At 67.3% G+C, this 53,661-nt stretch carries 57 protein-coding genes (2 of these 57 only partly in view); 27 read left to right on the top strand and 30 right to left on the bottom strand.

All coding sequences use genetic code 11. From position 1 onward, the window contains the following. Both ACTG4X_RS01380 and ACTG4X_RS01375 read left to right on the top strand, forming a co-directional pair. Window positions 1-408, top strand: the 3' end of a protein-coding gene (locus ACTG4X_RS01380) for a 3-hydroxyacyl-CoA dehydrogenase NAD-binding domain-containing protein (protein ID WP_440533114.1). The gene continues 546 nt to the left of window position 1, outside the view; 408 of the gene's 954 nt are visible here — the last part of the coding sequence; the start codon falls outside the window, past its left edge; it ends in the stop codon at window positions 406-408. Window positions 409-718: 310 nt separating this feature from the next. Next, on the top strand, window positions 719-2,530 hold the full coding sequence (locus ACTG4X_RS01375) for a feruloyl-CoA synthase (RefSeq protein WP_097197506.1): 1,812 nt from the start codon (window positions 719-721) through the stop codon (window positions 2,528-2,530). 9 nt (window positions 2,531-2,539) lie between these two features. Here the strand turns inward: ACTG4X_RS01375 and ACTG4X_RS01370 are convergent, their stop codons facing one another. Further along, window positions 2,540-3,457, bottom strand: coding sequence for a LysR family transcriptional regulator (locus ACTG4X_RS01370; RefSeq protein WP_097197507.1), 918 nt, complete (start codon window positions 3,455-3,457; stop codon window positions 2,540-2,542). Between the two features lie 118 nt (window positions 3,458-3,575). Here ACTG4X_RS01370 and ACTG4X_RS01365 point away from each other — a divergent pair, with 118 nt between their 5' ends. Genes ACTG4X_RS01365 through ACTG4X_RS01355 form a run of 3 tightly spaced genes read left to right on the top strand, consistent with a single transcriptional unit; the run spans window position 3,576 to window position 6,721 of the window. Continuing rightward, window positions 3,576-4,943 (top strand): MFS transporter, encoded by a 1,368-nt coding sequence (locus ACTG4X_RS01365; RefSeq protein WP_097197508.1) that lies wholly within the window; start codon window positions 3,576-3,578, stop codon window positions 4,941-4,943. A 12-nt stretch (window positions 4,944-4,955) separates the two neighbouring features. Next, window positions 4,956-5,465: a GAF domain-containing protein gene (locus ACTG4X_RS01360; protein WP_093057076.1), complete on the top strand. Its 510-nt coding sequence runs from the start codon at window positions 4,956-4,958 to the stop codon at window positions 5,463-5,465. Then, window positions 5,462-6,721, top strand: coding sequence for a metal-dependent hydrolase family protein (locus tag ACTG4X_RS01355; protein WP_097197509.1), 1,260 nt, complete (start codon window positions 5,462-5,464; stop codon window positions 6,719-6,721). The genes ACTG4X_RS01360 and ACTG4X_RS01355 overlap by 4 nt, the downstream gene beginning before the upstream one ends. 8 nt (window positions 6,722-6,729) lie before the next feature. Here ACTG4X_RS01355 and ACTG4X_RS01350 read toward each other — a convergent pair whose 3' ends face one another. Then, window positions 6,730-7,536 carry a PaaX family transcriptional regulator gene (locus tag ACTG4X_RS01350; RefSeq protein WP_097197510.1) on the bottom strand — a complete coding sequence of 269 codons (807 nt, stop codon included), beginning with the start codon at window positions 7,534-7,536 and terminating at the stop codon, window positions 6,730-6,732. Between the two features lie 77 nt (window positions 7,537-7,613). Between ACTG4X_RS01350 and ACTG4X_RS01345 the strand changes: the two genes are divergently transcribed. Then, a complete protein-coding gene (locus ACTG4X_RS01345; RefSeq protein ID WP_097197511.1) occupies window positions 7,614-8,396 on the top strand; it encodes a crotonase/enoyl-CoA hydratase family protein in 783 nt (260 codons plus the stop codon). Here the strand turns inward: ACTG4X_RS01345 and ACTG4X_RS01340 are convergent. Further along, on the bottom strand, window positions 8,386-9,771 hold the full coding sequence (locus ACTG4X_RS01340) for an aminotransferase-like domain-containing protein (protein ID WP_097197512.1): 1,386 nt from the start codon (window positions 9,769-9,771) through the stop codon (window positions 8,386-8,388). The genes ACTG4X_RS01345 and ACTG4X_RS01340 overlap by 11 nt on opposite strands. A 136-nt stretch (window positions 9,772-9,907) precedes the next feature. On the opposite strand from ACTG4X_RS01340, the gene ACTG4X_RS01335 reads away from it, so the two are divergent. The 3 genes from ACTG4X_RS01335 (at window position 9,908) to ACTG4X_RS01325 (ending at window position 13,098) form a co-directional block, all read left to right on the top strand. After that, window positions 9,908-11,194, top strand: coding sequence for a hydroxymethylglutaryl-CoA reductase, degradative (locus ACTG4X_RS01335; protein WP_097197513.1), 1,287 nt, complete (start codon window positions 9,908-9,910; stop codon window positions 11,192-11,194). A 66-nt stretch (window positions 11,195-11,260) separates the two neighbouring features. Next, window positions 11,261-11,713 carry a hypothetical protein gene (locus ACTG4X_RS01330; RefSeq protein ID WP_093057082.1) on the top strand — a complete coding sequence of 151 codons (453 nt, stop codon included), beginning with the start codon at window positions 11,261-11,263 and terminating at the stop codon, window positions 11,711-11,713. Further along, on the top strand, window positions 11,710-13,098 hold the full coding sequence (locus tag ACTG4X_RS01325) for a tripartite tricarboxylate transporter permease (RefSeq protein WP_093057083.1): 1,389 nt from the start codon (window positions 11,710-11,712) through the stop codon (window positions 13,096-13,098). The genes ACTG4X_RS01330 and ACTG4X_RS01325 overlap by 4 nt, the downstream gene beginning before the upstream one ends. Here ACTG4X_RS01325 and ACTG4X_RS01320 read toward each other — a convergent pair. Continuing rightward, a complete protein-coding gene (locus tag ACTG4X_RS01320; RefSeq protein ID WP_097197514.1) occupies window positions 13,082-14,434 on the bottom strand; it encodes an AsmA-like C-terminal region-containing protein in 1,353 nt (450 codons plus the stop codon). The genes ACTG4X_RS01325 and ACTG4X_RS01320 overlap by 17 nt on opposite strands. Window positions 14,435-14,527: 93 nt before the next feature. Here ACTG4X_RS01320 and ACTG4X_RS01315 point away from each other — a divergent pair, with 93 nt between their 5' ends. The 5 genes from ACTG4X_RS01315 to minE all read left to right on the top strand — a co-directional run bounded on the left by ACTG4X_RS01315 (window position 14,528) and on the right by minE (window position 18,419). Next, window positions 14,528-14,950 (top strand): hotdog fold thioesterase, encoded by a 423-nt coding sequence (locus ACTG4X_RS01315; RefSeq protein WP_093057085.1) that lies wholly within the window; start codon window positions 14,528-14,530, stop codon window positions 14,948-14,950. Between the two features lie 113 nt (window positions 14,951-15,063). After that, window positions 15,064-16,347, top strand: coding sequence for a solute carrier family 23 protein (locus ACTG4X_RS01310; protein WP_093057086.1), 1,284 nt, complete (start codon window positions 15,064-15,066; stop codon window positions 16,345-16,347). A gap of 128 nt (window positions 16,348-16,475) precedes the next feature. Beyond that, window positions 16,476-17,249 (top strand): septum site-determining protein MinC, encoded by a 774-nt coding sequence (gene minC, locus ACTG4X_RS01305; RefSeq protein ID WP_440533113.1) that lies wholly within the window; start codon window positions 16,476-16,478, stop codon window positions 17,247-17,249. Window positions 17,250-17,321: 72 nt separating this feature from the next. Beyond that, window positions 17,322-18,137 (top strand): septum site-determining protein MinD, encoded by an 816-nt coding sequence (minD, locus tag ACTG4X_RS01300; RefSeq protein WP_093057168.1) that lies wholly within the window; start codon window positions 17,322-17,324, stop codon window positions 18,135-18,137. A gap of 3 nt (window positions 18,138-18,140) precedes the next feature. Continuing rightward, window positions 18,141-18,419, top strand: coding sequence for a cell division topological specificity factor MinE (gene minE, locus ACTG4X_RS01295; RefSeq protein ID WP_093057088.1), 279 nt, complete (start codon window positions 18,141-18,143; stop codon window positions 18,417-18,419). On the opposite strand, the gene ACTG4X_RS01290 is transcribed toward minE, so the two are convergent. Next, complete coding sequence (locus ACTG4X_RS01290) at window positions 18,376-20,037, bottom strand: rhodanese-like domain-containing protein (protein ID WP_440533112.1); 1,662 nt, start codon at window positions 20,035-20,037, stop codon at window positions 18,376-18,378. The genes minE and ACTG4X_RS01290 overlap by 44 nt on opposite strands. A gap of 211 nt (window positions 20,038-20,248) precedes the next feature. Here ACTG4X_RS01290 and ACTG4X_RS01285 point away from each other — a divergent pair, with 211 nt between their 5' ends. Further along, window positions 20,249-21,184 (top strand): fatty acid desaturase, encoded by a 936-nt coding sequence (locus ACTG4X_RS01285; protein ID WP_093174720.1) that lies wholly within the window; start codon window positions 20,249-20,251, stop codon window positions 21,182-21,184. Between the two features lie 10 nt (window positions 21,185-21,194). Here ACTG4X_RS01285 and ACTG4X_RS01280 read toward each other — a convergent pair whose 3' ends face one another. Together ACTG4X_RS01280 and ACTG4X_RS01275 are read right to left on the bottom strand one after the other, a co-directional pair. Continuing rightward, complete coding sequence (locus ACTG4X_RS01280; RefSeq protein ID WP_093174718.1) at window positions 21,195-22,112, bottom strand: alpha/beta fold hydrolase; 918 nt, start codon at window positions 22,110-22,112, stop codon at window positions 21,195-21,197. 218 nt (window positions 22,113-22,330) lie between these two features. Then, the gene (locus tag ACTG4X_RS01275) at window positions 22,331-22,933 is read right to left on the bottom strand and encodes a TetR/AcrR family transcriptional regulator (RefSeq protein ID WP_093076513.1); all 603 of its coding nucleotides are present in this window, start codon (window positions 22,931-22,933) and stop codon (window positions 22,331-22,333) included. A 169-nt stretch (window positions 22,934-23,102) separates the two neighbouring features. Between ACTG4X_RS01275 and ACTG4X_RS01270 the strand changes: the two genes are divergently transcribed. Together ACTG4X_RS01270 and ACTG4X_RS01265 are read left to right on the top strand one after the other, a co-directional pair. Beyond that, window positions 23,103-24,047 (top strand): CysB family HTH-type transcriptional regulator, encoded by a 945-nt coding sequence (locus tag ACTG4X_RS01270; RefSeq protein WP_440533111.1) that lies wholly within the window; start codon window positions 23,103-23,105, stop codon window positions 24,045-24,047. A gap of 127 nt (window positions 24,048-24,174) precedes the next feature. After that, on the top strand, window positions 24,175-24,438 hold the full coding sequence (locus ACTG4X_RS01265) for a hypothetical protein (RefSeq protein WP_093057093.1): 264 nt from the start codon (window positions 24,175-24,177) through the stop codon (window positions 24,436-24,438). Between the two features lie 78 nt (window positions 24,439-24,516). Here the strand turns inward: ACTG4X_RS01265 and ACTG4X_RS01260 are convergent, their stop codons facing one another. The 8 genes from ACTG4X_RS01260 to ACTG4X_RS01225 all read right to left on the bottom strand — a co-directional run bounded on the left by ACTG4X_RS01260 (window position 24,517) and on the right by ACTG4X_RS01225 (window position 32,018). Then, a complete protein-coding gene (locus tag ACTG4X_RS01260) occupies window positions 24,517-24,954 on the bottom strand; it encodes an RcnB family protein (protein WP_093076666.1) in 438 nt (145 codons plus the stop codon). Window positions 24,955-25,087: 133 nt separating this feature from the next. Beyond that, window positions 25,088-25,678 carry a dihydrofolate reductase family protein gene (locus ACTG4X_RS01255; RefSeq protein ID WP_440533110.1) on the bottom strand — a complete coding sequence of 197 codons (591 nt, stop codon included), beginning with the start codon at window positions 25,676-25,678 and terminating at the stop codon, window positions 25,088-25,090. 151 nt (window positions 25,679-25,829) lie between these two features. Continuing rightward, window positions 25,830-26,732, bottom strand: coding sequence for a VOC family protein (locus ACTG4X_RS01250; protein WP_440533109.1), 903 nt, complete (start codon window positions 26,730-26,732; stop codon window positions 25,830-25,832). 25 nt (window positions 26,733-26,757) lie between these two features. Continuing rightward, window positions 26,758-27,603, bottom strand: coding sequence for an ABC transporter ATP-binding protein (locus tag ACTG4X_RS01245; RefSeq protein ID WP_256329367.1), 846 nt, complete (start codon window positions 27,601-27,603; stop codon window positions 26,758-26,760). Further along, window positions 27,600-28,436 (bottom strand): ABC transporter ATP-binding protein, encoded by an 837-nt coding sequence (locus tag ACTG4X_RS01240; protein WP_440533108.1) that lies wholly within the window; start codon window positions 28,434-28,436, stop codon window positions 27,600-27,602. The genes ACTG4X_RS01245 and ACTG4X_RS01240 overlap by 4 nt, the downstream gene beginning before the upstream one ends. Continuing rightward, window positions 28,420-28,989 carry an OsmC family protein gene (locus ACTG4X_RS01235; RefSeq protein WP_440533107.1) on the bottom strand — a complete coding sequence of 190 codons (570 nt, stop codon included), beginning with the start codon at window positions 28,987-28,989 and terminating at the stop codon, window positions 28,420-28,422. The genes ACTG4X_RS01240 and ACTG4X_RS01235 overlap by 17 nt, the downstream gene beginning before the upstream one ends. Before the next feature lie 14 nt (window positions 28,990-29,003). Continuing rightward, entirely contained in the window at window positions 29,004-30,833 is a 1,830-nt protein-coding gene (locus ACTG4X_RS01230; RefSeq protein WP_093076504.1) for an ABC transporter permease, read from the bottom strand. A gap of 3 nt (window positions 30,834-30,836) precedes the next feature. Continuing rightward, window positions 30,837-32,018: an ABC transporter substrate-binding protein gene (locus tag ACTG4X_RS01225; protein WP_440533106.1), complete on the bottom strand. Its 1,182-nt coding sequence runs from the start codon at window positions 32,016-32,018 to the stop codon at window positions 30,837-30,839. Window positions 32,019-32,174: 156 nt separating this feature from the next. Here ACTG4X_RS01225 and ACTG4X_RS01220 point away from each other — a divergent pair, with 156 nt between their 5' ends. Further along, window positions 32,175-32,813: a GDSL-type esterase/lipase family protein gene (locus tag ACTG4X_RS01220; RefSeq protein ID WP_440533105.1), complete on the top strand. Its 639-nt coding sequence runs from the start codon at window positions 32,175-32,177 to the stop codon at window positions 32,811-32,813. Here ACTG4X_RS01220 and ACTG4X_RS01215 read toward each other — a convergent pair whose 3' ends face one another. From ACTG4X_RS01215 to ACTG4X_RS01200, 4 genes are all read right to left on the bottom strand, one after another. Beyond that, entirely contained in the window at window positions 32,814-33,329 is a 516-nt protein-coding gene (locus ACTG4X_RS01215; protein ID WP_440533104.1) for a class IV adenylate cyclase, read from the bottom strand. It abuts the gene before it with no gap. Between the two features lie 106 nt (window positions 33,330-33,435). Further along, entirely contained in the window at window positions 33,436-33,798 is a 363-nt protein-coding gene (locus ACTG4X_RS01210; RefSeq protein WP_440533103.1) for a hypothetical protein, read from the bottom strand. Beyond that, window positions 33,795-34,400, bottom strand: coding sequence for a cob(I)yrinic acid a,c-diamide adenosyltransferase (locus ACTG4X_RS01205; protein ID WP_307614838.1), 606 nt, complete (start codon window positions 34,398-34,400; stop codon window positions 33,795-33,797). Before ACTG4X_RS01205 ends, ACTG4X_RS01210 begins: the two co-directional genes overlap by 4 nt. Window positions 34,401-34,414: 14 nt before the next feature. Next, window positions 34,415-34,915 carry a DinB family protein gene (locus ACTG4X_RS01200; protein ID WP_440533102.1) on the bottom strand — a complete coding sequence of 167 codons (501 nt, stop codon included), beginning with the start codon at window positions 34,913-34,915 and terminating at the stop codon, window positions 34,415-34,417. A 73-nt stretch (window positions 34,916-34,988) separates the two neighbouring features. On the opposite strand from ACTG4X_RS01200, the gene ACTG4X_RS01195 reads away from it, so the two are divergent. Then, the gene (locus tag ACTG4X_RS01195) at window positions 34,989-36,413 is read left to right on the top strand and encodes an FAD-binding oxidoreductase (protein WP_440533101.1); all 1,425 of its coding nucleotides are present in this window, start codon (window positions 34,989-34,991) and stop codon (window positions 36,411-36,413) included. An 88-nt stretch (window positions 36,414-36,501) separates the two neighbouring features. Here ACTG4X_RS01195 and ACTG4X_RS01190 read toward each other — a convergent pair whose 3' ends face one another. The 9 genes from ACTG4X_RS01190 to ACTG4X_RS01150 all read right to left on the bottom strand — a co-directional run bounded on the left by ACTG4X_RS01190 (window position 36,502) and on the right by ACTG4X_RS01150 (window position 44,607). Continuing rightward, window positions 36,502-37,407 (bottom strand): CsgG/HfaB family protein, encoded by a 906-nt coding sequence (locus ACTG4X_RS01190; RefSeq protein ID WP_093057105.1) that lies wholly within the window; start codon window positions 37,405-37,407, stop codon window positions 36,502-36,504. A 115-nt stretch (window positions 37,408-37,522) separates the two neighbouring features. Continuing rightward, window positions 37,523-38,485, bottom strand: a complete 963-nt coding sequence (locus ACTG4X_RS01185) for a ParB/RepB/Spo0J family partition protein (RefSeq protein WP_093057106.1) — start codon at window positions 38,483-38,485, stop codon at window positions 37,523-37,525. Next, complete coding sequence (locus tag ACTG4X_RS01180; protein WP_097197526.1) at window positions 38,485-39,030, bottom strand: RBBP9/YdeN family alpha/beta hydrolase; 546 nt, start codon at window positions 39,028-39,030, stop codon at window positions 38,485-38,487. Before ACTG4X_RS01180 ends, ACTG4X_RS01185 begins: the two co-directional genes overlap by 1 nt. Before the next feature lie 42 nt (window positions 39,031-39,072). After that, on the bottom strand, window positions 39,073-39,987 hold the full coding sequence (locus ACTG4X_RS01175) for a ParA family protein (protein ID WP_093057108.1): 915 nt from the start codon (window positions 39,985-39,987) through the stop codon (window positions 39,073-39,075). 19 nt (window positions 39,988-40,006) lie between these two features. Beyond that, window positions 40,007-40,621, bottom strand: a complete 615-nt coding sequence (locus ACTG4X_RS01170) for a LysE family transporter (protein ID WP_093057109.1) — start codon at window positions 40,619-40,621, stop codon at window positions 40,007-40,009. Between the two features lie 126 nt (window positions 40,622-40,747). Beyond that, window positions 40,748-41,401 carry a 16S rRNA (guanine(527)-N(7))-methyltransferase RsmG gene (gene rsmG, locus ACTG4X_RS01165; protein ID WP_440533100.1) on the bottom strand — a complete coding sequence of 218 codons (654 nt, stop codon included), beginning with the start codon at window positions 41,399-41,401 and terminating at the stop codon, window positions 40,748-40,750. Next, window positions 41,398-43,359, bottom strand: a complete 1,962-nt coding sequence (mnmG, locus tag ACTG4X_RS01160; protein WP_440533099.1) for a tRNA uridine-5-carboxymethylaminomethyl(34) synthesis enzyme MnmG — start codon at window positions 43,357-43,359, stop codon at window positions 41,398-41,400. The genes rsmG and mnmG overlap by 4 nt, the downstream gene beginning before the upstream one ends. A gap of 175 nt (window positions 43,360-43,534) precedes the next feature. Further along, the gene (locus ACTG4X_RS01155) at window positions 43,535-44,422 is read right to left on the bottom strand and encodes a transglutaminase-like domain-containing protein (RefSeq protein ID WP_093076492.1); all 888 of its coding nucleotides are present in this window, start codon (window positions 44,420-44,422) and stop codon (window positions 43,535-43,537) included. Continuing rightward, the gene (locus tag ACTG4X_RS01150; RefSeq protein ID WP_013538518.1) at window positions 44,422-44,607 is read right to left on the bottom strand and encodes a DUF1328 family protein; all 186 of its coding nucleotides are present in this window, start codon (window positions 44,605-44,607) and stop codon (window positions 44,422-44,424) included. Before ACTG4X_RS01150 ends, ACTG4X_RS01155 begins: the two co-directional genes overlap by 1 nt. Window positions 44,608-44,792: 185 nt before the next feature. Here ACTG4X_RS01150 and gstA point away from each other — a divergent pair, with 185 nt between their 5' ends. From gstA to gloA2, 7 genes are all read left to right on the top strand, one after another. Beyond that, window positions 44,793-45,401, top strand: a complete 609-nt coding sequence (gstA, locus tag ACTG4X_RS01145; protein WP_093076490.1) for a glutathione transferase GstA — start codon at window positions 44,793-44,795, stop codon at window positions 45,399-45,401. Window positions 45,402-45,556: 155 nt separating this feature from the next. Further along, window positions 45,557-46,339, top strand: a complete 783-nt coding sequence (locus ACTG4X_RS01140) for an enoyl-CoA hydratase/isomerase family protein (RefSeq protein ID WP_440533098.1) — start codon at window positions 45,557-45,559, stop codon at window positions 46,337-46,339. After that, the gene (locus tag ACTG4X_RS01135) at window positions 46,336-48,150 is read left to right on the top strand and encodes an acyclic terpene utilization AtuA family protein (protein ID WP_440533097.1); all 1,815 of its coding nucleotides are present in this window, start codon (window positions 46,336-46,338) and stop codon (window positions 48,148-48,150) included. The genes ACTG4X_RS01140 and ACTG4X_RS01135 overlap by 4 nt, the downstream gene beginning before the upstream one ends. A gap of 85 nt (window positions 48,151-48,235) precedes the next feature. After that, window positions 48,236-49,339, top strand: coding sequence for an alkene reductase (locus ACTG4X_RS01130; RefSeq protein ID WP_093057115.1), 1,104 nt, complete (start codon window positions 48,236-48,238; stop codon window positions 49,337-49,339). A gap of 62 nt (window positions 49,340-49,401) precedes the next feature. Further along, complete coding sequence (locus tag ACTG4X_RS01125) at window positions 49,402-49,887, top strand: RidA family protein (RefSeq protein WP_093076486.1); 486 nt, start codon at window positions 49,402-49,404, stop codon at window positions 49,885-49,887. After that, on the top strand, window positions 49,884-50,339 hold the full coding sequence (locus tag ACTG4X_RS01120; protein ID WP_440533096.1) for a GNAT family N-acetyltransferase: 456 nt from the start codon (window positions 49,884-49,886) through the stop codon (window positions 50,337-50,339). Before ACTG4X_RS01125 ends, ACTG4X_RS01120 begins: the two co-directional genes overlap by 4 nt. A gap of 5 nt (window positions 50,340-50,344) precedes the next feature. After that, complete coding sequence (gene gloA2, locus ACTG4X_RS01115; protein WP_440534351.1) at window positions 50,345-51,103, top strand: SMU1112c/YaeR family gloxylase I-like metalloprotein; 759 nt, start codon at window positions 50,345-50,347, stop codon at window positions 51,101-51,103. Here gloA2 and ACTG4X_RS01110 read toward each other — a convergent pair. Both ACTG4X_RS01110 and ACTG4X_RS01105 read right to left on the bottom strand, forming a co-directional pair. Then, the gene (locus tag ACTG4X_RS01110; RefSeq protein ID WP_176928844.1) at window positions 51,100-52,506 is read right to left on the bottom strand and encodes a sensor histidine kinase; all 1,407 of its coding nucleotides are present in this window, start codon (window positions 52,504-52,506) and stop codon (window positions 51,100-51,102) included. The two genes, gloA2 and ACTG4X_RS01110, sit on opposite strands and share 4 nt — an antisense overlap. Window positions 52,507-52,513: 7 nt before the next feature. Continuing rightward, window positions 52,514-53,203 (bottom strand): response regulator transcription factor, encoded by a 690-nt coding sequence (locus ACTG4X_RS01105; RefSeq protein WP_093057118.1) that lies wholly within the window; start codon window positions 53,201-53,203, stop codon window positions 52,514-52,516. Window positions 53,204-53,340: 137 nt separating this feature from the next. Here ACTG4X_RS01105 and ACTG4X_RS01100 point away from each other — a divergent pair, with 137 nt between their 5' ends. Next, on the top strand, window positions 53,341-53,661 hold the beginning of the coding sequence (locus tag ACTG4X_RS01100; protein ID WP_307614826.1) for an alpha/beta hydrolase. Its footprint extends 540 nt past the window's final position; 321 of the gene's 861 nt are visible here — the first part of the coding sequence; it begins with the start codon at window positions 53,341-53,343; its stop codon lies off the right edge, out of view.

Here is a 53,661-nt window from a genome sequence, read left to right as displayed (position 1 = left end):
CACGTGAAGCGCGAGGTCAAGGGCCACATCGCGAACCGGCTGCAGGCGGCCCTGTGGCGCGAAGCCTTCCACCTCGTCAACGAAGGCGTGGCGAGCGTGGCCGACATCGACACGGCCATCGCGCACGGACCCGGCCTGCGCTGGGCGGTGATGGGGCCGTTCATGAACCTGCATCTCTCGGGTGGTGCTGGCGGCATCGAGCACGTGCTCGCGCACCTGGGTGGACCGATCGAGGACTGGTGGAAGGACTTGGGCACGCCGTCGATGACTGCAGATCTCAAGCAGAAAGTGACGCAAGGCGTGGCCGACGAACTGGGCTCACGCCGCACCAGCGACCTTGAAGCTGCGCGCGACACCCTGCTGTTAAACCTGATTCGCGCGAAGGCAGACACCGGCAAGCTCGACTAGATGAAAGCTTGCTTTTCGATTTTTCGCGTTGTTCGTTCGGGGTGCGATCACGCCGACGGGGTGCCTTGCTCCGCGAATGTCCCCCGGCCTGCGGCCTCCTCCTTTATGTCGCTGCGCAAGGCACCCCATCGACGTGATCGATGGGCGCAGCGCTTGTGCGGCCGGCAATACGGCTGCGCCCATGTGCGAATGGCACCGGGTGCTCCCCGCAGCGAAATAAAGGAGGAGGGGCGCAGCCCCGGGGGACATTCGCGGAGGGGAGCACCCGGTGTCATTCGCACACGCCCTGAACAAACCCCGGAACACTGAAATGACCGACTTCCTCAATGACGAAAGCCTGATCGCTCCACCCCGCACGGTGCGCATCGACTTCGACGACGGCTCCTTCGCGCTGCGCTCGCCGACGGCGCTGAAGCCCTACGCACGCTGCATCGGCGAATGGCTGGAACGGTGGGCCACGGAAACGCCCGACGCACTGGCCTTCGCCGAGCGCGACGAAACAGGCGAAGGCTGGCGCAAGCTCGACTACCGTGCGCTGCGGCAAGCCGTCGGCTCCGTGGCGCAAGGCCTGCTCGACCTGAACCTGCCGGCAGACCAGCCGGTCGTGATCCTCTCGGACAACGCCATGGACCACGCCGTGCTGATGCTCGCGACCATGCACATCGGCCGCACCGCGTGCTCGCTCTCCAGCGCCTACTCGCGCATGGCCAAGGACCCGTCGCGGCTGCACGGCATGCTGCAGGCGCTGAAGCCCGCGTTGATCTATGCATCCGACGCCAAGGTATACGGCGCATCGCTCGCAGGCTGCGGCGTGGAGGCGGTCACGGTGTTCAGCCGCAACGCCGATGCGCATCCCGGTGCGATCGGGTTTGAACGATTGCTCGCAGCGAAGGAAACACCCGCCGTCATGCAGGCCTTCGCCAACGTGCTGCCCGATACGCACGCCAAGTACCTGCTGACCTCCGGCTCCACCGGCAAGCCCAAGGTGGTCATCAACACGCACCGCATGCTTTGCGCCAACCAGCAGATGATGGCGCAGACTTGGCGCTTCCTCGCGCAGGAAAAGCCGGTGCTGGTCGACTGGCTGCCCTGGAGCCACACCTTCGGTGCGAACCACAACCTGCACATGGTGCTGTGCCACGGCGGCGCGCTCTACATCGACGAGGGCCGGCCCGCGCCGGGGCTGATCGAGAAGACGGTGCGCAACCTGCGCGAGGTGAAGCCCACGCTGCTGTTCAACGTGCCGCGCGGCTTCGACATGCTGCTGCCCTTTCTCGAAGCCGACGACGCGCTGGCCGCCGAAGTGTTCTCGCGGCTAAGGCTTGCCTTCTATGCGGCGGCGGCGCTGGCGCCCTCCACCTGGCAGCGGCTCGAAGCGGTGGCAAAGCGCGTGCGGCCCACGCGGCCGCTGTGGCTCACCACCTCGTGGGGCGCGACAGAGACTTCGCCCGCCATCACCTCCGCGCACTGGAAGCTTGACGGTGCCGGCTGCATCGGCGCGCCGCTGCCGGGGCTGGAGCTGAAGTTCGTGCCCAACGGCGAGAAGCTGGAGATGCGCGTCAAGGGCGTCTCGGTGTTCCCCGGCTACCGCGATGCGCCGCGCGAAACGGCGCAGGCTTTCGACGAAGAAGGCTACTACCGCATCGGCGACGCCGGCTTTCTCGCGAACCCGGCGCAGCCCGCGCATGGCGTGATCTTCAACGGCCGCGTGGCGGAAGACTTCAAGCTCTCGACCGGCACCTGGGTGTCGGTGGGCACGCTGCGCGTGAAGCTGGTGTCGATGCTCGCGCCGCATGCGCAGGACGTGGTGCTCACCGGCCACGACCGCGACGAGATCGGCATGCTGGTGTTTGCGAGCCCGCAAGGCGCGGCGCTGCCGCCGGAGGCCATGGGTGAGCGCATCGCCGGCGTGCTGCGTTCGCTGCGCGACGAAGGCGCGGGTTCCTCGCAATGCCCGGCCTGTGCACTGGTGCTGGCCGAGCCGCCGAGCCTCGATGCGGGCGAGATCACCGACAAGGGCTACATCAACCAGCGCGCCGTGCTCACGCGCCGCGCGGCGGACGTGGCGCGCCTGCACGCCCTTGCCGATGACGACCTGCAGGTGGTGCGGCTGCGCGCCTGATCAAGAAGATCACGAAGGCTGCTCGAACAGCGCCAGCAGCGTGTTCTTCAGCCACTGGTGCAGCGCGGAGGTCTCGTGCCGCTGGTGCCAGAACAGTTCGATGACGCGTGCCGGCGCCTCCAGCGGTACGGGCATGCGGCGCAGGCCGGCCAGGCGCGCGGGCTCGAACTTCTCGGACCACGGCAGCACCGCGATCAGGTCGGAGCGGCGCACCACTTCGTACGCCGCGCCGTAGTGGTTCACCGTCGCGACCAGGTTGCGCTGCAGCCCTCGGCTGTGCAGGAACAGGTCGTAAGTCGGCGTGGTCTTGCCGACCAGGCTCACGTCCACATGGCGCGCCGCGAGGAATTTCTTCAGCGGAATCCTGTCGGTGCGCGCCAGCGGATGCCCGGTGCGCATGACGCACACGAAGTCAGGCGACCACAGCGCCCTCGACTTGAGAAACGCCGGCCTCTGCACTTCCTCGTTGTAGACGCTGATCGCGAAGTCAGCCTTGTTGTCGGCCAGCACCTTGTCGAAATCCACCAGCGTGTTGGGGATGGCGTGAATCAGCATCGACGGCGCCGCCTTGCTGAGCTTGCTGGCGAGCCGCGGCACCACGATGCCCGAGACGTAATCGGACATCGCGATGCTGAGGCTGGCGGTGCTGCGCAGCGCATCGAAGCGCTCCAGGTCGAGCGTGCCGCGAATCGCATGCAGCGATTGCGACAGCGGCTCCCACAGGTCGATGGCCCGCCGCGTCGGGTTGACGCCGGCCCCGCTGCGCACGAACAGCGCGTCGTCGAAGGTCTCGCGCAGCCGGCGCAGCGCGTTGCTGACCGCGGGCTGCGTCAGCGACAGCTTGCTGGCGGCACGCGTGACGTTGCCCTCGGTCATGAGGGCCTCGAACACCTTCAGCAGGTTGAGATCGGCGGAGCGGTAGTTCATCGTGCGGCCTGACCATTCACTGAATCAATAAACACAATCACACGTATAAATTTGTCGTGATATCCCCGCGATCCTACGATCTGCCGCTTCTCTGCACCACCGAAGTCGAGGGATTCACATGACCATGCTGTCGGCCCGCATCGAGCGCCTGCCGTTCTCCGGTTTCCATCGGCGCCTGCTCCTCATGGGAGGACTGGGCTACACCTTCGACGCAATGGACGCCGCGGTGATCGCCTTCGTGCTGCCGGTGCTGCGCACCGAATGGGGGCTCAGCAGCGTGCAGATCGGCGTGCTGGCCAGCGCGAACTTCATCGGCTTCTTCTTCGGCGCCCTCGCGTCCGGCACCTGCGGCGACCTGTTCGGGCGGCGCGTGGTGATGATGTCGGCACTGGCGATCTACTGCGTGGCGTCGCTCTTCAGCGGCATGGTCGACAGCTGGACGGTGTTTCTCGGGCTGCGCATCGTGGCCGGCTTCGGCGCCGGCGCCGAGAGCGCGATCATCGCGCCCTACCTGTCGGAGTTCGTGGCGCGCCGCTACCGGGGCACCTTCACCGGCGCACTGGCGGGCTTCTTCTCGTTCGGCTTCGTGGCGGCGGCGCTGCTGGGCTACTTCATCGTGCCGGCGCATCCGCAGGGCTGGCGCATCGTCATCTTCATCACCGCGATGCCGGTGGTGCTGCTGCTGTGGTGGCGGCGCGCGCTGCCCGAATCGCCGCGCTGGCTGGAAAGCCAGGGGCGGCAGGCCGAGGCCGGGACCATCGTGGACGCGATGGAGTCCGAGACCGTGCAGCGCGGCCTTGCGCTGCCTGCGCTCAACGCAGAGGACGTGGCCGCGCCGCCGCCCAGCAACAGCCGCGGCAGCCTGCTGAAGAACTACGCCACGCTGGTCTCCGGCAAGCTCATCCGCATCAGCACCATGACCTGGCTGATGTGGCTGGCGATCACCTTCAGCTACTACTCGTTCTTCACCTGGATTCCCAGCCTGCTGATCCAGAACGGCATGACGATCACCAAGAGCTTCGGCTACTCGCTGGTGATCTACCTCGCGCAGATTCCGGGCTACTTCTCAGCCGCCTGGCTCAACGAGAAGATCGGCCGGCAGGCCACCATCGTGAGCTACATGCTGCTGGGCGGCCTCTCTGCGCTGGGGCTGGCCTTCACGCACAGCGACGGGCAGATCATGGCGGCGGGCGTGCTGCTGTCCTTCTTCATGAACGGCACCTATGCGGGCGTCTATGCCTACACGCCGGAGGTTTTTCCGACGCAGGTGCGCGCGACCGGCTCCGGCCTGGCGTCGGCCATCGGGCGCATCGGCGGCATCACGGCACCGATCCTGGTGGGCTTCATCTATCCGGCGCTGGGCTTCGCGGGGGTGTTCGGCATGACGACGGCAGTGCTGCTGCTGGGCGCGGCGGCCGTCACCTTCATGGGCATCCCGACGCGCGGCCGTTCGCTGGAAGACATTGCGGCCGCCGAACTTTCCTGACTCAGGGCATCCATGCAACCCAAGCTTCTCGATGAATCGCTGTCGGCCGTCGCGCGCGCGCATGCCGACACGCAACAACCCCAGGCCACCTTCGACGCGCTCGAGAAGGCGGTGGCCGCGACCATCGGCCACCGGCTCTTCACCATCCTGGTGCACCACCGCGAGGCGCGCGAGTCGGAACGCATCTACACCAACATGCGCGAGGCCTACCCGGTGGGCGGGCGCAAGCCGATCACCGATTCCCCGTGGATGCAGCAGGTGATGCAGCGCGGCCTGCCCTACATCGGCCGCAACGCCGACGACCTGCGCGACGTGTTCTACGACCACGAACTCATCGTGTCGCTGGGTTGCCGCAGCGTGCTGAACATTCCGCTGCGCTGGCGCGGCGAGACGCTGGGCACGCTCAACATGCTGCACGAGGAAAACTGGTACGACACCGGGCACGTCGAGCTCGCGCGCGTGTTCGCGCAGCTGGCGCTGCCCGCCGTGATGGCACAACAGACCAAGGAGTCCATGGCATGACGAACACCGTACTTTTCAGGAACGCCAACCTGCTCGACCCGCAGCGCCCCGAGCTGCTGGAAGACCACCACATCCTGGTCGAAGGCGGCGTGGTCCGCGAGGTTTCCGACAAGCCTATCCACAGCCCCTCGGCGCGCACGATCGACGTGAAGGGCAAGACCGTGATGCCCGGCCTCATCGACCTGCACGTGCACGTGATCGCGGTGGAGCTCAATCTCTCGCGGCAGGTGCACATGCCCAACGTGCTCATCACGCTGCGCAGCGTGCCCATGCTGCGCAGCATGCTGCGCCGTGGCTTCACCACGGTGCGCGACGCGGGCGGTGCGGGCTTCGCGTTCAAGCAGGCGGTGGAATCAGGGCTGGCGCAGGGTCCTCGCCTGTTCGTCTCCGGCCGCGCACTGAGCCAGACCGGCGGGCACGGCGACATGCGCGCGCGCTCCGACTACCTGATGAGCAACGACGGGGCGTGCGCCACCTGCGTACGCGTCGGTGCGCTGGCGCGCGTGGTCGACGGCGTGGACGCGGTGCGCCGTGCCGTCCGCGAGGAGCTGCAGATGGGCGCTGACCAGATCAAGATCATGGCCTCCGGCGGCGTGGCCTCCCCGACCGACCCGGTGGGCGCCTTCGGCTACAGCGAGGACGAGATCCGCGCCATCGTCGAAGAGGCCCGCGGGCGCGGCACCTATGTGATGGCACACGCCTACACCGCCGAGGCCATCGCGCGGGCCGTGCGCTGCGGCGTGCGCACCATCGAGCACGGCAACCTTGTCGATGCGCCCACGGCCGAACTCATGGCGCAGCTCGGCGCGTATGTGGTGCCAACGCTGGTCACCTACGACGCATTGGCCAACGAGGGCGAGAGCTTCGGGCTGCCGAAGGAAAGCGTGGCCAAGGTGGCCAGCGTGCGCGAGGCCGGCCTGCGCTCGCTGGAGATCTACAAGGCAGCGGGCGTGAAGATGGGCTACGGCTCCGACCTGCTGGGCGAATCGCAGCGCCTGCAGAGCGACGAGTTCCGCCTGCGCGCCGACGTGCTGTCACCCGCCGAGGCCATTGCCAGCGCAACGACGGTCGCGGCCGAGGTGCTGGGCATGAGCGAACGCCTGGGCCGGCTGGTGCCCGGTGCACTGGCCGACATTCTGGTGGTGGACGGCAATCCGCTGCGCGACGTCGGCTGCCTGCTCGGCCAGGGCGAGCGCATTCCGCTGGTCATGAAGGAAGGCGTGGTGCAGTTCGACGAACTGGGCACCGTCCACTGACCGAACGACTACGGCAGCGCCAGCCACTTGCGCCAGAGAACCAGCGCCTTGTCCTGGTAGCGCCGGGTGGCGGCGAGCAGCGCGGCGCGCGGTTCGGGCGACATGAGTTCGGCCGGCAGCAGCGGATCGCGGATGAGGTGCGCGATCACGGCGCGCCCCAGCAGCAGCGACTCGCGCGTGGCCACTTCGAGCCGCTGGGTGCGCAGCCGCTTCTCGCTGCGTTCCAGGCCCGTCTGCAGGCGGCTGCAATCGGCCGTCAGGGCGCGCACATTCCAAAGCTTGCGTGCGGCGGCCTGCGCGGCATCGTCCAGATCGGCCAGCCGGAACACCAGGGCGGTGCGCGACAGGCCCAGGGCCGCCAGCTGCTCGCGCTCGCCTTCCAGCCCACCCGCGAGGTTGTCGGGCCGGATGTTCAGCCCCGGCCGCAGCGCCGCAAAGCCGCGCAGCGACAGCGCAAGAGCGTGATGGCGCCACGCCGTCTTGTCGGCGCGCGGCACGCCGGCGTCGTGCACGGCGAGCCAGTCGCCGCGCCACGCGACGGCCTGCGCCTGCTTGTGCCGCCAGTCGTCGACCGCGCGCGACAGCGCCGGGCCCTTGCGGTTGAGCGCGTAGCTGCCTCGCTCGCCGCGCGCGATCTTGCCCTCGGCCGCGAGCCGCGTCAGGCCCACGCGCAGCGTCGATTCACCGATGCCCATGAGCTCGCCCGCGCGGCACAGCGCCTGCGAACTCAGCGTGCCGCCGTCGGCCACCAGCAGGTCGAGGATCAGCTCCGGCGCGCTGGGGATGGCGACCGGCACATTACATACTTTGTCCATAATTGCGAAACAGAGAAATATTTCCTACGATGCAACCGAGCGACCGCTAATGTAATTTAGCCCGAAAGGATGCACGCATGGCCATGCAGTACGTGGCGTACGACGTGGACCGCACGGTCTGCACCATCACGCTGAACCGCCCGGAGAAACGCAATGCGGTCGACGGCGTGGTGGCCGCCGAATTGCGCCAGGCCTTCGAGCGCTTCGAAGCCGACGACGCACTGCGCGTCGCGGTGCTGACCGGCGCGGGCGGCAACTTCTGCGCAGGCGCCGACCTCTCGGCCGTAGGCGACCCGGCCCGGCGCAATGAGCTCGATACCGAAGGCGGTGGCAGCGGCCCGATGGGGCCGACGCGCATGGCGCTGTCGAAGCCGTTGATCGCGGCGGTGAACGGCTATGCGGTGGCGGGCGGCCTCGAGCTCGCGCTGCTGGCCGACCTGCGCGTGGCCGACGACGACGCGGTGTTCGGCGTGTTCTGCCGCCGCTGGGGCGTGCCGCTGATCGACGGCGGCACGGTGCGGCTGCCGCGCATCGTGGGCATGGGGCGCGCGCTCGACATGATTCTTTCGGGCCGTCCGGTGGGCGCGCCCGAGGCGCTGGCGATGGGTTTGGTCAACCGTGTGACGCCATCCGGCGGCGCATTGGCCGCCGCGCAAGAGCTGGCCCATCAACTCGCCGCCTTCCCTCAGCAATGCATGCTGGCCGACCGCCGCTCAGCCTACGCGCAGTGGGACATGCCGCTGGCCGAGGCGCTGCGCCGCGAGGGTGCGCAGGGCGTGCCGATGGTTTTCGCCGAAGGCGAAGCCGGCGCGGCGCGCTTCGCCGGTGGCGCCGGTCGCCACGGGGAGTTCAAGCGCTGAAGAAGCGCAGCGTGGTACGCAGCGCCTTGGCGAAGCGCGGGTCGGCCATGGCGCCCACGTTGAAGCGCGACCAGCGCGACACCTGCGTCGAATCGACGCTGAAGATGCGCCCCGGCGCCATCACGATCTTGCGTGGCAGCAGCTCCTTCGCGAAGGCCAGCGAGTCGGCCACGCCGGGCAGCGCGGCCCACACGTAGAGCGACTGCGGGGTGCGCGCGAACACCTCTGCGTCGACCGAGTCGAACAGCTTGATCGCGTTGCGCGTGGCCTCGCCGAGCCGCGCCTGCAGGCGATTGAGGTGCCGCTGGTAGTGGCCCTCGCTCAGGATGACGTCGACCGTGCGCTCGCAATACTCCGAACTGCTCACGTGGATCAGTGCCTTCAGGTCCGCGAGGTCGCTCGCCAGGTCGGCGCCGCAGGCGATGAAGCCCACGCGCAGCGCTGCGGAGAACGACTTGGAGAAGCTGCCGATGTAGATCGTGCGCTCCAGCTGGTCGAGCGCGGCCAGGCGCGGCAGCGAGGTGGGCTTGAAGTCGGCCAGCGGATCGTTCTCGACGATCAGCAGGTCGTGCTTCTGCGCGAGCTGCAGCACGCGGAACGCCTTGGCGGGCGAGATGTCGGAGCCCGTGGGGTTGTGCGCGATCGACTGCGTGAAGAACAGGCGCGGCCGCTCGGCAACGAGCAGGCGCTCCAGCGCCTCGAGGTCGGGCCCGTCGGCCAGGCGCGGCACGCCCAGCACCTGCGCGCCCGCGAGCTTGAGCTTGCCGAAGAGGGGGTAGTAGCCAGGGTCGTCCACCAGCACCTTGCCGCCGGGTGGCACGAAGTAGCGGATGACGATGTCCATCGCCTCGTTGGCGCCGTGCGTCAGCACGATCTGCCGCGGCTCGGCGCCGATGCCGAAGTCGGCCAGCTTGCGCACGAGATGGTCGCGCAGCGGCGCATAGCCGAAGCGGCTGCCGTAGCGGAACAGCGCGCCGAGCCCCGTGCGGACCACCTTCGGGTGGTACTTGTCGAGCCGCACGTCGGCCAGCCATTCGACTGGTGGAAAGCCATCGCCCACCGCAAGGGCGTCGGGCTGGGTCTTGAGCTGCTCGCGCATGAGCCACACGATGTCCATGGCGCGGCCGAGACTGCCGGCGTCTTCTTCCACCGGTTTGACCACCTGCTGCGGCAGCACGAAGTAGCCCGAACCGCGGCGCGGCTCGACCAACCCGCGCGACACCAGCAGCTCGAAGGCGGCCACGACGGTGTTCTTGGCGTAGCGATGAAGCTGCGCAAGCTCGCGCAGAGAAGGAAGCTTGTCGCCGGCCTTGTAGGCGCCGCTGGCGATCTGGCGCGCGAGAGTCTCGGCGAGCGAATCGGCAATGGTGGTCATGGGCGCCGACTGTGACACAGCGGCCCGCTTTCGCGCACCACTGTCCGCACTGTCCCGCCAAACTGTGCCTTCCACCGGCGGTACAGCCGACCTAAATTGCCTGCTCCGAATTCATCTTCCGAAGAGACAAGCAACGATGGTCGCCGACTCCCGCATTCCCAACTTCCGCGCACTCACGCCCGCGCAGCGCCTGGCCCACATCGCGCAGGCCGCATCGCTCTCCGGGGATGAAGTGGCACTGCTTTCCCTGCCCGGCGCCCTCCGCGTAGACCGCGCCAACGGCATGGTCGAGAACGTGATCGGCACCTTCGAGCTGCCGCTGGGCGTGGCCGGCAACTTCACCGTCAACGGGCGCGACTACCTCGTGCCGATGGCGGTGGAGGAGCCCTCGGTGGTGGCCGCCGCCTCCTTCATGGCCAAGCTGGCGCGCGAGGGCGGCGGTTTCGAGGCTTCGAGCACCGGCCCGCTGATGCGCGCACAGGTGCAGGTGATCGGCATCACTGACCCGTACGGCGCGCGACTGGCGCTGCTGCGCGCGCGCGACGAAATCCTTGCCGTGGCGAACAGCCGCGACAAGGTGCTGATCGGCCTGGGCGGCGGCTGCCGCGACATCGAGGTGCATGTGTTCGGCGACACGCCGCGCGGCGCGATGGTGGTGATGCACCTGATCGTCGACGTGCGCGACGCGATGGGCGCGAACACCGTCAACACCATGGCCGAGGCGGTGTCGCCGCTGGTCGAGAAGCTCACGGGCGGCACGGTGCGGCTGCGCATCCTGTCGAACCTGGCCGATCTGCGGCTGGCGCGCGCACGCGTGCGGCTGGCACCCTCGGTGCTGGCCACGCGCGAACGCAGCGGCGAAGAGGTGGTCGAGGGCGTGATCGACGCATACACCTTCGCGGCCATCGACCCCTACCGCGCGGCGACGCACAACAAGGGAATCATGAACGGCGTCGATCCCGTGATCGTCGCGACCGGCAACGACTGGCGCGCAGTGGAAGCCGGCGCGCATGCCTATGCCTGCCGCAGCGGGCGCTACACCTCGCTGACCACCTGGGAGAAGAACACCGCGGGCGCGCTGGTCGGCACCATCGAGATGCCGATGCCGGTGGGCCTGGTCGGCGGTGCGACCAAGACACACCCGCTCGCACGGCTCGCGCTGAAGATCCTCGACGTGAAGTCGGCACAGGAGCTGGGCGAAGTCGCGGTGGCCGTGGGCCTCGCGCAGAACCTCGGCGCGCTGCGCGCGCTCGCCACCGAAGGCATCCAGCGCGGCCACATGGCGCTGCATGCCCGCAACATCGCGCTGGTCGCGGGCGCTACCGGAGACGAGGTCGACAGCATCGCGAAGCAGATGGCGGCCGAGCACGACGTGCGCACCGACCGCGCGGTCGCACTGCTCGAAGCGCTGCGCAAGAAGTAAGCAGACGAGCACCGCGGCGGCCACGCAAGACGGCCGTCAGATAACCACAGACGGAGACATCGAAAAATGAGTGCAGACAGTGCAACGCCCGCCCGCTGGCGGCTGGTGGAGATATGGGGCGACACGGCCGACCTGGGCCATCTCGCGTGGTCGATCGCCATCGGCATCGCGGTGAGCCTTACGGGCTACCTCGTGGCCAGCCGCGTGCTCATGAGCACTGTCGGCACGCCCGAGCTGGCACGGGCCTACGCCATGCTCGCCGGCCTGGGCGGCTGCGTGGTGTCGGGCCTGATCTGCGCAAAGCTCTTCACGCCGAAGCGCGAAGTCGTCGAAGGAGCAGCGGCCGATCCGCGCTGGCGCGAGGAGGTGCTGGCCGAACTGGCCGGCGAGCAAGGCGACCTCGGCTCGGTGGACGACCTGCCGCCTGCCGTGGTGCGCGAGATGAAGGAACTCGAAATCCACGACCTGTTCGCGTCGTACAAGCCCCGCGCTCGCCGTACCGAAGGAGCCGCGCCATGATCGATGCCGCACTCCTGAACCAGATCCTCGTGGCCACCGGCATGGGCCTGGTCGGCGCCGTCGTGTTCGCGGCCATCGGCCTCGTCTCGGGCACCGACGAGACCACCACGCTCGCGCCGCTCACCCTGCTGGTGGTGCTGCTCGGCGTGCCGCCCGAAGGCGTGTTCACCTTCTTCCTGGCGGCGGCCGTGGCCAAGCACATGACGCATGCGGTGCCCACCGCGCTGCTGGGCATTCCGGGCGACACCATGGCCACGCCGCTGCTGCAGGATGCGAACGTGCTGCGCAACCTCGGCGTGCCGCACATCGCGCTGCGCAAGATGGTGTCGGGCGCGATCATCGCGGCCTTCATCGCGGTGCCGCTGGCCGTGCTGTTCGCGGTGCTGCTGGCGCCCTACGGCGCGGCCATCACCAAGGCGGCCCCGTGGATCTTCGTGGTGGCGGCCGTGGCCATCGCGTACTTCTCCAGCGGGCGCTGGGCCTCGGTGGCCACGCTGGTGCCGTTCGTGATGGTGATCGTGGCGCTGCAGGCGCTCACCGGCAAGTACGGCGTGAAGCTCGGCATCAGCTACTTCCTGGGCATCGCCATCGGGCCGCTGGTGGCCGACCTGTTCTCGGTGATCTCGCCGGCGGCGCGCGCACGCATGAAACGCGACAAGGTCCGCACCTTCTCGCTCGCCCCCGACGTGAAGGGCTGGTCGGGCTACTTCCCGAATCCGTTCAAGGTGCTGGACCGCACGCAGGTGAAGTGGACCTTCGCGACGGCCGCGATCTCCAGCGCCACCTTCGTGTTCAGCCCGGTCGCGATGACCGTGGTGCTGGGCGAACTGGTGGGCTCGCGCATCAAGCATGCGTACCACCGGCTCACCACCACGCTGGCCGCGCGCAACGGCGTGACCGAGGCCACCTACATCGCCGAGGCGCTGATCCCGCTGATCGCCATCGGCCTGCCGCTGAGCCCTGTGGCGGCCGGCCCGGCCGCGCCGCTGTTCAACGCGCCGCCGGTGTTCACCATCGATGCGGCCACCGGCCAGACGCACAACCTGCACAACCTGCTGAACCACTGGGAGTTCCTGGGCTACGGCATGCTGGCGGTGGTGCTCGCTGCCCTGGTGGCCTATCCGTTCACGATGAACTTCGCGCGCCGCGCGGCGCTGTTCGTGTCGCGCAAGGTGAGCCACGAGGCGATCATCGCGACCTTCGTCGGGCTGATCGTGGTCATCAGCGTATGGGAAGGCCAGCTGCTCGGGCTGCTGGTGATCCTGACGATGGGACTGCTGGGCGGGCTGCTGTCGCGCGCGATCGGGTTCAACACCGGCGTGCAGTTCATGGGGTACTACACGGCGGTGCTGACGGTGCCGGCGGCGATCAAGGCGTTTGCCTAGGGCCGGTGCGCGGCCTGGGCGCCGGCTTGGGCTTGGGCTTCGGCTTGCTCCCGCCGAACATCTTCTCCACCTGCTGCCCCACGCGCGCCCCGATGGCCGTGCCCACGCCCGGCAGCACCGCGCTGCCGATGGCCGCGCCGGTGAGCGCGGCGCCGGTCAGCGAGAGCTCGGGGTCGCTCGCGGTGCCGCCGATCTTCAGCGGCACGCCGATCACGCCGTCGACAAGGTCCACCGCGATCTCGCCGTCGAGCTTGCGGTTGAAGAGCTTCAGGTTGCCGCTTGCCGTGAGCACGCCCGAGCGGGCCTTGAGGTTGGTGTACTGGATCACCACGCCGTCTTCCGTGCCCTGGGTGTCGACTGTGCCGGTGAGCTCGTCCAGCTGCGTCGTGCCCCCGCGGCTGACGCCTGCAGTGGCGACGGCCTTGGCCACGTCCAGCTTGGTGAGCGTGGCGGGCTGTACCGAGAAGGTGGTGCGGGTGTGCAGGCTGCGGATCAGCGCGCCCAGCTCCTCGGAGCTCCCGGCCTCGGCCACGAGCGTGGTGTTGCCCGAGAACTTGCCCGCCACCGAGGTGCGGCGGTCGAAGGCCTGCACCAGGCTCTCGATGTCGATCTGGCGCGGCTCCAGTTCGGCGGAAAACTGCAGCTTGCCGTCGGGCAGTGTCTCCAAGCGGGAGACACCGTTCCAGGTGCCTCCGCCCGCGTCGATGCGGGTGCGCCAGCGGTCCTGTCCGGCCTGGCGGTCCAGGCGCAGGCGCACGGGTGGCGTGACACTGGCGCGCTCGAGCCGGGCCTGGCGCGGGCGCCAGCCGGGGTCGAAGCGGACGTCGCCGTCGTAGGCCAGCGAGATGTCGCGCCGGTCGATCCAGACCACGTCGCGCCAGCGCAGCAGTTCCACGGGCACGGGTGCGAGCGTCCATGGCGCGGGCAGCGCGACGACGTTGCCGCTGCCCTCCTGCGGCTTGGGCCCCTTGCCGCGGAACGCCCGCACCGAGGCGCGCGGCAGCACCAGGCTTTCGATTTCGATCTCGTCCACGGCAATGACGCGCTGCAGCAGCGGCGCAAGCTGCAGCCGCAGGGTGGCGCGGCGCAGGGTGATGGGGCGCGGCTGGTCGGTGGCGACGTCGGACAGCACCAGCACGGGCACCGGCAGCAGCGACCAGTGGGCGCCGCCCACCTTCAGGGCAACGCCGAAGCGCTTCTCGAAGCCTTCGGCGATCTTCGCGGCCACCTCGTCGTCGGTGGGCAGGCGCGCGCTCACCACCCACACCAGCACGCCCACGCCCAGCAGCAGTGCGACGGCAATGCCAATGAGCCAGCGGCGGACGGGGTGCTTCATCGATTCAAGGTAACACGCAAAGGCGACTCGGTTTGTCAGTCGCCATCGCTATAGTTTTGGCCACTGTTACAGGCACAAAGAAAGAAGCACGCCATGCGTATCTGGAAAAAAGAAATCTCCGTCGAGGCGCTGACGCGCAACCACGTGGGCACCGTCGTATCGGCACTGGGCATGGAATTCCTGGAGGTGGGCGACGACTTCATCCGCGCCCGCTGTCCGGTGGACGAACGCACCCGCCAGCCCTACGGCATCCTGCACGGCGGCGTGTCGGTGGTGCTGGCCGAGACGCTGGGCTCCTGCGGCGCCCACTACTCGGCCCCCGAAGGCGACCGCGCCGTGGGCCTGGACATCAACGCCAACCACATCCGCTCCGTCACCAGCGGCTGGGTGATCGGCACGGCGCGGCCGGTGCACCGCGGACGCACCACGCAGGTCTGGCAGATCGACCTGACGAACGAGGCGGGCGAACTGACCTGCGTGTCGCGCATCACGATGGCGGTGCTGCAGCCGCGCTGAGGCAGAGTGCGGCGGCGGGCGGCTGCCATTCCTTCTTCTCTTGCGGTGTGTTCAGCGCGGGGTTCATCGACCACAATCACGCCCCACCAACAACCAACAAGAGGAGACAAGAAATGTTCAACTGGACTGAACGGCCCGCGTCCTCGCTGGCCAACGGCGCGGTCATCGCGCCTGACGAGCGGCTGCCTTGGCTGCAGACCGGCGCCATGGGTGTGCAACACGTCATCGCGATGTTCGGCGCCACGGTGCTGGCGCCGATCCTGATGGGGTTCAGCCCCAACATCGCGATCCTGATGAGCGGCATCGGCACGCTGATCTTCTATTTCGTCACCGGCGGCAAGGTGCCCAGCTACCTGGGCTCGAGCTTCGCCTTCATCGGCGTGGTGATCGCGGCCAGCGGCTATGCGGGCAAGGGGCCAAACGCCAACATCGCGGTGGCTCTGGGGGGCATCGTGGCCTGCGGGGTGGTGTACATCCTGATCGGGGCCATCGTGCAGGCCGTCGGCACGGGGTGGATCGAGCGCTTCATGCCGCCGGTGGTCACGGGCGCGGTGGTGGCGGTGATCGGCCTCAACCTGGCGAGCGTGCCGATCAAGAACATGGCGGCCAGCAACTTCGACTCGTGGATGCAGGCCGTGACCTTCCTCTGCGTGGGCCTGGTGGCGGTGTTCGCGCGCGGCATGCTGCAGCGCCTGCTGATCCTGGTGGGGCTGATCCTGGCCACTGTGGTCTATGCGGTGCTGACCAACGTCATGGGCATGGGCAAGCCGGTCGATCTGAGCGGCATTGCCAACGCGGCGTGGTTCGGCCTGCCGACCTTCACGACGCCGGTGTTCACGGCCAACGCGATGCTGCTGATCGCGCCCGTGGCGATCATCCTTGTGGCCGAAAACCTCGGCCACCTGAAGGCGGTGACGGCCATGACGGGCCGCAACCTCGACCCGTACATGGGCCGCGCCTTCATCGGCGACGGCATTGCCACGGTGGTGAGCGGCGCCGCAGGCGGCACGGGCGTGACCACTTACGCCGAGAACATCGGCGTGATGGCGGCCACGCGCATCTACTCGACGGCGGTGTTCGTGGTGGCGGCCGTCATCGCGCTGGTGCTGGGCTTCAGCCCCAAGTTCGGCGCGCTGATCCAGGCGATTCCGCTGCCGGTGATGGGCGGGGTGAGCATCGTGGTGTTCGGTCTGATCGCCATTGCCGGCGCCAAGATCTGGGTCGACAACAAGGTCGACTTCTCGCAGAACAAGAACCTGATCGTGGCGGCCATCACGCTGATCATCGGCACGGGCGACTTCACGCTGAAATTCGGCGACTTCGCTCTCGGCGGCATCGGTACCGCGACCTTCGGCGCGATCATTCTTTATGCCCTGCTGGGCCGTTCGAAGAACTGAAGAGAAGCCCCCGGAAAAGTGCAACCTCATGAAAGAAGTGTTCTCCGAGGGGCCTGAAGCGGGGGCGGTTCACCGGGGTTTGGCCCGCGCCCGTTAGACTCCAACGCTTTTCGCACCGACGTTTTCCAATGGCCGATGTCTCCGCCGCGCGCACCAAGGCGGTTTTCGAATTCAAGAGCGCCACGCTGCCGCTGATCGCAGTGATCCTCAAGACGTCCGACCTGGACGTGCTGGCCGAGGCACTCGACGCCCAGCTGGCCGATTCGCCCGACTTCTTCGAGCAGGAGCCGGTGGTGATCGACCTCTCGCTGCTGCAGGAAGCACACGGCGAGGGTGGCGAAGCCGCCGGCGACATCGACTTTGCGGCCCTGCGCAGCCTGCTGGCGCGCCACCAGACCCAGCCCATCGCGGTGCGCGGCGGCAATACCGAACAGAACGCCGCGGCCCGGGCTGCCGGCCTTTCGGTGGCGGCCATGCCCGCAGCCCCCGCACCTCGCGCCCCGGCGCCGCCGGCCGAGGCCCCCGCCTCGGAAGCCCCGCAGATCGTGCGCGAGGTGCCGGTGCCGGCCAACGGCACGCTCTTGATCGACAAGCCGCTGCGCTCGGGCCAGCAGGTGTACGCCCGGGGCGGCGACGTGGTGGTGACGGCGGTGGTGAGCTTCGGCGCCGAGGTCATCGCAGACGGCAACGTGCATGTGTACGCACCGCTGCGCGGCAAGGCCATTGCCGGCGCGCGGGGCAACACCGAGGCGCGGATCTTCTCGACCTGCATGGAAGCGCAGCTGGTGGCCATTGCGGGCATCTACCGGACCAACGAGGTGCCGCTGCCCGACACGGTGCTGGGCAAGTCGGCCCAGGTGCGGCTGGACGGCAAGAAAATTGCGATCGACGCTATTCCATGACCCGGATCACCGGCTCACGGAACGCGGCGACCCTGACAAGCAACAACTGAATCGAAACAAGAAGGAATGGCCATGGCCAAAATTGTGGTGGTGACTTCGGGCAAGGGCGGCGTCGGCAAGACGACGACGAGCGCCAGCTTCGCGTCGGGCCTCGCGCTCGCGGGCAAGAAGACGGCGGTGATCGACTTCGACGTGGGCCTGCGCAACCTCGACCTGATCATGGGCTGCGAACGCCGCGTGGTGTACGACCTGATCAACGTCATCCAGGGCGAAGCCAACCTGAGCCAGGCACTCATCAAGGACAAGCAGTGCGACAACCTGTTCGTGCTGGCCGCATCGCAGACGCGCGACAAGGAAGCGCTCACGCAGGAAGGCGTGGAGAAGGTGCTGACCGACCTCGCCGCGATGGACTTCGAATACATCGTCTGCGACTCGCCCGCGGGCATCGAGACCGGCGCCATGATGGCCATGCACTTCGCCGACGAGGCGCTGGTGGTGACCAACCCCGAGGTTTCTTCGGTGCGCGACTCGGACCGCATCCTGGGCATGCTCAGCAGCAAGACCAAGCGCGCCAAGGACGGCAGCGAGCCCATCAAGGAGCACCTGCTCATCACCCGCTACAACCCGAACCGGGTGGCGGGCGGGCAGATGCTGTCGCTCGAAGACATCCAGGACATCCTGCGCATCAAGCTGATCGGCGTGATCCCCGAGTCGGAAAGCGTGCTGCACGCTTCCAACCAGGGCGTGCCCGCGATCCACGACAAGGAAACCGACGTGGCGCAGGCCTACAGCGACGTGGTGGCGCGCTTTCTCGGCGAAGACAAGCCGATGCGCTTCGTCGACGCCGAGAAGCCGGGCTTCTTCAAGCGGATTTTCGGAGGCAAGTAGTCCATGTCCTTTCTCTCGTTCCTGCTGGGCGAAAAGAAGAAGACTGCCAGCGTCGCGAAGGAGCGGCTGCAGATCATCCTCGCCCACGAGCGGTCCAGCCTCAGCGGCAAGAAGCGGCCCGACTATCTGCCCGAACTCCAGCGCGAGCTGGTGGCGGTGATTTCCAAGTACGTGTCCATCAACGCGGAAGACATCAAGGTGCACCTGGAGACCCAGGACAACCTCGAAGTGCTCGACATCAAGATCGAGCTGCCCGACCCGACTCCTGCGCCGGCGCGCTGAGCGGAAAGAAGCGAAAGCGCACGGACGGGTCCTGCAGGACCCGTTCTGCCAATGCGCGTTCCCACGCGAGGTAGTCGGCCCAGGCCGCATCGCGGCGCGGACCGAACACGCGCATCACCGAGCCCCAGTCGTCGTCGAAGGGGGTCAGCAGCTGGGCCGCCACGAAAGCGGTCGCGAGCGGCCTGCCGGAAGCCTTCCAGCCCTGTGTTCCGCCCTGGAGCCAGGTGAACACCGCCCCCGAACCTGGCCAGCGCTGGTGCGCATCGCGCGCCACGCGGGCGGCGGCCGTGCCGTCGGGCGAAGTGAAGACCAGCGTGCGACCAGCCACGGCGTGCGAAGCCAGTGGCGCCAGCGAGGCCGGCAGCATGTAGAGCGCGCCCGGCAGGTGGCCGCGCTCGTAGTCGAGGCTGGGGCCGACGTCGATCACCGTGACGGCGCCGTTCCTGCGCAACTGGGCCAGCGCGTCGGGGGCGAGAGGCGAAGGGGCATCGTTCACCGTCGCTGCGGTGGCAGGCGGTGCCTGGTCCGGTGCCAGCTCGCCTTCATAGACGTAGATCTCGGCCTGGTTGAGTTGCGTGAGCCAGAAGCTGGTGATGGCGGCGCGCAGCCGATGCGCCGGATCGTCGAGCAGCACGATGCGCGCGCCACGCGTGCCGACGAGGTTCTCGAAATGCATCAGCAGCTGGCCACCCGGTACCTGCTGCACGCCTGTGCCCACGAAGGCCGGGTCGGCGGCAGGCCGCACGTCGAAGACGTAGAGGGTGCGGTCGTTGTCGTCGCGCCAGTGGGCGAGCTGTGCGGCGTCGGCCACGGGCAGGGCGAAGCGTTCGAGCAGGTCGTCGGCGATGCGGCGCAGCACTTCGGGGGATTCGGGCGGCAGTTCGTCGCTGGGGGCTGCGTTCTGCACGGTCGGTGCGCCCTGCAGGCCCCAGGCCATGACACCGTCCTCGACGAACACTGCATCGGGCGCGCGGCCCAGCAGCCGCAGCGTGGTCGCACCGACGATGCCGCGGGTGCGACTGAAGCAGTTGATGGCCCAGAGATGGTCATCAGCCCCGTGCGGCTCGAAGCGGCGCAGCGCCAGCTCGGTGCCTGCGTGATTGCGCGCGCCGGGCAGCGAGAGAAATTCGAACTCGGCGCGCGGCCGCGCATCGACCAGCGTGGTCGGCCGGCCTTCGCGCTGGCGTGCGCGCAGCGCTTCGATGGGCAGTGCCGGCGTGCCGTAGTGCAGCCGTGCGCGGTCGCCGAAGGCCTTGACCAGCGTGCCGTAGCCGTCGATGGCGGGCAGGCCTTCGGTCACCCAGCGCTGCAGGCCGCCGTCGAGCGTGCGCACGTCGGTGTAGCCCAGGCGCGCGAGTACGGCCACGGCGGCTTGTGCAACGCCGTCGGGCGCGTTGTAGTCGTCGTAGAGCACGACGGGCGTGGAGCGGCGCGGCACCAGCGTGCCGACCTGCAGTTCGAGCCCGCTGAAGGGTGCATTGCGCGCGAGGTTGGGGTGGCGCTGGACGAACCACCGGGTTTCGCGCACGTCGAGCAGCGCCAGCTCGGCTGCGGGCTCTTGCAGCAGCAGAGCCTGCAGGTCTGCGGGGGTGACGGTTTTTGCCCTGGTCGGATTCATGTGTACTTGCTTTCGGGGTGCGTGCGAATGACACCGGGTACTCCCCTCCGCGAATGTCCCCCATCGGCGTGATCGCACCCTGAACAACGGCAAGAACACCAAGCGTAGACCGCATAGCGCCAATGCGGGAAAGAAGTTTCACGCCGATGCTTATGCGAAATGCGCGCATGCAGACAGGTTCTTCATGCCTAGCATCGCAGTCCTTCGCACCATGACAACGACTGCCGACCCGTCCATCGCCCTGGCACGCACACGCCGGCACTGGTGGTGGCACTACGAAGTGCCCACGCTGCTGCTGGCCACCGTGCTCTATGCCGCATGGGCCGCGCTGCTGTGGTGGCACACGGCGCTGCCGGGCTGGGCGCTGTTCCTTGCCGGCGGCTTTCTCGCGCAACTGCACTTCTCTTTGCAGCACGAGAGCATTCATGCGATGCGCCACCTGCCGAAGTGGCTGCGCCACGCGGTGGTGTGGCCGCCGCTGAACCTGTGGCTGCCGTATCCGTTCTACAACCGCGGCCACAGCTCGCACCACGTCAACTTCCACCTCACGCACCCGGAGCGCGACAACGAGAGTGCCTACCACTCCGCGCCTGCGTGGGCGGGCTACGGCCTGGTGTGGCGATGGATCTACATGGCCAACCAGACGATCGCGTTCCGCGTGGTGCTGGGGCCGTTCCTGCGGCTGTGGAAGCTGGTGCGCTTCGAAACCGCCCAGGTGCTGTCGGGCAATTTCTCGCGCCTGCCGACGTGGCTCTGGCATGCGCTGAGCGTGGCGCCGGTGCTGTATTACGTGACCGTCGTCTGCGGCATGGGCTTCGGCGAGTACCTGCTGTACTTCGTGTACCCGGGGATGATGCTGGGGTCGCTGCGTACCTTCACCGAGCATCGCTGGGCCGATACGCCGCACGAGCGCGTGGCCATCGTCGAATCGAATCTCGTGTTCGGGCTGCTGTACCTCTTCAACAACCTGCACCACGTGCACCACCGCGCGCCCACCATGCCCTGGTACGAGATACCGGTGTATTTCCGCAAGCATCGCGCGGCTGTGCTCGCGGCGAACGGCAACTTCTACTACCGGGGGTATGGGGAGATCGTGCGGCGGCACCTGTTCAGGCCGGTGTTCACGCCCGTCCACCCTACTTGGTAGCGCGCCGCGTTCAGTCAGCCGCCACGAAACGCGTGACCTGCGCCAGTACCTCGGCCTCCTTGAGGATGCGGCGATGCCCCCAGCCCTGCGTAGCCACGAGCCGGGCGCCCGCTATCGCGTCGCGATACGCCTCGGCGTCGGCAAAGCGGTTCACGCGATCGTCGCGGTCATGCACGATCAACGTGGGCTGCGCGATGCGCGGGCCCACGGCGGCCGGCTCCAGCTGCGGCATCAGCACGCCTTCGCGCGATTCGAACAGCCGCTGCATCGACAGGCGCGTGGCTTCGTTGAGACCGAAGGTGTGCGCGAAGTAGCGCGTGTATTCGCGCGGCGAGGCAGGCGGCGCGAGCAGCACGAGGCGCTCTGCCGGCAGGCCACGCGCCGCAGCGAGCGCAAGCCCGTTGGCGCCAAGCGAGTGCGCGACTGCGGCACGCAACGCGTGGCCATCTGCCACGAGCCGGGCCGTGACGTAGGCAATGGCGCGCGCGAACTGCGGCGAGTTGCTCATCGTGCCCGCGCTGCGGCCATGCGCCGGCAGCTCGAGCAACACGGGCCGCAGGCCCGCAGCCGCCACGGCCTGCGCGAGCGGCAGCATCTGCCCCGCGTGCCCGCCCCAGCCATGCACCAGCAGCACCACCGGCGCCGACTCGGCACCCGAGTCCTGCGCAGCCAGGTGGTAGATGCCGACGCTCGCGTCTTCGAAGGCCCAGCCCTCGCGCCGCCATTCCGCGCCGGGGCCCTGGCCGCGGTAGAGCCACTTGGGCGGCAGCGGCGTGCCGAACAGGCGGTAGGCGGCGCGCACGCCCAGCGCGGGCCAGAGGCGCTGCGACGTGGTCAGGCCGAAGCGCAGCGCGCGCATCGTGCGGCTGGGCTTGTAGTAGTTCGACTGCGCGGCATGGCCGGCAGTCGGGGTGGAAGTGCTCGTCATGGCGTGGCGTTCCTTCAGGGCGTTCAGTACCAGACCCAGTCCTGGTTGCTTCGGGGCAGGCTGCGCAAGGTGTCGCGAAGGCCCTTGGCACCAACGACGAGCGCGTAGGCGGCAAGAAAGAGGGCAATGATCAGCATGGTGCTTCTCCTGTTTATCGCACGACTGTGCGAAATTATGGCAAATGGAAACGTGAGAGATCCGCCTGCTTCGTGAACAGGTCAGGCGAGGTAGCTGGAAAGAAGCCGCTGCCAGGTCTGCATGGCGCGGTCGGCGGCCTGCGGATCGCGCAGGAAGCGCGCGTCGTGCAGCTGGGTCATGGTCAGGCCGTTGATTTCGCTCACGAGCTGTGCGGGGTCGGTGTCGGCCTTGAGCTCGCCGGTCTCGATGGCTTGCAGCACGGTGCGGCGCAGCGCAGCGCGCCAGCGGGTGATCTCGCCCAGCAGCATGTCGCGCAGCTCGCCTTCGCGGTCGTCGAACTCGAAGGCGCCGGCTGTGTAGAGGCAACCGGTGTGCATTTCGACGTCACGCGTGCGGGCGATCCAGCGCGCGACGATCTCGTTGAGCCGGGGCAGGCCCTTGGGCTTTTGCATGGCGGGCACGAACACCTCGGCCAGGAAGCCGCGGCCGTACTCTTCGATGACAGCCTTCTGCAGCGCCTCGCGCGAACCCACGCGCGAGAACACGCCGCTCTTGGACAGGCCCAGCCGGCTGGCCACGGCCTGCAGCGTGATCGCTTCAAGGCCTTCGGCCAGCGCAAGGTTCATCGCCGCGCCGACGATGGCGGCACGGGTGAGTTCGCTTTTCTGGGTCTTGGCGTCCATGCGGCGAACTTTAGCACAGTCGTGCGAAATCTCAAGAGGCCACTCCTGAAGCGCCTTAAAGATGTTTTACTCATGTGAAACCAACAAACGCATCGTTCCCCGAATAAGCACTTCTGCCGAGAATCGCCGGTCGGTCCCAACCGGGGCCCTGATGACTCTTCCGCGCCAGATGAACTTTCAACAACTGCGCTCGGTACGCGAGGCCGTTCGTTGCGGCTTCAACCTGACCGAAGTCGCCCACACCCTTCACACCTCCCAGCCCGGCGTGAGCCGGCAGATCCGCGAGCTTGAGGAGGAACTCGGCATCGAGCTCTTCGTGCGCGCCGGCAAGCGGCTCACGGGGCTCACCGAGCCCGGCGGGCACGTGCTGCCGATCATCGAGCGCATGCTGATGGAGAGCAGCAACCTGCGCCATGCGGGCCAGGAATTCGTCGCGCAGCAGAGCGGCCTGCTCTCGGTGGCCGCCACGCACTCGCAGGCGCGCTATGCGATGCCGGTGGCGGTGCAGGAGTTTCGCGCGCAGTTTCCGAACGTGAAGCTGCACCTGCACCAGGGCTCTCCCAAGCAGATCGCGCAGATGCTGCTCGACAGCGAGGCCGACGTGGGCATCGCCACAGAGGCTCTGGGCGACTATCCGCAGCTCGTCGCCCTGCCCTGCTATCGCTGGACACATTCGGTGATCGTGCCGCCGGAGCATCCATTGCTCGACGCCCCGCTGACGCTCGAAGCGCTCACGCGCTATCCGCTGATCACCTACGACACGGGCTTCACGGGCCGCTCGCGCATCGACGAAGCCTTCGAGCAGCGCGGGCTGCAACCCAACATCGTGCTGGCCGCGATGGACGCCGACGTGATCAAGACCTACGTGCAGTTGGGCCTGGGCATTGGCATCGTCGCCGGCGTGGCCTACGAAGCCGAGCGCGATACGCAGCTGCGCGCGCTCGATGCGGGGCGGCTGTTCGGCATCAACCTCACCAAGCTCGCGGTGCGGCGTGGCACTTACCTGCGCAAGTACGTCTATGCCTTCATCGAGTCGTTCGCGCCGACGCTGACGCGCGCGGTCGTCGAGAAGGCCCTGGGCGACGAGGCCAGGGCCTCTCACTACGAAATCTAGAGCCTGTCCAGAGGCTGCGGCGTGGTGTGTACTGCGGACGACAGAATGGTTAAAAAAGAAGAATGCAGCTTCACACAAGGGGCGTACATTCGGGTTAATTCCCTGGCTTCCTGGAAACGGATCAGCAATGGCATCGACCCCGCAGCAGCAGCAACAGCAAACAAGGGCCGCCCTCAAGGCGGCCAATGCAGCCGAGCGGCGTGAGAGATTGAGACGAGCCTTGCCCGCAACGGTAGAGCTGCTGCAAAGCCGCCAGGCAGACCGCATCGACGACGCCGACATCGACGCGTATGTGAGCCTCAACTGGCTCGAGTGGCATGGTGGCGGCCTGCGGTTGACCATCACCGGGCGCAATGTGTGCGCCCAATCGGCGCCCACCGCGCTGGTCTGAAGACCGGCTCCGGCGTTCCATCAAAAGAAAAACCGCCACAGTTGCCTGTGGCGGTTTTTGTGCTGTCTGGCCGGCTGTTTACTGGCCAGCGATGATGTTTGCGATCACACCGGTGGCGATTGCCGCGAGCACGAAGTCTCCGCCCACGCCAACCCATTGATAGCCACGGGGCGGCTGCTGCAGGCGGTAGGCACGCCAGTCTTGCACCACGTAGTTGCGGCCACGGTACTCGGGCGGCACGCGGCCACCACGGCGCCATTCGGCATGCGGCTGCGGGAAGCCACGGCGATCGAACTGGCGGCCGTCGCGGAAGTCCTGGTTGCCGCGGTAGTAACCGCCTTGCGGACCACCCCGACGGTCGAAATTGCGGTCGCGCTGTTCATAGCGTCCGTCGCCTGGACGGCCATCGCCCGGGCGGCCATCGCCATGACGGTCTTGCGCAAAGGCGCTCCCTGCGGCCATGCACATCGCGAGCGCTGCTGCGGCGACTGCCATGCTCTTTGAATTGCTGATCATCTGGAACTCCTTCATGCGTTGATGACGAGTCCATTGTGGGCCGCACTTGTGTCCGCTTCGGGCACTTCAGGTCGCGGTCAGGTGAAATCAGGTAAGCGCTGGTATCCGCGCGGCGCCTTGTCCTTCAAGCCGCTCAACCCGGCGTGTAGCAGTTGACCACCATGCCGCATTCGTACGCCGTCGAACGCAGCAGCCGCAGCTTGTGGCCCTTGCGCTGGTCGTGGAACACCGAACGCCCCGCGCCCACCGCCATGGGGTTCACGAAGAACTGGAACTCGTCGACCAGCCCTGCCGCAACCAGCGCGGATGCGAAGCCGACACCGCCGATGGTGATGATGTCCTTGCCCGATTGACGCTTCAGCGCATTCACCTCCTCGGCCATGTCGCCGCGCGCGATGACGGTACGCTCCCAACGCGAGGCCGCGAGCTTGTCGGTGAGCACCACCTTGCGTGCATCGACGATCTTCTGCGCAAAAGCGTAGTGCGGGTTCACAGGAAAGTTCTTCGCCGCGCGACCCCAGTGGTCGAGGTAGCCCTCTTCCGCGATCAGCCGGCTCAGCAGGATGGTGTCGATGCCTTCGAAGACGGCGTTGAAGTCTTGCTTCAGTCTGTCGTCCCAGCCCCAGCGCTCGCCCCAGCCCCACAGTTGCCAGTCGAGGTTGCCATTGGCCGGCGAGACATAGCCGTCGACCGACATCTGCATCTGGAGGATGAGCTTTCTCATACCGGTTCTCCTTCATGAGGACTGAAACAACCGCTTGTTGAATGCAAGCAGTGCCAGTATGCAGAAGAAGATGCAGGCCGAACTGCGCAAGGCACATCTCGGCGGGCACTAACGTCGATACAAGATGCTCAAGGGTGCGGCAACGGCCAGCTCATCCGCCGACCAGGCTGTTGACCTGGTCGCTGCGCGAGCTGCTGCCGTGCTTCACGTGACGGTCCAGCGGTGGCAGGTCGAGTTCGATCAGTGCACCATGCGCGCGTGCAAGGTCGAAGGTGCCGGTCGATTGCGGCCTGTCGGTATGCAGCACCAGCGCATACGGGCCCTCGCCGCGCGCCGCAATGCGTTGCGCGAGGATGCCGCTGCCCTCCTCCGCATCCGGCACATTGTTGTTCTCGCGCGGCGATGAAAGCACGAGCACGCTGCCTCCCAACGCGATGATCGCCACCCGCACGTTGCTGCCGGGCACCGCCACGGGCTCGCCGATGTGCGTGTCGGCATCGTCAGGCACGGTGCCGAGCAAGGCGCGGTAGCGCGCCAGCGTGGCGTCGAGATCGCGCACCGCAATGGCCAGGCTCGCCACACCGAGCGCGCCGTTGGCATGCACGCGCACATCGCCTTCGGGCACGCGCAATGCGCGCGGCGTGAGGTCGCCGCACAGGAAGGGCAAGTCGGCCGAAGGCGCGCGCGCCGTCTGCCAGCGCAGGCGCTCGCCATCGGGGCGCACGCGGCCGCCGTCGAGCGGGCCATCGAGTGCGAGCCCCCGCGCCTTCGCGTCGGCCACGGTGGCGGCGGTGTCGCGCGGCAGCAGCGCGAAATCGACGATGCCTTCGCCGTGGCGTTGCAGCAGCTGCCACCAGCGTTCGGTGGGCGACGGTTCGCGCCATGCGATCAGCTCGAAGTAGCTGCCGTCGCCGAACACCACCAGCGCGTTGTGCGTGGCACGGCCCGGATGGTCGCCGCCGCGCAGCACATGGAAGCCCAGCGCGCCGTAGTCGGCGATGGTGCGTTCGAGGTCGTGCACCGCGATGACGATGTGGTCGAGTTTCAATGGCATGTGTTTTCTCCCGTGGATGGCCGGATCAGGAAGCAGTGCGCGCCGCGCCATCACCGCCAAGGTAGGCATCGCGGATGCGCGCATCGGCCAGCAGCTCGCGCGCCGGGCCCGAGAGCACGATGCGCCCCGTCTGCAGCACATAGCCGTGATGCGCAATCTGCAGCGCAAGGCTCGCGTTCTGCTCGACCATGAACACCGACACGCCCTGGCTGTTGATACGCGCGATGAGCTCCAGCACCTTGTCGACGTACAGCGGCGACAGGCCCATGGTCGGCTCGTCCATGCAGATGAGCTGCGGGCGGCCCATGAGCGCGCGCGCCATCGCCACCATCTGCTGCTCGCCACCCGAGAGCGTGCCGGCCTGGAACTCGATGCGCTCGGCCACGCGCGGAAACAGCTCCAGCATGCGTTCGAGGTCTTCGGCCACGGCCTTGCGGTCGCTGCGCGCGTAGGCGCCCATCAGCAGGTTCTCGCGCACGGTCATTGCGGGAAACAGGCGGCGCGCTTCGGGCACCGAGCCTATGCCGCGGCGGATGATCTGCGGCGTGCTCAGGCCGAGCGTCGACTCGCCGTTGAAATTGACTTCGCCCGAGCGCGGCTTGAGCAGGCCGAGCACGATCTTCATTGTTGTCGACTTGCCGCTGGCGTTGCCGCCGAGCAGGCTGACGATCTGGCCCTTGCGCACTTCGATGTCGAGGTCGAAGTGGGCCTGGACGGGGCCGTAGAAGCTGTTGATCTTCCTGAGCTGGAGCAGGGGCTGCAGCGACCCGCTGGAAGCAGGTGCAGCGGCGCGTTCGGGCAGCCCCTCGTCCCTGCCCTCTCCCCAGAGGGGCGAAGGAGAAAGACCGGTGCGCGCGACGGTGGCGATCATGCGGGCACCGCCTCTCCGACATGGCGATGGCCCAGGTACGCCTCGATCACCGCCGGGTCGTTGCGCACTTCGTCGGGCAGGCCTTCGGCGATCTTGCGGCCGTCGTCGAGCACGGCCACGCGGTCGGACAGCTGCATCACCAGGTCGAGCTTGTGCTCGATCAGCAGGATGGTCTGGCCGCGCGCCTTCAGGCCGCGGATGATCTCCAGCATCTCCGCCGTCTCGCTCTCGTTCATGCCGGCAGTGGGCTCGTCGAGCAGCAGCAGGCGCGGCTTGAGCGCCAGCGCCCGTGCGATCTCCACGCGGCGGCGGTTGGCGTACGAGAGGCTGTACGCGGGGTGATTGATGCGCGGTGCGAGGCGTTCGCCGAAGAGCGCGATGATTTCTCGAGCCTCCTCACGCAGCGCCTGTTCTTCGCGGCGCACGGCACCGGGCTGCACCAGCGCGAGCGCGAGTTCGGCCAACGCACCCAACCCTGGCACACCACCGATGCGAGGTTTCACGGCGCGCAGCCGCGCGTGTGCGCCGACCAGCACGTTGTCGAGCACCGAGAGGTTCGCGAACACACGCCCATGCTGGAAGGTGCGCGCCAGCCCGCGCTGCGCGAGCTGCTCTGCCGGCAGTCCGGTGATGTCCTGTCCGTCGAACAGCACCTGCCCCGCGTCAGGCTTGTCGAGGCCGGTGACGAGGTTGAACAGCGTAGTCTTGCCCGCGCCGTTCGGCCCGATCACGCTCAGCAGTTCGCCCTCGCCCACGTGCAGGTCGACGGCATCGACGGCCGTGAGCCCGCCGAAGCGGCGCACGAGGCCGCGTATCTCAAGCAGCGATGGCATCGGCTTCCTTCTTCGCCGCTTGCGCCTTCGAGTTGACCAGCTTCACCTCGGCGCGAATGGTCTGCGGATTGCGCAGCAGGTTGAGGATCGGGCAGTTGCGCTCCACCGCCTCGAACAGCGCGTCGATATCTTCGCGGCTTGCGGGCGAATCGATGTGCACCGTGTAGCCGATCTCGTGCGGCCAGATCGGCGTCTTCTCGTGGCCCGGCTTGCCGCCTCGCGGATCGATGATGCCGGTCACTTCCACTTCGAGGCTTTCGAGCGGCACCTGCCGTTCGGCCGCCTGGATCAGGAAGATGTGCGTGACGCAGGTGCCGAGCACGCCCAGCTGCAACTCAGGTGAGCTGGGGCCGAGGTTGTAGCCCGCGAAGTCCGGCGGGCTGTCGCTGATGATCTGGTGCTCGCGGATGCGCAGGCGGCGCACGCCGCTGCGGCCTTCTGCCTTCACGCTGGCCTTCAGTTGCACGGGCTGTGCGGTGCCCGCTTCGACGGCGGCATTGCGTGCCAGCACGGCGGCGCGCTTCTCGGCGAGGTAGTCGTTGAGGTTGCTCATGGGGATGTGTTCTTTCAGACAGTGCCCAGCAGGCCTTGCGGGCGGAAGCGGATCAAGAGAAGCAGCGCGACGCCGTAGATCAGCATGCGGTACTCGGCCGTCACGCGGAACAGCTCTGGCAGGCTCACGAGCGCGACCGCGCCGAGCAGAGCGCCGCTGATGTTCCCGAGCCCGCCGAGGATCACCATCGTCAGCGCGAGGATCGAGATCTGCGAGCCGAAGGTCTCGTGATTGATGTACGAGTACATGTGCGCGGTGAAGGCACCGCTCACGCCGGCCGCGAAACCGCCGAAGCCGAAGGCCAGCGCCTTGTAGCGATCAGGGCTCACGCCGTAGGCGCGCGCGGCCACTTCGTCTTCGCGCACCGCGCGGAAGGTGCGGCCCAGGTGCGAGCGCAGCAGGCGCCATTGCAGCAACGCCAGCAGCACCATCGCGCCGAAAGACGCCCAGTAGACGGCCTCGTTCGACGATGCATCGCGCCCGAACAGCGAGAGCGGCGGAATGCCTGAGACGCCGATGGGCCCGTGCGTGAGGCTTTCCCAGTTGAGGATGGTGAGCGCCACGATCTCGCCGATGCCGAGCGTGGCAATCGATACATAGTGGCCGCGCAGCCTGAAGGCCGGGAAGATAAGCGCGGTGCCGATCAGCGAAGTGAGGATGCCCGCGAGCACGATGCCCGTGCCGACCGGCAGGTGCAGGTCGAGCACCAGCAGCGACGATGCATACGCGCCGATGGCCAGCAGCCCCGCATGGCCCAGCGAGATCTGCCCGATGGTGCCGGCAACGAGCGTGAGGCTCAACGCGAGCGCCCCGTAGAGCCACGCATTGGTGAGCGTCTGCAGCAGGTACGGCGATGGATCGAAGAGCGGCAACGCCACCGCTGCTACAAACAACGCAAGGAGCAGACGCCGCGGCACATGCCACGGCTTGCTCGGTGCGATGAAGGTGCCCGTCAGCGGCTCCGGCGGCAACGCGCGCTTGCGTCCGAACAACCCGTTGGGCTTCCACACCAGGATGACCAGCAGCAGCGCGAAGGCAAAGAGATTTCGATACGGCGTGCCGAGGATCGCCACGCCATAGCTTTCGATCAGCCCCAGCAGCAGGCTGCCGACGATGGCGCCCGGCACGTTGCCCACGCCGCCGACCACGGTGGCCACCACGCCCTTGAGCGTGGCCTGGAAGCTCATCGCCGGGCTGATGTTGTTGTAGTACATGCCCACCAGCAGGCCCGAGAGACCGCCCAGCGCGGCGGCGATGGCGAACACGGTCTGGTTCACGCGGTCGACGTCCACGCCCATCTGCTGGGCCGCGTCGCGGTCTTGTGCGGTGGCGCGCACGGCCCAGCCGAGTTTCGTGAAACGCAGGAAGACGAACAGCACGGCCGCGCTCGCGATGCCGATGCCCGCGATCAGGATGTCGAGCGCGCCGATGGTGCCGGTGCCGATCTGCAGGCGCCAGTCGGGCAGCTGCGTGGGCAGCGAGCGCGGGTCGGGGCTGAACACCAGCTGCACGACGATGTCGAGCACGAAACTGATGCCGATGGTCGCCAGCAGCGGCGCGATGCGTGCCGCACCCTGCAGCGGGCGAAGGCCCACGCGCTCGATCAGCATGCCGAGCGCGCCCGAGCCGAGCACCACCAGCAGGATGGTCACCGGCAGCGGCGTGTGCAGGAAGGTGATCGACGCCCAGCCGATGTACGCGCCCACCGTGTACACCGAGCCGTGCGCGAAGTTGATGAGGTGCGAGACGCCGAAGATCAATGCGAGGCCGACCGCCAGCAACGCATAGATGTTGCCGATGATCAGGCCGTTGACGGTGTAGTCGAAGAAGGAGGTGAAGCTCATCGACTACCTGGCCACTGCCACGGCCGCCTTCTCGTCGACCTGCGCCCACTTGCCGTCCTTCACGACGAGGTTGACGCTCTTCACGCCGATCACGCGGCGCGTCTGCGGGTCGAAGCTCGCCTTGCCGAAGATCACGCTGGGCACGTCCTTGATCTTGTAGAACGCGTCGCGCACGGCCTTGCGGTCAGCCTTCGGGCCCGCCTGGCGTAGCGCTGCGGCGGCGTACACGACTGCGTCGTAGGCATAGGCGTTGAAGGCGTCTGGCTCCTTGCCGTACTTCGCGCGGAAGCTCTTCACGAAGTCCTGCACCTCGGCGCGCGGCTCCTCTGGATAGAAGGCGGTGTTGGTGTAGATGCCGTTCACTGCCGCGCCACCGAGCTCGATGAACTTCGGCGAATACACCGAGCCTACGGCGGCGATCGGCTGCTTGAGGCCCACGCTGCGCACCTGGCCCGCGATGAGCGCGCCGTCGGGATAGTAGGAGATGAGCACCAGCCCGTCGGGGTTGGCGTCGCGCACGCGCACCAGCGTCGAGCGGAAGTCTTTCTCGTCGGCCTGGTAGCCCTCGGCAATCGCGAGCTGCGCGCCGCGCTCCTGCGCGGCCTTCACGAGCACGTCCTTGCTGGTGCGGCCCCAGTCGGTGTTGAGGTACAGCACGGCGATGCGCTTGAAGCCCAGCGTCTTCACCGCGAGTTCGGCGAGCAGCGGCTGCGCGTCGGCCTGGCTGATCGAAGGGCTCCAGATGTAGTCGCCGCCCTTGGTGAAGTCGGGATGCGAGTTGGTGAAGCCCAGCTGCACCAGGCCCGCGCGCTGATAGATGGGCGAGGCCGCCATCGAGGCCGGGCTGGAGAAGTCGCCGAGCTCGATGAGCACGCGCTTGTCGTTCACCAGCTTCTGCGCAATGGCCACCGACTGGCGCGGATCGCTCTGGCTGTCCTCGAAGTTGTAGGCCAGCGGCCGGCCGTGGATGCCGCCCTGCGCGTTGATGTGTTCGAGGGCAAGGTCGAAGCCCGCCTTCCACTGCGCACCGTACTGCGCGTTCTGCCCGGTGAGCGGCCCGCTCACGCCGAACCACACGGGCTCGCCGGTGGCGGGCGCGGCCCAGGCCGCGATTGGGGCGGCCAGCAAGGCCATGGAGAGAGCGGCCACATGACGCAGGAAGCGGTGGCGAGTGAGCAGCGGCATGGTGTCAAACCCCGGAGATGAATGAAGGTGCAGGGCAACGATTCTTCGCCTGCGCCCACCGGCCGGGAACGAACAAAAACGGGGAGGCTTATGCGCTTTCCGAGCAAAGGGACAAGCGCCCGTGCGCCCTCAGGCTGCGTTTAAGCTGCGCGCCACATGAAGCGACGACACCTCCTCCACCTGCTGGCCGGCGTGCCTGCCATCACTCTTCTGTCGGCCTGCGGCAAGCGCAAGGCCTCGGCCACCGCGCTGAAATCCGATGCCCACGTGCTGGCCCTGGGCGACAGCCTGACCCATGGCTATGGCGCACCGCCCGACGCAGCCTGGCCCGTGAAACTGGGCGAGCTCACGGGCTGGCAGGTCGAGAACGCGGGCGTCAACGGCGACACCTCTGAAGGCGCGCTGCAGCGTTTGCCGGGCCTGCTGAGTGCCCAGAGCTACGACGCGATCCTGATCGGCATCGGCGGCAACGACATGCTGCGCGGCGTGTCGGCCACGGCCACGCGCGACAACCTCGTCGAGCTGATCACCCAGGCGCGTGCGCACACGCCCTATGTCGCAGTGCTGGCCACGCCGGCGCCCGACGCCATGCGCGCGGCCGTCGGCTCGCTCAGTGATGCGCCGTTCTATGAAGAAGTGGCGAAGTCGCAGCAGGCGCTGCTGGTCGCCAATGTGTATTCGAGCGTCCTGTCGGATTCGTCGCTGCGCTCCGACCGCATCCATGCCAATGCACGGGGCTATGAAAAGGTCGCGCAGCTTCTGGCGGATCAGCTCAAGGCTGCTGGCTGGCGCTGATCAACCGTTGATCAGGTCGACGTAGGCGCCCTGCACCAACTGGTCGATGCTGATGCCGAGCTGCGACATGAGTGCGCGTGCTTCGGCTGTGCCGGCTTCGGCGGGCTCGCCTTCTTCCAGCACCACTTCGAGTTCGAGGAATTCTCCGGGGCCTTCGACACGGTCGAGATGCACACGCGTGCGGCCCACGATGAATAACCGGCGCTGCTTGCGAACCCGGCCGGCCTGTCCCCATGCGAGCGTGAGCGATTCGCGCAGCACGTCGGGCGTGCTGCAGGGCGTGATCAGGTAGAACGACTCCTTCGGTCCGGTGCTGTTCGCGCGGCGGTAGAAGATCAGCTCGGCACGGTCGGGCGCGAAGGTGCGCAGCTTGAGGCGGTCGGCGCTGTCGTTGCAGCGGAAGAAGGTGTCGTCCTGCGCGATCTCGATGGGGCCCTGGTCGGCCAGCGTTAGGGCGATGCTTGCGACGCGGTCTACGCTGTCGATACGGGCCTTGATCTCGATGTTTCTTGCCATTTGTGCCTTGGAGGTTTTGTTCGGGGTGCGTGCGAATGACACCGGGTACTCCCCTCCGCGAATGTCCCCCGTCGGCGTGATCGCGCCCCGAACTGCCCCGCGAGGATCAAGGCGCGTTGCCCTGCGGACCGACAGGCGGCGGCGCAGCGCGACCGCTGGAACCGGGTGACAACTTGCGGCCAAAGGCCTCGCCCACGTTGCGCACCGGTCGGCTGGCCTTCTCCGACACGTTGTTCACGCCACGTCGCGTGGCAGCGTCTGCGCGGTTGACTCCGCGGCCCGCGGCGTTGGTGCCGCGTTGCACGCTGCCCACGACCTTGCCGTTGCGGGAGGGCGACTTGATGGTGTGGGCGCGTTGCACCTGGGGCGGGTTGTCCGCGCTCTGGGCCTGTGCACCGGCTGGCAGCCACAGCGCGGCAGCCATCGTCACGGCGAGCGAGGTGCGAAGGGTGTTGATCGGGAATTTCATGGGGCCTCCTTGGTGTTGGTGTCGTCTGCTTCGGCTTCTGCAGCGGCTGCGCGTGCCATGCGCTCGCTCTTCCAGTAGACGTCGTCGCCGCCGTTCATTCGGTTGAGCACGCGTGCAAGCACGAAGAGCAAGTCGCTGAGCCGGTTGAGGTACTGGCGCAAAGCGTCGTTGAGTTCAGCGGTGGCGCCGAGCGCAACCACCGCACGCTCCGCGCGCCGCGCCACCGTGCGGCACACATGCGCGAGCGATGCCGCGCGTGTGCCGGCGGGCAAGATGAATTCGGCCAGGCGCGGCAGCGCAGCGTTGTGCTCGGCCAGCGCGTTGTCCAGCTGCAGCAGCGCATCGGCCTTCAGCAACGTGAAACCCGGCATCGACAGCTCACCGCCGAGGTTGAAGAGCTGGTGCTGCACGTCGACCAGCAGCTCGCGCACGGGCTCTGGCATGGGCTCGCACAGCAGCACGCCGATCTGCGAGTTGAGTTCGTCCACGTCGCCCATCGCGTGCACGCGCAAGTGGTCTTTCGGCACGCGCGTGTTGTCGCCGAGGCCGGTGGTGCCGTCGTCGCCGGTGCGGGTGGCGATCTGGGAGAGTCGGTTGCCCATGGAGGCTCCTGTTCTTACTGATCGACGGTCGATGCGTCGATCTTGCCCGCCAGCCATTGCAGGCCTGCAAGATGCTGCTGGTCGTGGCTGCAGAGGTAGTGGATGAGGCTGCGCATCGTGAGCGGGCCGTAGCCTTCGAACACCGCGGTGCGCGCGAGCTGCGCGTCGCTCAGGCTGGAGATGATTTCCATCGTCTGCACGCGTGCCAGGCGGAATTCGGCCAGCACCTTCGCCGCATCGGCGGTGCCGTAGTTGCGCTCGATGGCCAGCGGTTCGCTGTCGATGGAGGCGAGCGTCGGGTGCGCCTCCTGCAGCGTGCGGCGAAAGCGCACGTGGTAGCCCTCGATCTCGATGTCGCGCACATGGCAGAGCTGCTCGATGGCGGTGAAGGCCTCGCTGGGCACGCCCTCCCACGAGGGCGGCGCCCAATGCCTGTAGGCGGTGGGAATGGCCGCGTAGTGGGCCTCCAGTTGCGACGGGAAGGCCGCGAGAGCGCTGAGGGTCGTGGGGTTCATGTTTTTTCCGAAGCGCATTATGGTGCTCGCTCCGTAAAATGGCCGATCACCCTCACCCGCCAGGAGACTCCCGATGAACGCCCCGACCCAAACCTCGCACCTGATGCCGGAGCTTCATCTGCGCGACGTCCCGGCCAGCCTGATCGACGGACTGAAGGCCCGCTTCGGCGCCAACTGCTCTACGGCCATGGCAGTGCGCACGCAGCACGGGCGCGACGAGTCTTCCTTCGACGCACCACCCCCCTCCGCCGTGGTGTTCGCAGAGAGCACGCAGGACGTGGCCGACGCGGTGAAGCTCGCGAGCGAGCACAGCGTGCCCGTCATTCCCTTCGGTGTGGGCTCCTCGCTCGAAGGCCACCTGCTGGCGGTGCAGGGCGGCATCAGCATCGACGTGTCGCGCATGAACAAGGTGCTGTCGATCAATGCCGACGACCTCACGGTAACGGTGCAGCCCGGCGTCACGCGCAAGCAACTCAACGAAGAGATCAAGAGCACGGGCCTGTTCTTCCCCATCGACCCGGGCGCCGACGCCTCCATCGGCGGCATGACGGCCACGCGCGCCAGCGGCACGAACGCGGTGCGCTACGGCACGATGCGCGAGAACGTACTGGCGCTCGAAGTGGTCACTGCTGCCGGCGAGGTCATCCGCACCGGCACGCGCGCGAAGAAGTCGTCGGCCGGCTATGACCTCACGCGCCTCATGGTGGGCAGCGAAGGCACGCTGGGCGTGGTCACCGAGATCACGCTGCGCATCTACCCGCTGCCCGAGGCGGTGTCGGCGGCGATCTGCTCGTTCCCGAGCATCGAGGCCGCGGTGCGCACGACCATCGAGACCATCCAGCTCGGCGTGCCGATCGCACGCGTCGAGCTGATCGACGTGAACACGGTGCGCATGGTGAACGCATACGCCAAGCTGAACCTGCGCGAAGAGCCGATGTTGCTGATGGAATTCCACGGCTCGCCCGCCGGCGTGAAGGAACAGGCTGAGACGGTGCAGGAGCTCGCGAGCGGCCATGGCGGCAACGCATTCGAATGGGCCAGCACACCCGAAGAGCGCACGCGCCTGTGGACCGCGCGGCACAACAGCTACTTTGCCGCGGTGCAGTCGCGCCCCGGCTGCCGCGTGATCTCGACCGACACCTGCGTGCCGATCTCGCGCCTGGCCGATTGCCTGCTCGACTCGGTGGCCGAGGCCGATGCGAGCGGCATTCCGTACTTCCTCGTCGGCCATGTGGGCGACGGCAATTTCCACTTCGGCTATCTGCTCGACCCGAACATTCCCGAAGAGCGCGTGAAGGCCGAAGAGCTGAACCACGCGCTGGTGAGCCGCGCGCTGGCGCTCGAAGGCACCTGCACCGGCGAGCATGGCGTGGGGCTGCACAAGATGGACTTCCTGGTCACCGAAGCGGGCGTGGGTGCGATCGACATGATGCGCACGATCAAGCGCGCGCTCGACCCGAAGAACATCATGAACCCGGGCAAGATCTTCAGCCTCTGACCCGTTCGTTCAGGCGTTCAATGAAAAAGCCCGGCGGCTCGCAAGAGCGCCGGGCTTCTTTGATTTGCTTGCGGCAGCTGCCGCGCGATCAGTTGGTGCTGTTGCTGCGGCGGCGTGCCGGTGCCTTCTCCGCGGGCACATAGGTCTGCGACGGCGCAGCGCCGCCATCCACGCCCAGACGCCCACCACCACCAAGGCCCTGGCCACGCACCGTCTGCGCCTTGTAGTTGCGCAGCGAACGAACCATCTGGTTGAAGGCGTCCATGAAGGCTGCGGCAATCACCTTGCCCTGCGCCGTGTTGGTGTAGCCACCCACGCCGCCGCCACCGCTGCGACCGGCCAGCGCACCGAAAGCGCCGAAGTCGGTCTTGGAGGCGCTGCCTTCTGCGGCCGCAACCTGCACGCCCGAACGGTTGTCGATGAGGGTCAGCAGCGCGCTGGCTTCCTTGGTCTGCATGCTGCCGCCGAGGGCCGCGAGGGCTCGGCCACGGCCGCCACCCACCAGGCCGCCGAGCGCGCCGCCGACGCCGCCGGCATCGCTGTTGCTGAAGACGATTTCGGGCGACAGGCCGTAGTCGGACGCCACCATCTGGCCGCGACCGAAGTTGCTGCCGCCGCGCATTTCACCCGACTGCTGCAGCGCGCGTTCGCGCGTCATGGCGTTCATGCCGGCCGCGCCACGCTCGACCACGATGAAGCAGTTCGATTGCTGCACCAGCAGGCGCAGCAGGTTGGCCGTGGGCGGCAGCTTGTATTCGCCGGTGAGGATGGTGTACCAGCCAGCGCTCTGGTTCTCGATCAGCGAGACCGTGCCGAGCGGCGATTCGCAGCGCTCGAGCTGGCTGCTCGCGTTGTCGGTGGCGCCGCCTGCGGCGCTGCCGGTAGCCATGGTCTTGGCCGACTGGCTGCCCATTTGCATATCGGTCGTGGCGCAACCGGTGAGGAGAACTGCGCCGACGGCAATGGCCGCGAGCGGGAACTTGGTGAGCTGCATGGTGGACTCCCTCTGTTTGTTCAGAGATCTGGGATTGAAAAAACCAGCGGTCGAGGATACGCGCAAAGGATTGCAGGAATCAATCAAACGAACGCCAGTCCCCGAGTTCACAACACTAGGCCGTTCGGCGGATGCGCTCGATCAATCCGTTGAGTGCCTCGATGGAGCCGAAGTGGATGGCGAGCTCGCCGCTCTCCTCGATGCGGCCGCCGCGCTTGCTGCGCTTCTTGATGCGCACCTCGACCTCGGCGGTGAGCAGGTCGGCCAGTTCTTCTTCCACGCGCTGCAGGTCGCGCGACTTTTCGCCGTCGTTGCCGCGGCGCGAGGGCGTGAGCGTGAACTCGGCCGCGAGCTTCTTTACCAGCGCCTCGGCTTCGCGCACCGACATCTTCTTGGCCGCAATCTGGTTGGCCGCCGTGATCTGCGTGCCACGGTCCAGCGACAGCAGCGCGCGGGCATGGCCCATGTCGATGTCGCCGGCCATCAGCATCTGCTGTGCGGGCTCGGCCAGGTTCAACAGGCGCAGCAGGTTGCTCGCCGCGCTGCGCGAACGACCCACGGCCTGTGCGGCCTGCTCGTGAGTGAGCCCAAACTCGTTCACCAGGCGTTGCAGGCCTTGGGCCTCTTCCAGCGGGTTGAGGTCTTCACGCTGGATGTTCTCGATGAGCGACATCGCCGCGGCGGCTTCGTTGGGCACGTCGCGCACCAGCACTGGAACGCTGTCGAGGCCAGCGAGCCTGGCGGCGCGAAAGCGGCGTTCGCCCGCGATGATTTCGTACTCGGCGTTCTTGGCGGCTGCCGATTCGGCGTCGAGCCGGCGCACCAGGATAGGCTGCATGATGCCCTGCGCCTTGATGCTCTCGGCCAGCTCGTAGAGCGCGCCTTCGTCCATGCGTGTGCGCGGCTGGTAGACGCCGGCCACCATCTGGTCGAGCATCAGCGTCGTCGGGTTCCTCTGTGCGCCGCCCTCTTCCGAGCCCGAATTGCCACCATTGCCGTTGTCGGCGGAAGGCGCGGCCGTCGGGCCGAGCAGCGCTTCGAGGCCGCGGCCCAGGCCCTTGGGTTTCTTGGTCGCCATCAGTTCTTTTCTTTCGAGATTTCGTTCAGGAGTTTCCGGCCCTCGGGCCAGTCGCCCAGGCCGGATTCGGCATTCAGGTGGCCGCCCGGGCCGGCATCGATGAAGCGTGCGCCCCAGTCTTTGGCAAGCTGCTGCGAGCGCGAGGCTTCGCAGTACGGGTCGTCATTGGCGGCGATCAGCACCGCCGGGAACGGCAGCGGCTTGCGCACGATCGGCGCCCAGCCTGGAATCAGCTGGCGCAGGTTGTCGCTCTCGACGTCGCCGGGCGCGACCAGCAGCGCGCCGCGCACTTTGTGCGTGTTGCGCGAGTGCGCGGCCCACGCGGCAACGAGGATGCAGCCGAGGCTGTGCGCCGCAAAAGCCACAGGGCCGGGCGAGGCCAGCACTTCTTCTTCGAGCCGCGCGGACCAGTCGCCGCGCAGCGGGCGCATCCACTCGTGCTGCTCGACGCGGTGGTCGCCGTACACCGACTCCCAGCGGGTTTGCCAATGGCCGGGGCCGCTGTTCTGCCAACCGGGCAGCAGCAGGATGCGCGGAGTTGTCATTTGCTACGAACTTGATAGCACCTTGCCGAGCAGCGGCAAGCGTCAGGCATTGTTTTCACTGGTGGAGTCGGATGCGGGCGCGGGTGCCATCACGTCATCGGGAATGGGCAGGTCCGGGGCGATGCGCGTGACCGGCGCAATCGGCGGCGCCACCGCACCCGAAGCAAAGGCGCTCGCGGGCGGCATCTTGTCGACCAGCTCCTGAGCGAAGGCGATGAAAGCCTGGCTACCGCGGGCGGCCGGGTCGAACACCACGCCCGGCAGTCCGTAGCTCGGCGCCTCGGCCAGCCGCACATTGCGCGGGATCACCGTGTCGAACACCTTGTCGCCGAAGTGGGACTTGAGCTGCTCGCTCACCTGCTGCTGCAGCGTGATGCGCGGATCGAACATCACGCGCAGCAGGCCGATGATCTGCAGGTTCTTGTTGAGGTTGGCGTGCACCTGCTTGATGGTGTTGACCAGGTCGGTCAGGCCTTCGAGCGCGAAGTACTCGCACTGCATCGGCACGATCACGCCGTGGGCGGCGCACAGGCCGTTGAGGGTCAACAGGCTCAGGCTCGGTGGGCAGTCGATCAGCACGAAGTCGTACTCGGCGCCGACCGCGGCCAGCGCGGTGCGCAGGCGCTTTTCGCGACGGTCGAGCGCAACCATTTCGACTTCGGCACCCGCCAGTTCGCGGTTGGCGCCCAGCACGTCGTAGCCGCAACCGCCCTCCACCAGTTTGTCGGCCTTGACCCGGGCTTCGGCCACCGAGGCCGATTCGAGCAGCACGTCGTACACCGTCAGCTCCAGCTGCCGCTTGTCGATGCCCGAGCCCATGGTGGCATTGCCCTGCGGGTCGAGGTCGATCATCAGCACGCGCTGGCCGACCTTGGCCAGGCCGGCCGCGAGGTTGACGGTGGTGGTGGTCTTGCCGACGCCGCCCTTTTGGTTGGCAATGCAGAAAATCTTGGCCATGTCAGTACCGGAGGATCGATCAGCGCGAGATTGCGAGCTTGACGCCAAAGGCGATCAAAAAGGTGCCGGCAAGCTTCTCGAGCGTGGCGGAAATGCGGGGATTCGCACGGATGCGCTCGGCCAGGAAGTGCGTGAGCAGTGTCGAGGTCAGGCCGTACAGGAAGGTCAGCGCAGCAATCGTCACCGCCATCGCGCCGAAAGTGACCAGGCCCTGGTGGCGGGCCGGGTCGACGAACAGCGGGAAGAACGCCATGTAGAACACGATCGCCTTGGGATTCAGCAGGGTGATGGTGAAGGCCTGGCGCAGGAAATGGCTGGGCTTGATGTCGAGGATGGGCGCCGAGCCGGGCTTGGCCAGCAACATCTTGAGGCCCAGCCACGCCAGGTAGGCGGCGCCCAGCCACTGCACGGCCTTGAAAGCGGTCGGGTAAGCGGCCAGCACGGCCGACACACCAGCCACCGCCGCCCACATCAGGCACTGGTCACCAATGATCAGGCCAGCTGTTGCGGCCAGTCCTCCACGGATGCCGCCTTTGCTCGTCGAGGTAATCAGCGCCAGATTGCCCGGGCCGGGAATCAGAAGGAACAGGACGATGGCGGCGACGAATGCGCCGTAGTCAGCGATGCCGAACATGGGATTTGCCTCGAAAAAGCGAGTCGGAAAAGGGACCGGAGGGAGGCATCGAGTCTAAGCGAGCACACCGCCGCGAGGATCGTTCGGACACCGGCTTTTACCGGTGTCGCCGCTTCTTTTGCGGATTCAGGCGCCGATTTCAGCTGCTTCTTTGCGTGCCCAGACGATGCAACGCTCGGCATCCAGGCCAGGAACCGTCAGTTGTTCCACGTGAAACACTGCCACGCCTTTTGGCAAAGCGGCGAGTTCGTCGGTCGGCACTTTGCCCTTCATGGCGAGCCAGACACCACCAGGCGCGAGCAGATTCATCGAGCCGTTGAAGAAATCCGGCAACGATGCGAAGGCGCGCGAGCTGATGACTTCGTAGCTGCCGACCAGGGATTCGACCCGGGCGTGCAGTCCCCGAAGGTTCGGGAGCTCCAGTTCGACTGCCACTTGCTGGACGAAGGCAGCCTTCTTGGCGACCGCATCGAGGCAGCTCACCTCAAGATCAGGTCGCATGATGGCAATCACCACACCCGGCAAGCCACCGCCGGAACCCACGTCCAGCAGCTTGCCCTTCTCTGCCCACTCGCGCTGCAGCGGCGCGACTGCCGCCAGACTGTCGAGCAGGTGGTGCGTCAGCACGCTGCCCGGATCGCGCAGTGCCGTGAGGTTGTAGACCTTGTTCCACTTGAGCATCAACGTGCCGTAGGCCAGCAGCTGCTCGCCCTGAAGATCGGACAGTGCCACGCCCATGGCGGCTGCGCCCGCGCGCAGCGTATCGATCGGCGCCGTCATTCCGCGGACTGCGGCTCGGTGGCTGCTTCCGTGGTGGCGGTATCGCGGGCGAAGGCCTTGTGGCCGCCCTTGCGCAGATGGATCATCAACAAGGAGATGGCGGCAGGCGTCACACCGGAGATGCGCGAGGCCAGGCCCAGCGTTTCCGGCCGGTGCTTGTCCAGCTTCTGCCGCACCTCGAAACTCAGTGCCTTGACCTGGCCGTAGTCGAAATCAGCCGGCAGCTTCAGGTTCTCGAAGTGCGCGGCCCGCTCCACTTCGTCGTGCTGACGCTCGATGTAGCCAGAGTACTTGGCCGAGATCTCGATCTGCTCGATCTCGGTTTCGCTCAGCGCCGTCTGGGCACCATACTTGCCGCCGTCCAGCGACATCAGCGTTTCGTAGTTCACGTCGGGCCGGCGCAGCAGGTCGGCCAGGTTGTATTCGTGGTCGATGGCCTTGCCCAGCACCCGCTCCGACTCGGCGGCTGGCAGGTTGCGCGGGTTCACCCAGATCGACTTGAGCCGCTCTGTTTCACGTGAAACAGCGTCGCGCTTGCGGCTGAAAGCGTCCCAGCGCGCGTCGTCTACCAGGCCAAGCTTCCGCCCTGCTTCCGTCAGGCGCATGTCGGCGTTGTCCTCGCGCAGCTGCAGGCGGAATTCCGCGCGGCTCGTGAACATGCGGTACGGCTCGGTCACGCCCTTTGTAATCAGGTCGTCGACGAGCACGCCCAGGTAGGCTTCGTCACGGCGCGGCAGCCACGCATCTTCGCCACGGCATTGCAGCGCGGCGTTGATGCCGGCGAACAGGCCTTGGGCAGCGGCTTCTTCGTAGCCGGTCGTACCGTTGATCTGCCCGGCAAAGAACAGGCCCTTGACCGAGCGGGTCTCGAAGCTGCTCTTGAGCTCGCGCGGATCGAAGTAGTCGTACTCGATGGCGTAGCCCGGCCGCAGGATATGCGCGTTCTCCAGCCCGGGCATCGAGCGCACCAGCTGGTACTGGATGTCGAACGGCAGGCTCGTCGAGATCCCGTTCGGGTAGTACTCGTTGGTCGTCAGGCCTTCAGGCTCGAGAAAGATCTGGTGGCTTTCCTTGTCGGCGAAGCGGTTGATCTTGTCTTCCACGCTCGGGCAGTAGCGCGGACCCACGCCGTCGATCTTGCCGGTGAACATCGGGCTGCGGTCGAAGCCCGAGCGGATGATCTCGTGCGTGCGCGCGTTGGTGTGGGTAATCCAGCAGGGCATTTGCTGCGGATGCATGTCCGCGCGGCCCATGAAGCTGAACACCGGCATCGACCCTGCCCCACCGGGCATGCCGTCGCCGGGTTGCTCGGTGCACTTCGAAAAATCGATGCTGCGGCCGTCGAGCCGTGGCGGCGTCCCGGTCTTGAGCCGGCCTTGCGGCAGCTTCAGTTCCTTGAGCCGCGCCGACAGGCTGATCGCCGGCGGATCACCCGCGCGCCCAGCCTGGTAGTTGTCGAGGCCGACGTGGATGCGGCCATCGAGAAAAGTACCCGCCGTCAGCACCACGGTACGGGCACGGAATGCGATGCCCACCTGCGTGACGGCACCGACCACGCGATCGCCCTCCACCATCAGGTCGTCGACGGCTTGCTGGAACAGGCTCAGGTTCGGCTGGTTCTCCAGCCGATGGCGAATGGCGGCCTTGTACAGAACCCGATCCGCCTGCGCGCGAGTGGCGCGCACCGCCGGGCCCTTGCTCGAATTGAGAATCCGGAACTGGATGCCGGCCTCGTCCGTGGCAATCGCCATCGCACCGCCGAGCGCATCGACCTCCTTCACCAGATGGCCCTTCCCGATACCGCCGATCGACGGGTTGCAGCTCATCTGCCCCAGCGTCTCGATGTTGTGGGAGAGCAGCAGCGTCTTGGCGCCCATGCGCGCAGCGGCGAGCGCGGCTTCGGTGCCGGCATGGCCACCGCCGACGACGATCACGTCGAATTCTTCGGGGTACAGCATTTGAAATGGGGAGCGCACAACTGACGCGTGCGCGGCGCAAAAGGGGCACTGATTTTAATCGTCCAGGCCGATCTGCGCCCTTTGTGTGGACAAGCTAGAGGGCCATGCCAAATTACCCGCCAATGCCCACGGAGCCTCGATAGTTTGCTATATATTTCATAGCAAACTATCCGCGTCAGCCCGTCGCTTCGGCCACCTGCACCACCGGCACAGGCTTCTCGATGCCGACCAGCGCGCCAGTCGGCGGCGGCGCCTTCGACGGTTCAAGGCTTTCATCCTGCAGCTCGCGAACAACGAGCTTCTTGTCCGTCATGCGCACGTTGCCGAAGATCGTGCAGAAGGCCACGTCCTTCGCGTCGCGCCCAGTGCCCACGCGCACCACCCGGTCGACTGGCGCCATGCGCGTCGGATCGAACAGCACCCACTGCCCGCCGAGCCAGGCTTCGAACACGGCGTGGAAATCCTGCGGCGGCTCGTCGAACCACACATAGCCCACCACCAGCCGCGCCGGAATGTTGAGCGCGCGGCAGAAGGTGATGCCCAGGTGCGCGAAGTCGCGGCACACGCCCGCGCGTTCCACGAACACCTCGCGCGCCGTCGTTGTCGAGTCGCTGCTGCCCGGCTCGTAGGCGATGCTCTCGTGGATCCAGTCGACGATGGCCTGCACACGGCCGATGCCCGGCGGCAGGTCGCCGAAGAGCTGCTGCGCGCAGCGCGACATCAGGTCCGACTCGCAGTAGCGCGTCGGCATCATGTAGTGCAGCACCTCGTCGGGCACTTCGCTGACGGGCACCTCTCGCAGGTCGGTCGGCACCACCACATGCGCGCGCTGCACGCTGGCCTTGTAGCGAATCTTCAGCGGCCCGGGCTTCGCGTCGAAACGGATGAAGCGGTTGCCGCTGCCCTCGTCGCAGAACACCTGCATCTCGGTCGGCGGCTCGATCGTCAGCTCCTCGCTGACGACGGCCTGCGCACCCGAGCGCGCCGCTTCGATGTTGAGCAGCATGTGGGCCGGCGCGACGACCTCGTAGTCGAGCTGCGCATCGACGTGGGAGATGTGCATCAGTCGAGCGCCTTCTTCACCGCACCCACGCCAAGCGCAGCCAGCACGACGAACAGCACAGCCAGCACCAGGAACAGGCCGAACAGCAGCTTGGCAATGCCGGCAGCCCCGGCCGCCACGCCACCGAAGCCGAGCAGGCCGGCCACGAGGGAGATGACCGCAAAAATGATCGCGTACTTCAACATCGGGTACTCCTTGCAGCAGGCCTTGCCCACCGTGCGACGCAGCTTAGGAAGCGGCCTGCCCACGCCCGATAGTCGCCTCGCGCGTGCGGCCGTAGGACAAAAACGCGAGGCAGCCAAACCCGCTAGCATCCGCTGCGGTCTCCCACAACAATCAATCAACCTCGTCATCCATTGGAGTTTTTCGAATGAAGCTGTATTACTCGCCCGGTGCCTGTTCGCTCTCGCCCCACATCGCGCTGCACGAAGCAGGCATCGCCGTCGAACCCGTGCTGGCCAGCACCAAGAGCCACAAGCTGCAGGACGGCACCGACTACTACGGCATCAACCCGCTGGGCTACGTGCCGATGCTCGAGCTCGACGATGGCACCCGCCTGCGCGAAGGCCCGGCCATCCTGCAGTACATCGCCGACCTCGCACCCATCAAGAACCTCGCGCCCGCAGCCGGCACCCTGCAGCGCTACCGCCTGCAGGAGTGGCTGACCTTCATCGGCACCGAAGTGCACAAGGGTTTCAGCCCGCTGTTCAACCCGAACATGCCCGAAGAAGCCAAGACCATCTTCAAGGACAAGCTCAAGTCGCGCTTCCAATGGCTCGACGGCGAACTGGCCAACAAGCAATACCTGATGGGCGACCACTTCAGCGTGGCCGACGGCTACCTGTTCACCGTCACCAACTGGACCAAGCCCACGGGCGTGGACATCTCCGGCTTTCCCAACGTCCAGGCCTGGCACGCACGCGTTGGCGCCCGCCCCGCGGTGCAGGATGCAATGAAGGCCGAAGGCCTGCTGAAGTAAGCCGAAGCACGCGAAAGCGTGCAGAAGCATTGAAGCGGCCGGATGCCCTCCAGGGGAAAACCCGGACTGCTTCAGCCACAAGCCGCACGATGCGGCTTTTTTTTCGGGTCACGCTACGGGCAGAACTTCAGACGACCGAAGAAGGAACCCGCGCCATGCCCGAAACCCCGCCCCCCGTCGAACTGCGCGAAGAGATGCGCGGGCCCGTCATGTGGCTCACCATCGACCGCGAAGAGCGCCGCAACGCCATCAACGGCGCAGTGCTCGCCGGCCTGAGCGACGCACTGGCCCGCGCCAACAACGACGCCGCCGTGCGCGCCGTGGTCATCACCGGTGCCGGCACGCGCGCCTTCTGCGCCGGCGCCGACCTGCAGAGCGGCACCTCCTTCAAGTTCGACTACGCCGCGCCCTACCAGGGCTTTGCCAACCTGTTCCGCCAGGCCCGGCAATCGACCGTGCCGCTGATCGCGCGCGTCAACGGCGCATGCATGGCCGGCGGCATGGGGATCATGGCGATGTGCGACATGGCCGTGGCCAGCAGCCAGGCCGTGTTCGGCCTGCCCGAGGTGAAGGTCGGCCTCTTTCCCGCACAGGTGCTCAGCGTGCTCGGCGGCCTGCTGCCGCGCCGCGTGCTGGCCGAGATGTGCATCACCGGTGAGCCCATCACCGCCGCGCAGGCGCTCGAACTGAATCTCGTCAACCGCGTGAGCGACGACGTCGACGAAAGCGTCGACTGGCTGCTCGGCCGCATGCTCGACAAGTCGCCCGCCGCCATCCGCCGCGGCCTCTACACAATGAAGAAGATCGAGGCGATGGCCTTCGAGGAATCGATGGCCTTCACCGAAAGCCAGATCGGCCTGTTCGCACTCACCGAAGACGCCGCCGAAGGACAACTCGCCTTCCGCGAGAAGCGCAAGCCGCAATGGAGTGGCCGATGAACAGCAGCAACAACAACGAACGCGTCGTCCGCATCGGCGGCGCATCGGGCTTCTGGGGCGACAGCAGCGTGGGCGCGCCGCAACTCGTGGGCAGCAGGCAGATCGACTACCTCGTGTTCGACTACCTCGCCGAACTCACCATGTCGATCCTCGCGGGTGCCCGGCTCAAGAAGCCCGAGCTGGGCTACGCAACCGACTTCGTTTCCGTCGCGATGAAGGCCGTGCTGAAGGACGCCGTGAAACAGGGCATCCGCGTGGTGAGCAACGCTGGCGGCGTCAACCCGCAAGGCTGCGCCGACGCACTCGCCGCGCTGGCCGCCGAGCAGGGCATCGCATTGAAGATCGCCGTGGTGAGCGGTGACGATGTGTCCCCGCTGCTGCCGCAACTGCGCCAGGCACAACCACCCTTGCGCGAACTGCAGAGCGGCGCCGCGCTGCCCGAACGCGTGCTCACCGCCAACGCGTATCTCGGCGCACGGCCGATACAGGCTGCGCTCGATGCAGGTGCGCAGGTCGTCATCACCGGCCGCTGTGTCGACTCCGCCGTCACGCTCGGCGTGCTCATGCACGAATTCAAGTGGCAGCCGGCCGACTTCGATCTGCTCGCGGCCGGCAGCCTCGCGGGCCACATCATCGAATGCGGCTGCCAGGCCACGGGCGGCCTGCACACCGACTGGGACACCGTGCCCGACTGGCCGAACATCGGCTACCCCATCGTCGAGTGCAGCGCCGACGGCAGCTTCGTCGTCACCAAGCCGGAGGGTACCGGCGGCAAACTCACACCCGCGGTGGTGGGCGAGCAGATGCTCTACGAGATCGGAGACCCCGCGGCGTACCTGCTGCCCGACGTGGTGGCCGACTTCACGCAGGTGCGCATCGAGCAGGCCGGCGAGCACCGCGTGCGGGTGCACGGCGCGCGCGGCCATGCACCGACCGCGAGCTACAAGGTCAGCGCCACGTATGTCGACGGCTTCAAGACGGCGGCGCAGCTCACCATCGTGGGCTTCGAAGCGGCGGCCAAGGCGAAGCGCACGGGCGAAGCCATCCTCGCGCGCACGGGCACGCTGTTCTCGCAATACGGCTTCGGGCCGTACAGCGGCACGCAGCTCGAAGTGCTGGGCGCGGAGTCTTGCTACGGCCCGCATGCGCAGGCATTGCAGACGCGCGAAGCAGTGCTGCGGCTCGCGGTGACGCATCCGCGCAAGGAAGCGCTGGAGCTGTTCGCACGCGAGGTCGCACCGGCGGGCACGTCGTGGGCGCCAGGCACCACGGGTGCGGGCGGTGGACGCGCCTCGGTGTCGCCTTCGATCCGGCAATACGCGTTCCTGCTCGACAAGTCGCGGGTCGAGGCCACGGTGGCCATCGATGGGGAACGCGTCGATGTTCCGCGCAGCGAGGTTTCCGCGTCAGCCCCCATCCCATCGCCTGCCAGAGCGCCAGAAACGCATGAAGCACCCCTGGCCCCTGACGCCATCGAGGTACCTCTCATACGCCTCGCCTGGGCTCGCAGCGGCGACAAGGGCGACACATCGAACATCGGCGTCATCGCGCGCCACCCTGCCCTGCTGCCGCTGCTGCGCGAACAGCTCACCGAAGCGCGCGTGGCCGAATGGCTCGCGCACCTGGTCAAGGGCCGCGTCACGCGCTACGAGGTGCCGGGCATCGGCGCCTTCAACTTCGTCTGCGAGCAGGCGCTGGGCGGCGGCGGCATGGCCTCGCTGCGCAACGACCCGCTCGGCAAGGGCATGGGCCAGATCCTGCTGGCCATGCCCCTGCGCGCAAGCCCCGCGCTGCTGGCGTTGCTTGCCTAGCACCAATCGGGACAACCGTGCGACAGCAGGGTTGAGGCCGGGGGCTTAGCCTTGCGCCTCTTTCAACTTTGCTTTCGATCGCACGATGTCCACCCTTTTCGACCCCGTCCAGGCCGGCGACCTGAAGCTCGCCAACCGCATCGTGATGGCGCCGCTCACGCGCAACCGCTCGCCGAACGCGATCCCACCCGACATCGCCGCCACCTACTACGCCCAGCGCGCCAGTGCCGGCCTGCTCATCACCGAGGCCACCGCCATCAGCCACCAGGGCCAGGGCTATGCCGACGTGCCCGGCCTCTACGGCACCGAGCAGCTCGACGCCTGGAAGCGCGTGACCGACGCCGTGCACGCCAAGGGCGGCAAGATCGTCGTGCAGCTGTGGCACGTGGGCCGCGTCTCGCACACCGAACTGCAACCCGGTGGCGGCAAGCCCGTCGCCCCCTCGGCCATCACCGCCAAGACCAAGACCGTGCTCATCAAGGAAGGCGTGCCCACCTTCGTCGAGACCTCCGAGCCGCGCGCGCTCGACGCCGGCGAATTGCCCGGCATCGTGCACGCCTACGCGGTGGCCGCGCGCAGCGCGGTCGAGACCGCCGGCTTCGACGGCGTGGAACTGCACGGCGCCAACGGCTACCTGCTCGACCAGTTCCTGAAAGACGGCAGCAACAAGCGCACCGACGACTACGGCGGCAGCATCGAGAACCGCGCCCGCCTGCTGCTCGAATCCGCGCGTGCCGTGGTCGACGCCGTCGGCGGCGGCAAGACCGGCATCCGCCTGTCGCCCGTGACGCCGGCCAACGACGTGCACGACAGCAACCCGCAGCCGCTGTTCACCTACGTGGTGAAGCAACTCGCCACGCTCAACCTCGCCTACATCCACATCATCGAAGGCGCCACCGGTGGCCCGCGCGAAATCGAAGACCGGCCCTTCGACTACGAAGCGCTGAAGGCCGCCTACCGCGAAGCCGGCGGCAAGGGTGCATGGATGGTCAACAACGGCTACGACCGCCCGCTGGCCGAAGAAGCGCTGAAGGAAGGCGACGACCTCGTGGCCTTCGGCAAGCCCTTCATCTCGAACCCCGACCTCGTGCGCCGCCTGCGCGAGAACGCACCGCTCAACGAGCTCGACAAGGCCACCATGTACGGTGGTGGCGCGAAGGGCTACACGGACTACCCCGCACTGGCGTAATCCGGAAAAGGCCATGGCAAGATGCGGCGGACGCTTTGTGTCCGCCCCAGGAGAGAAATGCCATGGCCCGCATCGAGCAACGACTGGCCGCGCTCGGCCTCGTTCTTCCACCGACAGTGACGCCGCCACCTGGCGTCGTGCTGCCCTTTCAATTCATCCGCATCGTCGGCCGCCGCGCATTGATCTCGGGTCACGGCCCGCTCAATGCCGATGGCACCATCGCCGCGCCGCTTGGCAAGTTGGGCCGCGAACTGAGCGTCGAGCAGGGCTACACCGCCGCACGTCTCACGGGGCTCGCGATGCTCGGCAGCCTGCAGCGCGCGCTCGGCGATCTCGACCGCATCACGGCCTGGACACGCGTGTTCGGCATGGTCGCTTCGGCGCCCGGCTTCGACAAACAGCCAGCGGTGATCAACGGCTTCTCGGACCTCATCCTCGAGCTCTTCGGACCCGACATCGGCGCGCATTCGCGCAGCGCGGTGGGCATGGCCGAGCTGCCGTTCAACATACCGGTCGAGATCGAAGGCGAAGTGGAATTCGACGCATGACGACGTGGACCATCAGGCGCGCCACCGAGAGCGATGCAACATCCGTCGCCAACTGCGCCGTCGAAGCCTTCAGCCACTACATTCCGCGCCTGGGCCTCACGCCGATTCCGATGACCAGGGACTACGGCGCGGCCATCGCCAATGCGCAGGTCTGGGTCGCCACGCAGCATGGCGAGACCATCGCCGCGCTGGTGCTCGACACTACCGACGAAGGCTTCCTGATCGACGTGATCGCGGTGCTGCCGCAACACCAGGGCACCGGCGTGGGCCGCGCCCTGCTTGAGCTCGCCGAACAGGAAGCACTGCGGCAAGGCCACGACTCGATCTACCTCTTCACCAACGAGAAGATGACCGAGAACCGAGCTCTCTACGAACGCATCGGCTACGTCGAATACAAGCGCCTCGCCTTCGCGGAGCGCACTCGTGTCTTCCTGCGCAAGCCATTGAAGTGACCGCCATGCAGCTGGCCCGCATCCATCACGTCGCGATCATCTGCGCCGACTACGCAGTGTCTAAGCGCTTCTACACCGAGGTGCTCGGCCTGCGCGTGATCGCCGAAAACTACCGCGCCGCGCGCGACTCGTACAAGCTCGACCTGGCACTGCCTGACGGCTCGCAGATCGAACTCTTCTCCTTTCCCGACGCACCCCCGCGCCTCACCCGGCCCGAGGCCCAAGGACTGCGGCACCTGTCTTTCGAGGTGCCCGACGTGCAGGCCGCGGCCGACGAACTCGCAGCACAGGGCATTGCGGTCGAGCCACTGCGCACTGATGAATTCACGGGCCGGCGCTTCACCTTCTTCGCCGACCCCGACGGCCTTCCGCTCGAACTCTACGAGGCCGCACCGACCGCCGATCTCGACGCACTGCTGCTGAAACTCGAAGGCGCATTGCATCTTCGCGAGGTGCGCACAAACGCCGCACGACTCGAAGAACTGCTCGACGACGACTTCCATGAACTGGGCGTCTCGGGCACGGTGTGGACGCGGGCCGCCATCATCGAAGCGCTGCGCGACGAGGCGTTTTCGCAGCGGACGATGTCGGACTTTCGCGTGCTGCGCATGGCACCCGATGTGGCGCTGGTCACCTATCGCGCACACCGTGAAGCCATTGCGCAGCGACCCGCCGCGGACTCGCTGCGCAGCTCGCTGTGGCAACGCCGCGCCGGCCGCTGGCGCATGGCGTTCCACCAGGGCACACCGCTCCAAACGCTCTAGATTGCCTCGCCGAACGCCACGCTCACGCGCAGGCCGGTGGGCTCGGCCGCTTCAAGCCGCAGCTCAGCCCCCAGCAACTCCGCATAGCGTGACACGATCGACAGCCCCAGCCCCGAGCCCTGCCCGAGCTTCTCGCCCGCGGGCCCTTGCGCCCAGCGCTGCATCAGGGCACGTTGGGCTTCGAGCGGAATGCCAGGCCCGTCGTCGATCACGCTCAACGTGCGGCCCGCGAGCTCGACGGTGATGGTGCGCCCGCCATAACGCAGTGCGTTGTCGATCAGGTTGTCGAGGATGCCTTCCACCAGCGCCTCGTTGGCATGCACGACCACGCCGTCGTCGAGGCCGCGCGCGCCGAGGTCGACGCCGCGTGCATCGGCACGCGCGAGGTGCCGCAGCACCGTCTGCTCGGCCAGCACGTCGAGCCGCACCGGCACGCGCTTGAGCTCGGTGCGCGCTTCCTCGGCCAATGCCAGCGCCAGCAACTGGTCGATCAGGTGGCTGGCGCGCGCCTGCCGTTCCGACACGCGCTCCAGCTGCTCGCGCCACACGTTGGTGTCCTGCTGCGCGAGCCCGTACTCGGCCAGCGCGCGGATGCCGGCCAATGGCGTGCGCAGCTCGTGCGCCACGTTGCCCACGAACTCGCGCTGTGCCTGCACGCTGTTGCCGAGACGCTCGAACAGCGAGTTGACCGCATTGCCCAGGCGCTGAAGCTCGCGCGAAGTCTGTGCCACCGCCACCGGCGACAGGTCGCGCACGTCACGCCTGTCGAGCGCGCGCTGCAGGTCGGCGAGCGGGCGCAGATCGCTGCGAATGCCGTACCAGAGCCAGACTGCAAGCAGGATCAGCAGCACGATCTGCGGCGCCAGCGCATAGCCCAGCAGCTGCCGCACCAGTGCGGTCCGGCTCAGCGTGGTCTGCGCAATGATCACGCGGTAGGGCATGCTGATGTCGGGCTCGGCGTCATGCTCGAGCACCACCGCGCGCAGCGTGCCGCCTTCATAGCGGATGTCGGAAAAGCGGTAGCGCGAGCCGTCCACCGGCAGCGGCGCCTGCAGGCCCGATTGCCCCGAAATCAACGAGCCGTCGAGCCGCTGCACCGCGAAGTACACCTTGTCGACCTGGTCGAAGAGCACGGTGGCCACTTCGCGCGGCGTCAGCAGCAGTTCGATGCCGCGCTCACCCGCCTGCACGTTGGCGGACAGCGCATAGGCATCGTCGAGCATGCCGCGGTCGAAGGCCTGCTCGGAAAAGTAGTTGGCGATGACCAGCGCGATGACAGCACCGACCATCCACGTGAGCGCCAGCGGCACCAGCACGTTGCGCAGCACGCGCCGCGTGAGCGACGGCGCACGCACGATGGCCGCGGGTTGCGTTTCAGTCGGCTGTTGCTGCGGCTCGGTCACGCGCGGATCACACCTCGGCTTCGAGCAGATACCCGATGCCGCGCAGCGTGCGGATGCTCGCGCCCGTGCCCTGCAGCTTCTTGCGCAGGCGGGAGATGAAGGCCTCGAGCGCGTTGTCGCCGAGCGATTCGTCGAAGCTCGACAGCTTGTCGGACAGCGCACGCTTGCTCACAGTGCGGCCCGGCGGACTCATGAGTTCCCACAGTACCTCGAACTCGCGCGCCGGCAGGTCGAGCGGACCGCTCGCGGTCGAGAAGCGGCGTGCCTTGCGGTCAAGCTTCAGCTGGCCCAGCAGCACGATGTCTTCGGTGCCCTTGGCGCGGCGCACCAGCGCACGCAGGCGGGCTTCGACCTCGGCCAGGTCGAAGGGCTTGCCGAGGTAGTCGTCGGCGCCCGCATCGAGGCCGGCAATGCGCTCCTCGGTGCGACCGCGCGCGGTGAGCACCAGCACAGGAGTGCGGTCGCCGCGCGCTCGTGCCTGCCGCAGCGCGGTGAGGCCGCTTGCGAGGCCGCTGGTCGGGCTCGCGGTGGCCGGCAGGTTGAGGTCGAGCAGCACGGCATCGAAGGGCTGCACGCGCCACAGGTGATCGGCATCTTCGACGTTGGTCGACACGTCGACACGATGGCCGGCATCCGCGAGGCTGCGCACCATCACATCGCGCAGAACGGCGTCATCTTCGACAAGCAGAATTCGCATGGTTATTGAGTGGTTGGGGGTGATCTGCCTTGCGAACGACGGGTCAGCGGCCGGTCAGTCGCTCCAAGCGATAAACGCAACATGAGCATACGACAGCAAGATGAAATACGGGCCATTTTCATGGCCGACGCCACACGATGAGCGCGCGTGAACCCTCCGATCTTTTGAGCCTGGTGCCTCCGGAGGTGGAACGCACCGCCGTGGTCTTGCTGCATGGTTTATGCAGCACGCCTGACGAGTTGCTGACCGTGCAGTCCGCCCTGCGCAGCCGCGGCTACTCGGTGCACCCGCTGTCGATCGAGGGTTACTCGTTCGACGCCAATGCGCCGCTGCAGCGCGCGGCGCCGTACGAACGCTGGCTCGACGCGATCCAGGCGCAGGTGAAGGCACTGCGCGCGCAGCACGACCGCGTGATGCTGGTCGGCATTTCCGCCGGCTCTTCGCTGGCCCTTGGCGCG

This window comes from Variovorax sp. YR566 (assembly GCF_051992195.1).
In the GTDB taxonomy this organism is placed as follows: domain Bacteria; phylum Pseudomonadota; class Gammaproteobacteria; order Burkholderiales; family Burkholderiaceae_C; genus Variovorax.
This window is presented reverse-complemented; position numbering and strand designations above follow the sequence as displayed.

Excerpts from the sequence above, each read along its gene's own strand:
- ACTG4X_RS01120 (WP_440533096.1), top strand. The coding sequence starts at position 49,884 with ATGACGACGTGGACCATCAGGCGCGCCACCGAGAGCGATGCAACATCC.
- ACTG4X_RS01135 (WP_440533097.1), top strand. The coding sequence starts at position 46,336 with ATGAACAGCAGCAACAACAACGAACGCGTCGTCCGCATCGGCGGCGCA.
- ACTG4X_RS01235 (WP_440533107.1), bottom strand. The coding sequence starts at position 28,989 with ATGAGCAACCTCAACGACTACCTCGCCGAGAAGCGCGCCGCCGTGCTG.
- ACTG4X_RS01190 (WP_093057105.1), bottom strand. The coding sequence starts at position 37,407 with ATGCAGCTCACCAAGTTCCCGCTCGCGGCCATTGCCGTCGGCGCAGTT.
- ACTG4X_RS01175 (WP_093057108.1), bottom strand. The coding sequence starts at position 39,987 with ATGGCCAAGATTTTCTGCATTGCCAACCAAAAGGGCGGCGTCGGCAAG.
- ACTG4X_RS01265 (WP_093057093.1), top strand. The coding sequence starts at position 24,175 with ATGGCATCGACCCCGCAGCAGCAGCAACAGCAAACAAGGGCCGCCCTC.
- ACTG4X_RS01310 (WP_093057086.1), top strand. The coding sequence starts at position 15,064 with ATGTTCAACTGGACTGAACGGCCCGCGTCCTCGCTGGCCAACGGCGCG.
- ACTG4X_RS01345 (WP_097197511.1), top strand. The coding sequence starts at position 7,614 with ATGGCCATGCAGTACGTGGCGTACGACGTGGACCGCACGGTCTGCACC.
- minC (WP_440533113.1), top strand. The coding sequence starts at position 16,476 with ATGGCCGATGTCTCCGCCGCGCGCACCAAGGCGGTTTTCGAATTCAAG.
- ACTG4X_RS01240 (WP_440533108.1), bottom strand. The coding sequence starts at position 28,436 with ATGCCATCGCTGCTTGAGATACGCGGCCTCGTGCGCCGCTTCGGCGGG.
- ACTG4X_RS01130 (WP_093057115.1), top strand. The coding sequence starts at position 48,236 with ATGTCCACCCTTTTCGACCCCGTCCAGGCCGGCGACCTGAAGCTCGCC.
- ACTG4X_RS01210 (WP_440533103.1), bottom strand. The coding sequence starts at position 33,798 with ATGAAATTCCCGATCAACACCCTTCGCACCTCGCTCGCCGTGACGATG.
- ACTG4X_RS01365 (WP_097197508.1), top strand. The coding sequence starts at position 3,576 with ATGACCATGCTGTCGGCCCGCATCGAGCGCCTGCCGTTCTCCGGTTTC.
- ACTG4X_RS01360 (WP_093057076.1), top strand. The coding sequence starts at position 4,956 with ATGCAACCCAAGCTTCTCGATGAATCGCTGTCGGCCGTCGCGCGCGCG.
- ACTG4X_RS01105 (WP_093057118.1), bottom strand. The coding sequence starts at position 53,203 with ATGCGAATTCTGCTTGTCGAAGATGACGCCGTTCTGCGCGATGTGATG.
- gloA2 (WP_440534351.1), top strand. The coding sequence starts at position 50,345 with ATGCAGCTGGCCCGCATCCATCACGTCGCGATCATCTGCGCCGACTAC.
- ACTG4X_RS01180 (WP_097197526.1), bottom strand. The coding sequence starts at position 39,030 with ATGACAACTCCGCGCATCCTGCTGCTGCCCGGTTGGCAGAACAGCGGC.
- ACTG4X_RS01275 (WP_093076513.1), bottom strand. The coding sequence starts at position 22,933 with ATGGACGCCAAGACCCAGAAAAGCGAACTCACCCGTGCCGCCATCGTC.
- ACTG4X_RS01270 (WP_440533111.1), top strand. The coding sequence starts at position 23,103 with ATGAACTTTCAACAACTGCGCTCGGTACGCGAGGCCGTTCGTTGCGGC.
- ACTG4X_RS01195 (WP_440533101.1), top strand. The coding sequence starts at position 34,989 with ATGAACGCCCCGACCCAAACCTCGCACCTGATGCCGGAGCTTCATCTG.
- ACTG4X_RS01330 (WP_093057082.1), top strand. The coding sequence starts at position 11,261 with ATGAGTGCAGACAGTGCAACGCCCGCCCGCTGGCGGCTGGTGGAGATA.
- minD (WP_093057168.1), top strand. The coding sequence starts at position 17,322 with ATGGCCAAAATTGTGGTGGTGACTTCGGGCAAGGGCGGCGTCGGCAAG.
- ACTG4X_RS01315 (WP_093057085.1), top strand. The coding sequence starts at position 14,528 with ATGCGTATCTGGAAAAAAGAAATCTCCGTCGAGGCGCTGACGCGCAAC.
- ACTG4X_RS01185 (WP_093057106.1), bottom strand. The coding sequence starts at position 38,485 with ATGGCGACCAAGAAACCCAAGGGCCTGGGCCGCGGCCTCGAAGCGCTG.
- ACTG4X_RS01280 (WP_093174718.1), bottom strand. The coding sequence starts at position 22,112 with ATGACGAGCACTTCCACCCCGACTGCCGGCCATGCCGCGCAGTCGAAC.
- ACTG4X_RS01200 (WP_440533102.1), bottom strand. The coding sequence starts at position 34,915 with ATGAACCCCACGACCCTCAGCGCTCTCGCGGCCTTCCCGTCGCAACTG.
- ACTG4X_RS01320 (WP_097197514.1), bottom strand. The coding sequence starts at position 14,434 with ATGAAGCACCCCGTCCGCCGCTGGCTCATTGGCATTGCCGTCGCACTG.
- ACTG4X_RS01290 (WP_440533112.1), bottom strand. The coding sequence starts at position 20,037 with ATGAATCCGACCAGGGCAAAAACCGTCACCCCCGCAGACCTGCAGGCT.
- ACTG4X_RS01260 (WP_093076666.1), bottom strand. The coding sequence starts at position 24,954 with ATGATCAGCAATTCAAAGAGCATGGCAGTCGCCGCAGCAGCGCTCGCG.
- ACTG4X_RS01335 (WP_097197513.1), top strand. The coding sequence starts at position 9,908 with ATGGTCGCCGACTCCCGCATTCCCAACTTCCGCGCACTCACGCCCGCG.
- mnmG (WP_440533099.1), bottom strand. The coding sequence starts at position 43,359 with ATGCTGTACCCCGAAGAATTCGACGTGATCGTCGTCGGCGGTGGCCAT.
- ACTG4X_RS01215 (WP_440533104.1), bottom strand. The coding sequence starts at position 33,329 with ATGGCAAGAAACATCGAGATCAAGGCCCGTATCGACAGCGTAGACCGC.
- ACTG4X_RS01255 (WP_440533110.1), bottom strand. The coding sequence starts at position 25,678 with ATGAGAAAGCTCATCCTCCAGATGCAGATGTCGGTCGACGGCTATGTC.
- ACTG4X_RS01225 (WP_440533106.1), bottom strand. The coding sequence starts at position 32,018 with ATGCCGCTGCTCACTCGCCACCGCTTCCTGCGTCATGTGGCCGCTCTC.
- ACTG4X_RS01245 (WP_256329367.1), bottom strand. The coding sequence starts at position 27,603 with ATGATCGCCACCGTCGCGCGCACCGGTCTTTCTCCTTCGCCCCTCTGG.
- ACTG4X_RS01170 (WP_093057109.1), bottom strand. The coding sequence starts at position 40,621 with ATGTTCGGCATCGCTGACTACGGCGCATTCGTCGCCGCCATCGTCCTG.
- ACTG4X_RS01155 (WP_093076492.1), bottom strand. The coding sequence starts at position 44,422 with ATGCACATCTCCCACGTCGATGCGCAGCTCGACTACGAGGTCGTCGCG.
- ACTG4X_RS01355 (WP_097197509.1), top strand. The coding sequence starts at position 5,462 with ATGACGAACACCGTACTTTTCAGGAACGCCAACCTGCTCGACCCGCAG.
- gstA (WP_093076490.1), top strand. The coding sequence starts at position 44,793 with ATGAAGCTGTATTACTCGCCCGGTGCCTGTTCGCTCTCGCCCCACATC.
- ACTG4X_RS01350 (WP_097197510.1), bottom strand. The coding sequence starts at position 7,536 with ATGGACAAAGTATGTAATGTGCCGGTCGCCATCCCCAGCGCGCCGGAG.
- minE (WP_093057088.1), top strand. The coding sequence starts at position 18,141 with ATGTCCTTTCTCTCGTTCCTGCTGGGCGAAAAGAAGAAGACTGCCAGC.
- ACTG4X_RS01285 (WP_093174720.1), top strand. The coding sequence starts at position 20,249 with ATGACAACGACTGCCGACCCGTCCATCGCCCTGGCACGCACACGCCGG.
- ACTG4X_RS01125 (WP_093076486.1), top strand. The coding sequence starts at position 49,402 with ATGGCCCGCATCGAGCAACGACTGGCCGCGCTCGGCCTCGTTCTTCCA.
- ACTG4X_RS01325 (WP_093057083.1), top strand. The coding sequence starts at position 11,710 with ATGATCGATGCCGCACTCCTGAACCAGATCCTCGTGGCCACCGGCATG.
- ACTG4X_RS01375 (WP_097197506.1), top strand. The coding sequence starts at position 719 with ATGACCGACTTCCTCAATGACGAAAGCCTGATCGCTCCACCCCGCACG.
- rsmG (WP_440533100.1), bottom strand. The coding sequence starts at position 41,401 with ATGACGGCGCCGATCGATACGCTGCGCGCGGGCGCAGCCGCCATGGGC.
- ACTG4X_RS01140 (WP_440533098.1), top strand. The coding sequence starts at position 45,557 with ATGCCCGAAACCCCGCCCCCCGTCGAACTGCGCGAAGAGATGCGCGGG.
- ACTG4X_RS01370 (WP_097197507.1), bottom strand. The coding sequence starts at position 3,457 with ATGAACTACCGCTCCGCCGATCTCAACCTGCTGAAGGTGTTCGAGGCC.
- ACTG4X_RS01220 (WP_440533105.1), top strand. The coding sequence starts at position 32,175 with ATGAAGCGACGACACCTCCTCCACCTGCTGGCCGGCGTGCCTGCCATC.
- ACTG4X_RS01150 (WP_013538518.1), bottom strand. The coding sequence starts at position 44,607 with ATGTTGAAGTACGCGATCATTTTTGCGGTCATCTCCCTCGTGGCCGGC.
- ACTG4X_RS01230 (WP_093076504.1), bottom strand. The coding sequence starts at position 30,833 with ATGAGCTTCACCTCCTTCTTCGACTACACCGTCAACGGCCTGATCATC.
- ACTG4X_RS01205 (WP_307614838.1), bottom strand. The coding sequence starts at position 34,400 with ATGGGCAACCGACTCTCCCAGATCGCCACCCGCACCGGCGACGACGGC.
- ACTG4X_RS01250 (WP_440533109.1), bottom strand. The coding sequence starts at position 26,732 with ATGCCATTGAAACTCGACCACATCGTCATCGCGGTGCACGACCTCGAA.
- ACTG4X_RS01340 (WP_097197512.1), bottom strand. The coding sequence starts at position 9,771 with ATGACCACCATTGCCGATTCGCTCGCCGAGACTCTCGCGCGCCAGATC.